The following is a 57,671-nucleotide window of genomic DNA, read 5'->3' as shown; positions in this document are numbered from 1 at the left end:
TCAGGATGGGAGGTAGAGCGCGGCGAGATCACCGAGCCAAATGAGTGGCGCGCGCTTCACATGGCGCTCGGTCAACGACTTGCCGGTGGGGTGGCAGGTCCATTGCGGGCCGGCCCAGCGCTTATGCGAGATCTTCTCAGCGGTGAAGTTGGTCATGATCAGCCTCCTCGTTCTTTCGCGCCCTCGTGGTTCGGAGGGCCAGGGAAGTCTGGCAGCACTTGCAGCTTTCCTTCGGGCCCGTCGAATGGCCCTGGACGTCAAGCCGTGCCACGCAGTGGCGCGGTCCAGGTCACAGCGGTGCCGGTCAGACAGTCCTCACCTGCCGCGTTGCGCACGGTCGTGGTGAGCGTGGTAATCGGCTTGTCATCGCGCACGGACACCACCTCGACGCGCGCGATGATGTCCTCGCCGACCCTCACCGCCTTCACGAAGCGCCATTCCACCCCGAGGAAGACTGTGCCGGGACCTGGCAGATCCTCCGCCAGCACCGCGTTGAGTAGGCCGGAAGTGACGCCACCCTGCACGATCAGCCCGCCGAAGGGCGAGGCGGCCGCGAGCGCCGCGTCGTAGTGCAGCGGATTGCGGTCGCCGGTGATGGCGGTGAAGGCTTCGACGTCGGCCATGGAGGTGCGGCGTCTCCTCTCGGCTGCCTGACCGGGGCGCGGCTTGCCGGAAAGGGTGCAGGCCCAGGGATCGCTCACGACACCACCTCCGCGGTCAGGGCGGCGAACTCACGCTTCATCGCCCCGTTCAGCTTGAGGTGAAGTGCCTTCGCCTCTTCAAGCGTCCACGCGTAGCCGGCGATCTCGTCGGTCACGCGGAACAGCGGTAGGGACAGGTCGTCGCGGCGCGTTGCGAAGCGGACGAAGGCGGCGGGAGTGCCTTCGGTAGCGACGTCGGCGAGCAGCGCTGCGTCGCGAAGCGCATCGGTGATGCCGTGCGCGGTGATCGGGTCCTTGAAGTAGCCGGCATCGCCGATGAGCGCCCAGCCAGGGCCGGCAGCCTGGCGCAGGAAGCCTTTGCGGCCGGCGAAGGCCAACAATTCCCCGTCAGGCCTCGCATCGCCGAGCGTCTCGGCAAGATCGGGGAAGTCCTCCCGCAGCATGCGGCGCAGGGCAGCCAGCCTGTCTCCTCGCAGCTCCGCCTTGAAGCGGGCCTGCGGCACCGAGACGAAGACGACATGCCGCCCCGCATTGGTCGGGATGCGGCCAGCGCCAGCACCGGGCGCGTAGTGCCAGTGCGTGCCTGTGTCCGGCAAGCCGCGAAAGTAGCCGAAGAGGCAGGTGGCCGCATGGCCTGCTTCCTCTTGCACGTTCGCACCGGCCAGACGTGCCACGGCAGAGCCAGCGCCATCGGCTCCGACGACGAGGTCGGCGGCGATGGCGTGCTCCCGCCCTGCCTCGTCCAGCGCGACCACGCCCGCGACGCGGCCGGTCTGGTCGTGCCGCAGGGCCGTGACCGTGTGGTGGTGGCGGATCTCCGCGCCCGCCTCCCAGGCGGCGTCCACCAGTGCGCTGTCCAGCAGCGCGCGGCGAGGCGCATAGAGCGCATCCACCCCGTCGCCGGGGCTGAGATCGACCGGGATCGCCTCCGCCCCGTAGTGGAAGGTGACACGGCGGATCGCCGGCGTGCCGGCCTCGACGAGGCGCTGCAGCACTCCCCAGCGGGCGAGCAGCAGCACCGCCCCGCGCATCAGCGCATGGGTAGACAGCGTGTCGCTGCCATAGGCGCCGCGTTCGAGGGCGAGCACGCGCATTCCTTGCCGCGCCATCAGCATGGCGGCGGCGGCGCCGGCGCAGCGGGCCCCGACGATGATGGCATCGAAGCGTTTGGTCGGCTGCATGACAGTCTTCCCTGACTCAGGCCGCGGCGCGGCCACGGATTTCGAGGTGAGCAAGGACTTCCTGGGCGAGCGCTTCGGCATCGGCGCCGACACCATCGAGGAAGTTCGAGTTGCGTCGGCGCAGAAAGCGCAGGCCAAGCACGTAGAGGCCGGGATAAGGGGTGACGCCGCCGAGGTGGCGGATCTCGCCCGCCGCATCCAGCACGGGCAGGCGCAGCCAGGCGTAGTCGCGCCGGAATCCGGTGGCCCAGACGACGGTGTGGATGCCTTCGGCGGCGAGGTCGATCGCCGGTGGGCCGGGCGCGAAGGAAGCGAGTGGCGCCGGCGTGGCTTCCTCGGGTGCGCCCTCTGCATCAGCGACGGGCCTGAGCCGCGCGAGCAGCCGGTCAAGCCTGTGCTGCGCAGCGGCGATGGTCTGCGGCAGATCGTCACCCAGCGCCACGCGCCCGCCGTCGATCCCGTCCACCCGCCCGACGATGCGCACGCCGGCGGCGCGCAGCGTGCCGAGGTCAAGACTTGCGTGGTCAGGCCGCCCGACCAGCTGCAGCGAGGGCTGGGCCTGTGCGAGGGCGGGATCGCGCAGCCGGTCCGTCGGGTCGGTGAGCACGCCCGCGCGGGCCATCCAGTCGAGGATGTCGCTTCCACGCCAGCGCCGCGGCAGGCGGGTGTGGCGCCCCACCGCGAGGGTCACGGGTCGGCCGGAGCGATGGATCTCCTCCGCGATCTGGATGCCCGAAGCGGAAGCACCGGCCACGAGTGCGCCGCCCTCCGGCAGCAGGGAGGGGTGGCGGTAGGTGGAGGGAGTGACCTGCCGGATCGCCTCCGGCAGGTCACGCGCCATGGCGGGGATATGCGGCACATCGCATTGGCCCGTCGCGACGACGACGGCGCGCGCCGCGAAGCTGCCCGCAGTCGTCTCCAACCTGAAGCCGCCCAGGTCGCCATGCAGCGCGCGCACCGCGGCACCGGGGATCACCGGCGCACCGGCTGCATAGCCGTCTAGATAGGCGACGACCTCGGGCATGGTCATGAAGCCGTGCGGGTCGGGGCCGCGATACGACCAGCCGGGCAGACGGCTCATCCAGTTCGGGGTCAGGAGGCGGAGGCTGTCCCAGCGTTCGGAGCGCCAGCGTTCGGCGACCCGGCCGCGCTCAAGCACCAGGTGCTCGACGCCGCGCGCCGCCAGGCAGTGGCTCATGGCAAGCCCGGCCTGACCGGCGCCGATGATGATGGCGTCGCTGATCCGCATGACATCCTCCGCTGGGAAACGGGCCGACGGCGTGGGGTGCGCCGCCGGCCTCGGCCGCGTCAGGCCTCCACCGCGATGGAAACCGGCACGCCGTTGGTCAGCATGTCGAAGACGGCCGAACGCGCCTGCGACTGCGCAACGAGGGCCTTCAGCGTCTCCGCGGGCGCGTCGCCCGCGACCTTGAAGGTCACGCGGATGTCGTTGAAGCCGTTCCGCACGTCAGGCGAGAGGCCGAGAATTCCCTGCATGTCGATGTCGCCCTCGACGAAGGCCTCGACCGAATGCAGCTTCACCCCGCGCACCGCGGCGATGTTGGCGATGCCCGCAGTCAGGCAGCCGGCGAGGCCGTGCAGAATCCACTCGACCGGAGTCGGCCCCTCATCCTCGCCGCAGACGACAGCAGGATGGTCGCTATGCGCCATCGTCGCAGCCTTGTGCGCGTGCTCCCCGCCCGCGCCGTAGAAGCCGAGCATGGTGCCCTGCATATGCGTGCCGGCCTTCCACTGCCCGTGGGCGCGGAACTGGAACTTGGCGAGCGCCGGCTGGCTGGCGACGACGCCGATGGTGGCGAGCAGCGCAGGCGTGTTCACGCCGTTCAGCGGCGGCTTCTCCTTCTTAGCGGTGGGGGTGGGGGCGGCGGTGATGACGGCGCTCATGGTGCTTCTCCTCACTTTCGACCGGCACGGCCGGCGCATGGTGGATGGCGGCTGGTCCGCACGTCCCGCGGGCGCCGGGCGGATGGCCCGTCAGGTGACGATCCGATGGACGTGCAGGCACCCTAGGCAGGCGTCGCAAGCCGCGCTTGGAGAAGTCCTTGGGGAAGTCTTGAGATGTGATGAGTATGTCGCGGCGGGCCACCAGCGGCTGCCACAGGCTTACGTGACCTGCTTGACGCGATCCTGATCTTCCCCCGCGTCCGACGGGGCGACTTGGCGGTCCTGCTGCCCCTCAGCTCCCAGCCCTCTCAACGCAGAACGGCCGCTCCCTTTGTAGGGACGGCCGTTCTGCAGCGGTCTCGGAAACGCGGGAGGCGGGGACACGGAACCGACGATGCCAGTGCGTCTCGGTCGGGACTGGGTGAGGCGCCCCCTGCCCATCCCGGTCCGCAAGTCTGAGCCGCTGCCACTCCCCGCGCACATGAGTCCCGACCAGGGCTCGGCTGTCTCCCCGAGGGGAAGTCGATCAGCGTCACCCCCGGCCCGTCGGAAAAGACGATCTGCGCGGACGGCGCGGCAGTCTTAGAAGCGATAGGCGACGCGGGCCATTCCTACATGGGACGAAAAGCCGTCACCCACCTCGCCATTGTACTGTATGCGAACATCCCAGCGTGAGGTTCCGAGGATCTCCGCTCCGACCGAGAAGCGGCCAACGACATCCGGGATGGGCGTCGTCGCCCGGAAGCCTCGACCTGCCGTTTGTCCCGCGAACCGTGCCGTGACTGCCCAGTCTCCATTGGCTCCGAAGCCGAGGCCGGCGCTGGCGAACGGCCGCAGCGCCACTCCCCCGCCGAGCGGAATGCGCGCCCCGACCTCGATCTCGGGAGCGGCCACGAAGGCGATGCCGGTGCTTGGCTTCACTGCGAGGTTGAAGGGGGCTGCTCCCGTTTCGGAGTAGGCACTCCCTCGCACGGCGGTGAGATGCAGGTCGAGCCGCGGCTGCACGTACCAGCCGCCCAGCGGCACTCGATAGGCAATGCGGGCATGCGCGCCGACATGCAACACAGCGGGTTCAGCGCGCGCCGTCGCCGCAAAGGGACCCACCACCACGGATCGGCGGCTCCGGAACGAACCGTACCCGAAGTCGAGCAGGCCGGAGACCTGCCAGGGCCCGGACTGCCAACGTACCCCCGTCCCTGCCAGGACCGTGTCGCCGGTGACGCGCGAATTGCCGCCGCCGCGCAGGGTGCTGCTCTCGTAGCCAAGCGAGCCGGTGACGAACAATCCGGGCGCCACCTGGCGCTGGCCGCCGGCCTGGAAGGTCCAGCTTTCGCTGCGATAGCCGAGGGCGCCGCCGGAGGCGTTCTGGGTGGCGCTGCCGCCGACGATGCGCGCCCAGGCGCAGCTTGCAGAGTCTGTCGTGCGCCCGACGGCGGCAAAGGTCGGGCATTCGTTCAGCACGGCGCCGACGAAGCTCCGGCTGGCGGCGTGGCGGAACGCCGCGACGGCTCCCACCGCCTGCCCGGACAGCGTGTCGAGCGCCCGCCCGTAGCCATTCCCGTCCGCGATGGCCGCGAGCGCCGCATAGCCCGCGCCGAGCCGCACGCCCCCGTTCCAGAGCTCCTGCAGGTGGGCCGCGACGGCGCGCCGGTTCGCCCCCAGCCCCGACGCCGCCTCGGCGAAGCGCGCTTCCGGCTGCACCTCGAGCGTAGTGGCCGTGGCGCGCAGGTTGTAGCGGAACAGGAAGGGGCTCGGCGTGGCCAAGTCCGGATCGAGCGCGACCCCGCCCGAGGCGGTCAACACCGTCGCGGCGGCGTTGGCCAGCGTCGCGGCGCGTAGTTCCACGGCCCCGCCCAATCGCGCACGGCCCTGAACGTCGAGCCGCGCCGCGCTGCCCGCCTCGAAATCCGCCGGCACGACGAGGCGCCCAGTGGAGGTCTGGAGGAGGTCGCCCACCAGCAGGGTCGGCGCGCCGGCACTTGAGCCGCCCGAACCGGTCTGGAGGCTGCCGGCATTGCGGAACAGCCCGCCGCCGAGGTCGACCAGCGCCGCGCCGGAAACGAGGCCCCCCACCTGGTTGTCGAAGGAACTGCCAGCGCCCGGGATGGAGACGCTGCCGCTGACGTGGCCGGTGTTGGTGACGGTGACGCGCGAGGAATCGGCCAGGATCGCGAAGCCCTGCACGCCATTGCCGTTCAGCGCGGTGATCGTGCCGGCATTGGTGATGGTGTTGCCCGTCCCACCCAGGATGCGGATGGCCGCGGCGTCGCGCAGCGTGCGGTCCTGGCCGGCGGGATTCGCGTCGGGCAGCCCGCCCGTGACCGTGGAGTTCGCGTCGAGCGAGATCTGGATCGCGCCCGTGGCCTGGCCCGTGCTCTGCGCCAGGATGCCGGCCGAGCCCGCGCCGGTCGCGGCGACCCGGCTGTTGACGAGCGACACCGTCACGGACCCGCCCTCGCCGGCGCCGCCGGTGCTGCCGCGGTACAGCGCCCGCCCCGTGGTGGATCCGCCCTGGCTCAGCATCCCGCCGCCGCCCCCCACGCTTTGCGCGAAGATGGCCGGGGCGTAGGCGCCCGCCGTCTGGACCGAGGCTTGGTCCAGGGTGACGCCCACCGCGCCGCCGCTGCCGGAACCGGACCGCATCAGGCCGGGGAGGATCTCGCGCGCATAGGTCGCGACGAGCGACGGGTCGCCTGCCACACCGCCGCCGCCGCCGATGCTCTGCGCCAGGATGCCGTAGGCTCCGTCGCCGGCCGTGGCGATCGCCGCGCCGGGCTGCAGCGTGATGGTGACGTTGCCGCCACCGCCCGTGCGGTTGGCATCGCCGCCCGCATGGTTCGGTCCGAAGAACTGCCCGCCCGCCACGAAGCCGCCGCCGCCGCCAATGCTTTGCGCAACGACGGCATGGGCACCGAGGCCGGAGGTGGTGACCGGGCCGGCGACGGTCACCTGCACCGCGCCGCCGTTGCCGCCCGCGCCGCTCTGCCCGCCCAGGTCGAGCGCGAAGCCGTGGATGTCGGCCAAGCGCCCATGCGGGTTGTTGATGATCTTGGACGGGTCGAAGGTCTGGTCCGTGGTCATGGTGCGCACCAGCCCGCCGCCGCCGCCGATGCTCTGCGCCAGGATGCCGATGCCGTGCTTGCCGGTTGTGGTGATGCTGCTGCCCGCAGTGCCGTCGCCGGTCGTCACGCTCACCGCGCCGCCATGCCCGCCGGCGCCGCCGCTGCCGCCCAACCCGACCCCCAGGCTGCGCAGCGAGCCGTTCACCGTGCCGGCGATCGTGCCCTCGCCGCCACCACCGCCGATGCTCTGCGCGACGATGCCCATGGCCAGCACGCCCTGGGTGCTGATCCGCCCGCCCGTGCCGTTGGTGACGGTGACCGTGCCGCCGCTGCCGCCTGACCCGCTCCCGCCGCCCACGGCGACGGAGGCCTGGACCGGCGTGTCGTCGCTGGCGGCGCCGACGCTGCTCGCGCCTCCACCCGAGCCGCCGCTGCCGCCCACGCTCTGGGCCAGCACGCCGTCCGACTGCGCGCCAAAGGTCAGGACCTGCCCGGTGTTCGTCACCGTCACCACGCCGCCATCGCCCGCGGCGCCGCCGCTGCCGCCGACGCCCGCTCCGACATTCACCTGGAGTTCAATCTTGCTGCTCTTGCCTTCCTCGCCGCCATTGTTCTGCGCCTGTGGCTGCGGGAGGATGCTCAGCAGCTCTTCCGCGGTGGCGAGGATGTTCTCGCCGATCTGACCGATCTGCAGGATGCCGTCCGCGCGCTGCGTGGCCTGCTTGTTGAGTTTCAACCCCGCCGCCAGCGTGTCGAAGAGGGCCTGCACGTTGGAAAGAGTGCTGACGCCGCCCGCCGTCGCGCCGCCCTTGCCGCCCCGCCCGCCGCCGCCGCCGATGCTCTGCGCGAAGATGCCGACGGAATCCGTGCCGCGCGTGACGATCGCGCCGCCATTGTTGTGGATGGTGACCTGCCCGCCAGCGCCACCCGCGCCGCCACGCCCGCCCACGCCCACCGCAAGGCTCATGTTTCCGCCCGAGGCCGTGGCGGTGCCGCCCCCCGCCGAGCCGCCGCCACCGCCGATACTCTGCGCGAAGACGCCGTCCGAGCCATCGCCGCTCGTCGTGATCGACCCGGTGTTGGTGAGGCCGACAAGGCCGCCATGGCTGCCGGCGCCCGCGGCGCCGCCCACGCCGATGCTCGCCGCGACGCTGAAATTCGCCTCGCTGGAGGAGGAGGTCGCGTCCCCCGCGCCGCTGTTGCCGCCGCCGCCGCCGATGCTTTGCGCGAAGACGCCGGGCGCGTCCTGGCCCAGGGTGATGATGAGGCCCGCATTGCTGAGGTCCACGCGCCCGCCCGCGCCGCCCGCGCCGCCGCGCCCGCCCACCGCAACGCCAATGGAGACGGTGAGCGTCTGTCCGTCGCCCCCGCCCGCATAGGCGGAGGCGGTGGAGTCGCCACCGGTTCCGCCGCCGCCGCCGACGCTTTGCGCCATCACGCCGATGGCGCCGTGGCCGGCGGTGGTGATGAGCCCCGAGTTGTTCAGGGTCGCGGTCCCGGCATCGTTGCCGGTCCCTCCCGCCCCGCCCGTGGCGATGGAGACGGAGATCGCGGGAATGTCCGGGTTGGCGGACAGCCCGACCGCCCGCGCCAGCGCCGCGCCGCCATGGCCGCCACCACCGCCGACGCTCTGGATCAGGACGCCATAGGCATCGGGACCGAAGGTGGTCACCTGCGCCGTGTTGGTCACCGTGACGTCGCCGGCCAGGCCGCCGCTGCCACCGCGCCCGCCGATGGAGACGGCGGCGGTGGGCAGAAGCCCCGCGACAAAGGTCAGCGCCGAGCCGGCCTTGCCGCCGCCGCCGCCGATGCTCTGCCCGTGGATGCCGATGGCGTGGTCGCCATAGGTGGTGACGAGCCCGCCATTGGTGACCGTGACCGGCCCGGCCCTTCCGCCCGAGCCCGCATCGCCGCCGACCGTGACGGAGACGATGGACAGTCCCGTCGCGGTGGCGCTGCCCGCGAGCCCACCCGAGCCGCCGATGCTCTGCGCCAGGATGCCGCCGCCGCCGGTCGGGTTGGTCGAGCCGAACACGCCGGGGCCGAGCGTGACCGTGACCTGGTTGCCGTTCCCGCCAAGCCCGCCATTGCCGCCGATGACGTAGGAGGCGAGGAGTGGGAGATCCGTGGCATCGCCCCCCGAGCCGCCGCCGCCGCCGACGCTTTGTGCGACAAGGACGGTACCGTTCGTGCCTGTGAGCAGCACCGAGGCGTTCGGTGCCGTGATCGTGACAGGCCCGGCATCGCCGCCGGCTGCCCCGGCGCCGCCCGAGCCGCCGCCGAACACGAAATTGGCCTGGCCGCCATTCCCGCCGCCGCCGCCGACGCTCTGCACCACGGCGCCGTGGGCAAAGTTGCCAGAGGTGCTGATCGTCGCGGTGTTCGCGGCGTCGCCAAGGATGAGGGCCGCCGTGCCGCCCGGCCCGGCGAAGCCGCCGCCGCCGGGGCCGCCGACGACCCCTTCGGACCATCCGCCGCGTCCACCGGCCCCGCCGTTCGAGGTGACGAGGACGGCCTGCCCGTCGCTTTGGCCGATGACTCCGGCGCCCGTGACGCTGATGCCGCCGAGGATCGTCGCGAGCGCCGACCCACCGGCTCCGCCAGTGCCGCCGCGCCCTCCGCCCGAGCCGGGCGCCACGCCGGGCAGGCCGCCAGCCCCGCCGGATCCGCCGACCGAGCTCACGCTGACTGCGGGCGACGGGTCCGGGGCGGGTTGCACCACGACGACCCTGCCGCCCGCGGCCAGCGTGACGCTGGCCGCTCCCGCTTGGCCGCCCGCGCCGGCATCGCCCCCGTATTCGCCAAACCCGTACTTCGTCGCGCCGCCATCGCCGCCGAGCCCGCCGCTGGAGCCCGCGCTGAGCCCGGTGCCAAATCTCTGGATGGTGCCGCCGGTCCATTGGACGGAAGCGGAGCCCCCAGCCCCTCCGTTGCCCCCCGGCCCCCCGTTGGTGATGCCGCAGATCCGGCAGTCGCTGGCATCCGCGATGCCGCCGGTCCCGCCCTGCCCGCCCCGGGAGATCGCCTGGACACCGGACACCCCGTTCGGGGCAATGCTTCCGCTCGCCGTCACCGAAACCGGCCCCGCGGCGCCACCCTCCCCGCCACGGCCCCCAAAGCGCTCGGCGGCGTAGAGGGTCGGGTTGGTTCCGCCGGTGCCGCCGGCGCCGCCGTACGAGGTCACCGACAGGGCGATGCCGGCGGGAAGGCCGGTGGCCGGGTCCGGCACGAAGGCCGCGCCGAAGGTGACGGTAACGGCCCCGCCCGCCCCGCCAGCGCCGCCATCCCCACCGGAGACCGGGACGGTGACCGGATTGCCCGACAGGCCACCGGTCCCGCCGACGCCGCCGGCGCTGCCGATCAGGGCGCCGTTGGTCGGGGCGTCGTCGGATGCGCCCGGCTGACCGCCGATGATTGTCAGCCCGACGTTGTTGCTGGTGATGGCAGCGCCCGGCTGCCCCGGGAGTCCCGGATTGCCGTCGCTGTTGTCGCCCACCGGCGCACCGGCGCACCCCGTCGCGCCCGTCTGGCTGATCACGTAGGGCGTGAGCGGCGGCGTGTTGCCGAAGCTCTGGTTGGCGTAGTCGGCCTGCACCGCGGGCTGTGGCGGCGGGCTGGGGCTGCCATTGCAGGGCGCCTGCGCCCAGGCGCGTCCTGGCAGGATCAGCGGCCCCAGCGCCAGCGTGATGACCGCGAGGCCCCGGATCGAAAAGGTCCCGCCGTGGCCCGGCGCGAGGGCGAGCACCATCCATGGGTGCCGTTCCCAATCCGGACCGACGCCCCGTCCTGCATGCGCTGCCCTGGGTCCACCCCGCATCCTGCCAATCTCCGCGCTGGGGCGCGGCCCCGGTTCCGTGCCGAGCGCAGCCAGCGGCGCCCCCGCGGCGCCATCGCCGTGCTCGCCGAGGCGCATGCAGGCATCTTGGGGGGCGCTGCCGCAAGGAGCCCTGTTTGGAGCGATTTGGAGCCGTCTGGACAAGACGGCATACAGACCCCGCTCGTGAGGCGCGGCGGTCAGACCGAGTGCGTCTTTCTACGAGATAGCCCCCCTTGAGGGGTCCAGGCAGAACGTCGGTGGGCCACGATCAAGCCTCCTTGGCTGGAGCCGCTGGATCCCGAGCCAGAGCCTGGGGCGCTGGCGTCGGTCGTCAGCAATTGGCCACAAGGGCTCGACGCCGGCTTCGCCGCAGCGCCTCGGAATGTCGTGGTCCCCGACCTCTCCGCGCGATAATGTCGCTGTTGTTTGCGGCCGGGCGTGATCTGGCGCGCGCCTTTTGCGGGAGTTTGTGATGCGGTGGCTGATGGTGTGTGCCTCGCTTGTGGCGGGCTGCGCTCCGCTGCCCCAGGATCGTTCGAGATCCGCCGCCTTGTGGGTGGGCAGCGATGGGAACGCGCCTTCGCACTTCTTTCCACAGTCCCTGACGTCGCGAGCAGCGTCTCAGCGTGCTGGCCAGGGGGATGGGGTCACGCGCGAAGGCGTGACCGAGGCGCTGCTGTCGGGTTTCGAGTGGTCGGGACGCTGAGAGCCAGCGCCCGAAGCAGGTAGGATGCGGGCTCTCACGGCTACCGCACTCCGTCACCTCTGCTGCCCGTCGGGGGCCAGGCGGTGACAGGAAAAAGCGACGGACCGCGGAGAGGGGCCGGAGAGGTTCTTGTACTGCTGCGCCGGCACTACTTCTGGATTCATATGAGCGTTCAGTCGGTCTGCGCCGCCTGCTTCTTGGCAGGAAGCGTATTGACGCTCTTCGAAACAACGAAAGCGGCCGCCCCATGGATCTACCTTTTCGGAAGCCTGACCTTCGCTGCTCTTCCGGCCATTCGTCTGCTGAACAGAAGGGCGAAAAGCGTCCGTTCCTCTCCGAAGGAGGATTGAGTGCGGTCCAGCGAAGGGCCGGAGTTCGCTGCGACACCGTGGAAGTGGCCCACCATACCGGTCCGCTACACCGAGCGGCAGGTGACTGGGCGCGGTACCGTCGCACAACAACCAGCTAGCCATTGCGGGCCGGGATCTGGAGGGGGTGCAATCCCTCCTCCAGCAGATGCAGGAGTTCTGGCCGAAGCCACCGCCCGCCGCGCAAGCGGATGTTCGGGAGTTGCAGGCCGAGGTCGCCAAGCCGCAGCCAAGTCAAGGGCCGGTGCCGACCATGCCGCGACATCCGGGCTTCAGCAGGTCGCGGCAGCCCGCGGGCACCGGTGCCCGCGCAGCGCCGCGCAGTTCACGAGCAAGCCCTGCGTGCCGAGCGGATGGCGAACCAGTGGCTATTCTCGTCACGCAGACCAGCCGGCACTTCCTCGGCCAGCGTGGTGCAATAGGGCGGGAGGATGTTCTACGCCACCGGACGCGGGCCGAACTTGTCGCCGACATCCGCGACCGGCCGCGCCCGTTTCGCCATCAGCGCCACCATGGCTTGGCCGGAGTTCTTGTTGTCATGCGGCATCTGGATGCCTGGATCGAGTCGAAGCGGTCCGGGCCGGCATAGAAGATGAAGTCGCGCGACACGGCCTCCCCCGGGTTCAAGGCCGACGGCTCGCTCGGCAGTTCCGTGGCGCCCTCAAACAGCACCCCGTCGCGAAGGAGCACCTCGCCTCCCTCGGCCTCGTCGTAGTATCGCGGCCGAAGACGAGGACGCGCATGGTCACTTCCCGTATGCCGCAGTCGTCCGTGGGTTGACGGCGATGGATGTCACCGCTTGAACCGCCGGAGCCACTTGATCCTGCTCGGGAACGGATCGCGAGGAACAGCGATATCGGCGGTCGACGCCTTGCCGGTGAGCCTTGGTGATCAAGTCCGCGCGGAGGTTGTGGGCCGAAGACGGCCCAGGAGATGCACCCTCCACTCCCGCCGCCTCAGCCACGCGCCGAACGATCTTGCGCTCCACCTCGCCCGAGTGTGCCGGCGGCTCGGGAACGCCCTTGGCCGACACGGGCACGAGAAGCGGCTCTTAGCGGATGTCAGCGAAGCGCGTTATCCTCTGCGGCCATTCACGGTCGCCCGGCTCCTGCGCGTGGGGCGGCCCGCCAGAAGATACTCGCCTGCGTCCACGAGGCGGCGCTCATTCAGGCGGATCCGCTTCTGGGCCTCCCCTCCTAGCTTGGCGACCGCCAGAGCCGCGAGGAGGTTTGCGAGCGTCAACGCTCCGAGCGCGGATTCCGGAAACGCGCGGCTCAACGTCGGCGCCACAAAGAAGAGATCGCCAGCCAGTTCGCGCAGGGGGGCCGCGTCAATGTCCGTGACCACGATCAGACGTCCCCCGGCGGTCGCGGCTCGGCGCGCCAGCGTGTCGGTCACGCGGCTGAATGGCGCGAAGGTAAAGGCGACGAAGGCGTCCCCAGCCTGCGCGTCCTCCAGGGGCCCCTCCGGCGCGCCGCCTGCATCGTCGAGGAGAACCACGCCCGGGCGGGCTTTGCGCAGAGCATAGGCCAGGGTGAAGGCGGCCGGGAACGAGGTGCGGCGGGCCGCCACGAAGACACGCGGCGCACCCGCCAGCACCGTGGCCGCCTGATCAAGCGCGGCCTCGGTCAGTCCGGCGAAGGCGCGACGGAGCACATCATGCTCGGCGGCAAGGAAGCTTTCGGCAAAGGCTAACGCGCCTGTTCCCGCTTGGGCCGCCGCCGCGATGGCTCGCGCGCTTTGCTCGTTGCGGGTCACCGCGACCTGGGCGGCAGCGCCATGGCGGAGAACGCGCTCCACGAAGGTCTGGCGCAGATCATTGTAGCCCGGCAGGCCCAGGCGCTGCGCCAGCCGAACGAGCGTGACGGGCGGCACTTCGGCCCGGCGCGCGAGCGTGCGCATCGAATGGACAGCCACGTCCTGGGGGTGCGCCAGCAGGTAGCGCGCCGCCTCGGCCATCGGCCCGGTCAGTTCAGCGAGCAGTCCGCGCAGCGCCTTAGTCATCTCGACTTCGTTCATGGGGCACAGTCTCCGCGGCAAGGACCGCAGGCAAGGGCAGGACCATATGATCCGCTTGACGGGTCAATGGATCATATGGTTCGATCCGTCCCGCGTCACCTCAGGAAAGCGCAGGCATGGATCACCCCGACGCCTCCAACGTCGACCATGGCAGCAACTAGCCGCCGGTTTCGCGATCCGCCGCCGAGTTCGAGCGGGCCAAGCGCGTCATCCCGGGCGGCAGCATGCGCCAGGCAACGTGGTTCGCCCCGCATCCCCCCTATGCTGCGCGAGGCGAGGGTTGCTGGGTCGAGGACCTGGACGGAAGGCGCATCCTGGATTGCGCGAACAACTTCTTTTCGCTCGTGCACGGCCACGCGTTTCCGCCTGTGGTCGAGGCGCTGAGGAGGGTGGTCGCGGATGGCACGGCCTTCGGCATGCCGACGCGGCACGAGACCGCGCTGGCCGAGACGATCCGCAGCCGCTCCCCACGCTGCGAGCAGATCCGGTTCTGCAACTCGGGTACCGAGGCAGTGATGTTCGCCGTCAAGGCCGCCCGGGCGATCACCGGGCGGCCTGGCATCGCCAAGTTCGAAGGGGCCTACCACGGCAGCTACGACACGCTCGAAGTCAGTCTTGGCTTCGACCCGTCGAACTAGGATGGGCCGAAAGGCGATCCTGCCGCGGTTCCCTACGACCGCGGCACGCCGCGCGGTGTCGTCGCCGACACCGTCGTGCTGCCCTACGCGGATGCGGATCGGTGTGCCGCGATCCTGGAGCGGGAGGCCCCGCGCCTGGCCGCGATCGTGCTGGATCCGTTGGCCTCGAAAATCGGCATGGTTCCTCCGTCGCCGGCGACGACCGAGGCGATCCGCTCCGCCTGCCGCAGGCACGGCATCCTTCTGATCTGCGACGAAGTCATCACCTTCCGCCTGTCCAACGCGGGAGCGCATCCCCTCTTTGGCCTGGAGCCGGATCTGATCGCGCTTGGCAAGATCATCGGCGGCGGGCTTCCGGTAGGGGCGGTGGCAGGCCCGGCGGAACGGATGGCGGTCTTCGACCACACGCGCGGGCAGCCCCCGGTGGCGTTCGGCGGCACCTTCAGCGCCAACCCGCTGACCATGGCCGCGGGCCTCGCCGCGCTGGAGGCTTTCGATGCGATGGCCGTGGATCGGCTGAATCGACTCGGCGAGACGCTGCGAAGTCGCGTGAACGAGGCCTTCTCCGAGGCGGGGATCCAGGCGCAGGTTACCGGGCAAGGCCCCTTGTTCCGCCTGCACCTGACGGCCGACCCGATCCAGGACTACCGCAGCAGCTATCCGGATGCAGAAGCCAAGACGAGGCTCGCCGCGATCCATCTGGCGATGCTTGAGGCCGGAATCCTGCTGACTCCCAACTGCTCGGGCGCGCTTTCGACGCCAATGGGGGCAGCGGAGATCGGCCTCATCACGGACGCGCTCGTCGAAGCGACCTTGGCAGCGAGGGCCGAACCGTGAGACGGCTCCTCCTGGCGGCTGCAGCCCTCGTCGTCGGCATTGCTGCGGCAGCCGAGGCAGGGCCGGTGCTGGACCGGGTGCGGGCCAACAACACGGTCCGTTGTGGCGTGGGGGATTCGGTCGCGGGCTTCTCCCTGCCTGACAGCCGAGGTGAATGGCACGGGCTGGATGTGGATTACTGCCGCGCCATCGCCTCCGCAGTTCTCGGCGACCCTCGCCGGGTGACCTTCGTCCCCCTTACGCTCCAGACACGCTTCACGGCACTCTCCTCCGGCGAGGTGGATGTGCTGGCGCGCGACACGGTCTGGACCCTATCGCGCGACGTGAGTCTCGGCGTCGCGTTTGTCGGCACCAGCTTCTACACCGGGACCGGGGTGATGGTCCGCCGCGCCTCGGGCGTGGCCCGCATGGACCAGCTCGATGGGGCGACCATCTGCGCGAGCCAGGGCGGGTCCAACCTCCCGGAGGTCGCCGATTTCCTTCGCACACGAAACCTTGCCTTCACCCCGATCACCTTCGACCGATTCGCCACGGTGCTTGAAGCCTTCCTCGGCGGACGTTGCGACGCGGTGACGGCCGGCGCCGCAGACTTGGGCGCGGCCGTCTCGGTGCAGGTCGCCAATCCACGGGACTACCTCGTGCTGCCGGAGGTGCTGAGCCGCGACCCCTACGGGCCGGCCGTCGCGCGGGGCGACATGGGGTGGTTCTCCATCGCGCGCTGGACTCTCTTCGCGCTGATCGAGGCGGAGGAGCGCGGCGTCACGCAGGCCAATGCCCGGCAGATGGTCGCGAGCGCAACCGACCCGGCCCTGCGGCGCCTGCTCGGGGCCGAAGAGAATCTCGGCGGAATGCTGGGCCGCCACGCGACTGGGTGGTACGCGTGATCGAAGCGGTCGGGAACTACGGCGAGATCTACGACCGGAACTTCGGTCCGAGCACGCCGATCGCTTTGGACCGCGGCCAGAACAACGTCGTCTCCCGTGGGGGGCTCCATTACGGCATGCCCTTCCGGTGACCAAGCCTTGTGCCCCGACGGATCACGCCCGACCACTCATCAGACGCAGAGGTGAAGAAGCCATGAACGTGACACGACGCACGATGCTCGCCTCCACAGCGGTGGCGCCGTTCTTTCCGAAGCCCGGGCGCGCGCAGGAGCAGGTCATCCGGCTGGGCGTGCTGACCGACCTGGCCGGGATGTACAAGGACACATCGGGCCAGACGACGGTGGCCTGCGTGCAGCAGGCCGTGGAGGATTTTCGCGCCATCGCTCCGAACATCCGCGTGGAGGTGATCTCGGCGGATCACCAGAACCGGCCGGATGTCGGCGTGACCACGGCCCGGCGCTGGTTCGATCAGCAGGGCGTGACGTCATCCTGGACGTGAACAACAGCGCCATCGCCCTCGCCATCACCGAACTGGTCCGAGAGAAGGACAAGATCCAGCTCAACAGCGGCGCCGTGTCCTCCGACCTGACCGGTGCGCGCTGCAGTTCCAACACTCTGCATTGGACGACCGATACCTGGTCAAACTCGCGCTCGACCGCCCGGGCTTTGCTCGAGCAGGGCCACCGGGACTGGTTCTTCATCACCGCCGACTACTCCTTCGGTCACCTCCTTCAGAACGACGCGAGCCGGGTGGTCGAGGGGGGCGGCGGCCGGGTCGTCGGCAGCGTTGCCTATCCATCGCCCGGGACCACCGACTTCTCGTCCTACCTCATCCAGGCGCAGGCGAGGGGTGCCAAGGTGATTGGCCTGTGCAACGCGGGGGCCGATCTCAACAACTGCGTGCAGCAGGCCCGTGAGTTCGGACTGACCCGCCGCGGGATCAAGCTCGCCGCCCCGATCGCCCTGCTTACCAATGTGCACGGCCTCGGCCTGGCAGCGGCCGAAGGGCTGGTCCTGTCGGAGCCCTTCTACTGGGACATGAGCGAGCGCAGCCGTGCCTTCACCGCCCGCGTCCGTCCCAAGGCACCGGCGAACTGGCCGAGCAGCATCCACGCCGGCGCCTACTCGGCGGCGCTGCACTACCTCAAGGCGGTCGCGCAGATGGGCGCCCCAGCGGCCAAGGGCACGGGCCGTGCCACCATCGAAGTCATGCGCCGCATGCCGGTGGAGGACGATGTCTACGAACGCGCAGAGATCCGCGCCGATGGGCGGGTGGTCTTCCCGGCGCGCGTCTGGGACGTCAAGGCGCCCTCCGAGAGCCACGGCCCCTGGGACTACCTCAAGCCCCGTGCCACGATCCCAGCTGCCGAGGCCTTCCGACCGCTCGGGGATGGCAACTGCGCGCTTGTCCGGGGATAGGATGAGGTCTGGCCACGCGGTGGTGCCGTGACCAGGAGCTGACGGACCGAGAGATCAGACAAGGGCTTGGTGAATGAGCGTGGATGAGATGCAGCCCCCTTTTCGCATCGGGATCGACATTGGCGGGACGTTCACCGACATCGTCGTAGTCGGCGCGGCAGGCCGGCTGCTGGCGCACAAGGCTCCGTCCACGCCAGAGGACCGCACGATCGGCGTGCTGGACGCCATCGCAGGCGCGGCGCGCGCCTTGGGGCGCGACACGGAAACCCTGCTGCGGGATACAGACCTGCTGGTGCACGGCTCGACCGTCGCGACCAACACGCTGCTAGAAGGAAAGGGCGCACGGGTCGGGCTACTGACGACCGAAGGCTTCCGCGACACCCTGGAGATCCGCCGCGGCCTCCGCCGCGAGGTCTGGGACCACCGCACGCCCTTCCCGCCGCCCCTGGTTCCACGCCGCCTGCGGCTCGGGATTGGGGAGCGCATCGGCGCAGCGGGCGAGGTGCTGAAGCCGCTTGACCGGGAAAGCGTGGTGCGGGCCGTCGAGATGCTGCGTGCCGGAGGGGTCGAGGCGATCGCCATCTGCTTCCTCAACAGCTTCCGAAATCCCGCCCATGAGCAAGCCTGCCGCGCGGTCATCCAGGAAATCTGGCCCGAGATCTGGATCTCCTGCTCGAGCGACATCGCACCGATCATGGGCGAGTACGAGCGCAGCGCCAGCGTCGTCGCCAACGCCTATGTCGGACCGCGCGTCGCTCCCTATCTCCGCGCGCTGGAGGCGCGGCTGTCCGGCCTTGGCCTGCGGCGCCCGCTGCTGATCGTGCAAAGCAACGGCGGTGCGCTGAACGTCGCGGAGGTGGCGCATCAGCCGGTGCAGATGGTGCTCTCCGGCCCGGCAGCGGGAGTGGGCGCCATTCGCTATTTCGGGCGCGACACGGGTTCCTCCGACCTCGTCTCCATTGAGGTGGGCGGGACGAGCTGCGACGTCACGCTCATGCGCGACGGGGTCGTGCAGATGACGGACCAGCTTGACGTGGAGGGGCACTGCATTGCCATCCCGTCCGTCGAAATCCACACGATTGGTGCGGGTGGCGGCACGGTCGGTCATGTCGATGCCGGCGGAATGCTGCAGGCCGGCCCGCACGGCGCCGGGGCCCGGCCGGGTCCGGCAGCCTATGGCCTTGGCGGCACGCAGCCGACCGTGACGGATGCGCAGCTTGTCCTGGGACGCCTGGCGCCGGGCCCCTATGCCGGGGGTGCCCTGTCTCTGGATCGCGACAAGGCGGTCCGTGCCATCGAGCAACACCTCGCGGGGCCGCTGGGGTTGACGGTGGAACAGGCGGCTGCCGGGCTGATCCGCCTGGTCGAGCAGAACATCCAGCATGCGGTAGAGCGGGTGAGCATCGAGCGCGGCTACGACATCCGCGACTTCACCCTGATCGCTGCCGGGGGCGCCGGGCCGCTGCATGGGGCGGCGGTCGGAAGGGCGCTGGGCTGCGCCGCGGTCTACGTCCCGCGTCTGGCGGGCGTGTTCTGCGCCTTTGGCATGTGCAACACGGATGTCCGCCTCGACCGCGTCCGCAGTTGGTACCACAGGCTGGATGACGAACAGCCCGACCTGCTCGAGGCGGCGTTCCGGGAGATGGAGGAGCAGGCCAGTGCCGCCCTGGCGCGTCAGGGCTTCGCCCGCGAGGCCATCCGGCTGGAACGTGGGCTGGCGCTACGATACCCGGGTCAGCAATGGCCGGTCTCCATCCCCAGCGAGGAGGGGCTGGCCGTGGACGTGCTCCGCCGGGGCTTCGAGGCCGCGCATCAGCGTCTGTACGGGCATTTCCAGCCAAATGGGGAAATCGAGGCGCTCGGCCTCAAGGTGGCCGCCCGCGGGCATCTGCCCATGGCCGCGCCGACCCTGGTTGATGCTGAGATCCAGTCTTGGCCGGAGCCGTTGGGACGGCGCCCGGTCTGGATCAACGACGCGCTGGGCACGGTCTCGACCCCGATCCACGACGGAAGGCGCCTCGCACCGGGCGATGCCGTGCTGGGGCCCGCCATCATCGACGAGGCCACGACCACCTTGCTGGTCGAGGGAGGCCAGCGCCTGCGGGTCACCGCTGCCGGCAATTACCTGATCGAGCCTGCGCAGAAGGACGGCGCCGCATGAACGCATTCGCCATCGACCCGATCCGGCTGGCCGTCATCCAGAAGCAGGTGGACCACATCTCCCAGCAGATGGGCTGGATCATGACGCGCACGGCGCGCAGCCCGATCTTCAGCCAGAGTCACGACTTCACCTGCTTCGTCGCCGGCGCCGGCGGCGACATCATCGCCCAGGCGGACGGCATCCCGATCCACAGCGGCGGGGGCGGCTTCGCGGTGCGCGCCGCGCTCCGGGACTTCGCCGAGGAGATGGCGGAGGGCGATGTCTACCTGCTGAGCGACCCCTACACGGCCGGCGGCAACCACCTGCCCGACTGGACCATGATCCGCCCGGTCTTCGTCGAGGGGCGCCTTTGCGCGTTCACCTGCAACCGAGCACACCAATCGGACATCGGGGGCGGAGCGGCCGGGACCTACAATCCCGAGGCGACCGAGATCTTCCACGAGGGCATCCGGCTGCCTGTGCTGCGCCTGGTTGAGGCTGGCAAGCTGCGCCGCGACCTGTTCAACCTCCTCCTGCTCAACTCGCGCTGTCCCGACCTGATGGAGGGCGACCTCAGCGCCATGTTCGGCTCGACCCGGATCGGGGCCGAGCGCGTCGCGGCAATGCTGTCCGAGATGGAGGTCGAGCGTGGCCTGGCCTATTTCGACGCGCTGCTGCGCTATGGCGAGGCGCGCATGCGCGCGGAAATCGCGAAGCTCCCGAACGGCACCTATCTCGGCGAGGATGGCAGCGACACCGACTGCTTCCAGGCGGTCGAGGTGCCGGTGCGCGTTTCGTTGGAGATCCGCGACGACGCGCTGGTCTTCGACTTCACGGGCAGCGCGCCGCAGATCCGCGGCTTCAAGAACAGCTCGCTGGCGAACACCTATTCTGCCGTCTATGTCGCGGTCGCCACTTTCTTCGACCACTCCCTGCCGCGGAACGAAGGGCTGTTCCGGCCTGTCTCCATCATCGCGCCGGAGGGAACGGTGGTGAATGCGCGTCCGCCCGCACCGATGACCATGAACACGGTCTATCCAGCGACCGACATCATCTATGCCTGCTGGAAGGCCTTGGCCCAGGCAGCGCCCGAACGCGGCTGCGCCGGCTGGGGCAAGGCCTGCTACGGGCTGAGTTCCGGGCTCGACGCGGAGGGGCGTTTCTTTGTCATGTATCACTGGCACGGTGCCTCCGGTGGCGGTGCCGTGAAGGGGCGCGACGGCTTCGCGTCGGTGGGGCACATGATCTCGCTTGGCGGGCTCACCCTGCCCAATGTCGAAGGCTACGAGCAGGCCTATCCAGTGCGGATCCATCGTCAGGAACTACGATGCGACACGGCGGGGGCTGGCGAGTTCCGTGGCGGCGCAGGCGTGGATTACGTGTGCGACGTGCTGGCGACGACCGAGCACGCAATCCGCGCGGAGGGCGTTCGACGACCCTCGGGATACGGCATCAATGGCGGGATGGATGGGGCCGCCGGGCAGTTGGAGGTCGAGGAACTGGGCAAGGGACCGTGCCCGCCGCCGCAGTACGGAATCCAGCGGCTCGGCCCCTCGCGAATCCGGGTGCTGTCGAGCGCGGGTGGTGGGTGGGGCGACCCATTGCGACGCGACCCGGAAACGGTCCTGGCCGACGTGATGGACGGCATCATCAGCGAGGAGGCGGCGCGGGATCTCTATGGCGTCGTCCTGGAACGCGACGGACGTGCGGTCGATCACGAGCAGACCGCTCTGCGTAGGGGCTCCGCCACAAGGGCGTAAGCCTCCTTTGGACTCTCAGCTCTACGGAGGGCCAGCCCCTATGGGCGCTGGCAACCCTACCCTTTCCCTAAGTTGTACTCCGTCCGAAGGGCACGAGCGCTTGGCCAGTGCCACTGGCGAACTTCCCTTATGTCCTGGGGATAGTTCATCTCGCCTTCCCCGGAAACTGATTGACCGCTCGTCCAGCGCCATCCGGCCTACCCGACAGAACACAAGAACCTTCCTGCTATTTCTCGCTGAGAACGCGAACGGCCTGCCCCCGTGCTGCAGGTTGAGGGAATTGCGGTCATTCCCGCGGAATCGGGTCATGATCCGGCTTGGCAAGTGCGCGCTGACTGCCCTGCTCGCCCCTCGAACCCGGCGACGGGGCAAGCAAGCGAGGCCTGCCAGTCAGTTTGCTAGTTCAACGAGGAAGGCCGCATGTGGTCTTTCCCAGCCGAGCCCGCATCCGTCAGACCAGAGAGCAAGAGTTCATGATCATTCCCGCACTGCCGTTCACCGTCACGGACTGGTCAAAAGTCCCTGAAACGAAGCACCCTGGAGAAACGGGCTTTGCCCTATGGCGTACATTCACGGTCGGCGATCTACGGGTCAGACTCGTCGAGTACTCCCCAGGCTACCTCGCGGATCACTGGTGCGACCGGGGCCACGTCCTTTACGTGCTGGACGGCGAACTCACCAGCGAATTGCAGGATGGACGCACATTCAAGCTCACAGCCGGGATGAGTTACCAGGTTTCCAACCACGGTGACGCCGCACACCGCTCCTCGACCGAAGTTGGGGCCAAGCTTTTCATCGTGGACTGACCGGACCCTACCCCCCTCCGAAGGCATGGTCGTGGTGCGGATTGGGAGCGAAATCGGCGTGCCCATGGGCCTGCTGTATCCGAACACAGCCGGATACAGACAAGGCCTTCCCGTCTGGTCCATCTTCACAGGATTGGGTGCTACTTTGAGCGCGTGGCACCGAGGGCATCATCCCCCGCACCGGCCGGTTCAAGGTCGGCACTGCCTCTTCGACGAGGGGCGTAGCGTCTCGGCCGTGCACGATGGATCCGAAACCATCCTGCGACCTAAGACACTCGAGCCCATGAATTCGCTGCCCTGTGCGAGAGGGCGAGTCAGGGCGTGCGTCCCTTTCGCTCAAGTGTTGTCAAAACTACGACAGCCGCACGCTGGCGCCGACCCTCGACGCAGTGCCGCCCGCCCCGCCGTCCGAGCAAGCGCCACGCCGACAAGGGATACGACCACCGCCGCTGCCGCCGTGAGTGCCGGGCTGCGGCATCGTTCCACGCACCGCGATACGCGGCTTAGCCCGGCACTGAGACATGAGTACCTCACTTGCTTGAGCATTTGCGGCGGGTCGGCCAGCTGCCATCGGCGTTCTTGGCCTTCGGAGTCTCATCCGTGATCCCGGCCTCGCGGTACGACCGGCTGCTTTAGAGAAGGTCTTCCTGGAATTCATCGGAGCATACCGCCGGTCGGGCCGCGTAACCGACGCCCGTCCCGGCTGGCCGATGTCTTGAATTCACCGAACACGACAGCCCGCATGGCAACGGCGGTGACCGTCGTGCTGCCGGACCTCGCACGCATGCACTTCCGCCCGCTCCAGCGGTAGGCATCCTCCGCATCGCCCGGAGGACTCTTTGAATCGCACCGGGGCCGGGATCAACATGCCTCAGGCCATCGAGGTCCGGGGTGGCGGCTCTGGCTGGGCGGACGCCGGGCGGAACCGTGCGCTTCAGGACACCTGCGCGGGACAGGGCCGATACCTGAGTGCTCCAGAGCATCTGGAGCCCGTGCTGGAGGCGTCCATCGACCCTCGTAGGAGCCGCGTCCCTGATTCTTTCCAGAAGGGCATTGTCATTTCCACCTTTCGGATGGATTGTTATATCATAACATTATCCTGCGGCCTCTCCCCCATGTCACGCGTCCCTCAGCCCGTCATGCTGGTCCTTCTCCTCGCCACCGATGCCACGGCGCAGGAAGCCATGACGACCCTGCCCTCCATCGAACTCCCGGCGCTTGAAGTACGGGCCGAGGCGCTGCGCGAGCGTGGCGACGGCCCGGTGCAAGGCTACCGCGCCACGAACACCCTCTCGGCCACCCGCACCGACACGCCGATCCGCGAGATCCCGCAATCCGTCAGCGTCGTGCCCCGCGCCGTGGTCGAGGATCTGCAGGCCACCCGCGTCGAGGCCGCGCTTGACTACGCAGGCGGCGTCGCACGTCAGAACGATTTCGGCGGCCAGACCCTGTTCGAGTATGCGGTGCGCGGCTTCACCACAGGCGAGTTCTTCCGCAACGGCTTTCCCGTCAACCGCGGCTACCAGAGCAACCCCGACAGCGCCACGATCGAACGCATCGAGGTGCTGCGCGGCCCGGCGGCGCTGCTCTACGGGCGTGGGGATCCGGGCGGGACGATCAACCTCGTCACCCGCCAGCCCACGCCCGTCCCGACCTTCGGCGGCACCTTCCTCCTGGGCGAGCGCGGCACGCGCCGCGCCGTCCTCGAATCCTCCGGCCCGCTCGACCCGCAGGGCCGGTTCGCGCACCGCCTGATCTTTGGGACGGAGCGTCGGGAGTCCTTCCGGGACGTCGCGCCCGCCGACCGGCAATTCGTCGCGCCGCTCTTCGCGTGGCGGACCGAGCCAGACACGACCTTCACGCTCGAGGGTGAGTTCCTCCAGAACGACCAGCCCTTCGACCGGGGCATCGTGGCAGTGGGTAACCGGCTGGGCGCGGTGCCGCGCTCGCGCTTCCTCGGCGAACCCTCGGATGGCCGGTTCCGCAACCGCAACGCGATGGTGCAGGGGCGCGTCGAGCACCGGCTGAACAGCGACTGGACGCTCCGCGCCGGCATGCAATATCTCGGCGGCACGCTCACGGGCTTCTCGACCGAGAACAACCGCCTCCTCGCCGATGGCCGCACCTTGCTGCGCGAGCGGCGCTTCCGCGACTATGCGTGGGACGACTACACGCTGCAGGCGACGCTGGAGGGGCGCTTCACCACAGGCCCGCTGCGTCACACGCTGCTGCTGGGCGTGGAGCACGACAATTTCCGCGGCAAGGAGATCCTGCTGCGCTCCAACCCCGCCACCGCGCCTTTCAGCATCGACATCCTTTCGCCGCGCTACGGCGGGCCGCTCCCTCCCCTCACCCGCCGCACCGACGCGCTGGAACGCACGATTTCCACGTCCTTTTTCATGCAGGACCAGGTGGCGGTGACCGACCGGATGCGCCTGCTGGCCGGGCTGCGCGTCGAGCATTCCGACCAGGACCTTCGCCAGCGCGCGACCGGCATCACAACGCCGCAGGAACGAACGGCCGTGCTGCCGCGCGTCGGCGTGATGTACGACCTGCTGCCGCAGCTTTCCCTTTACGGCTCCTGGGCACGGTCCTTCCGCCCCAACCGCGGCGCGGGCGCGACGGGCAGCCCCTTCGCGCCGGAGCAGGGCGAAAGCTTCGAACTGGGTACCAAGCTCGACCTGCTGGAAGAACGGCTTTCCGTCACAGCCGCCCTGTTTCACATCGAGAAGCAGAACGTCCTGACCGCCGACCCGGCGGGTGGCGGCTTCAGCATCGCTGCAGGCGCTGCGCGCTCGCGCGGGTTCGACGTTTCCGTCGCCGGCGAAGTGGCCCCGGGATGGCGCGTCATCGGCGGCTATGCCTATGTGGATGCCGAGGTGATTCGCGACAACGCCATCCGCCCCGGCACGCCGCTGCTGAACATCCCGCGCCACAGCCTGTCCCTGCTGGGCGTGCGCGAGTTCCGCGAAGGCCCGCTCGAGGGGCTCAGCCTGGGCGCGGGACTGGTGCATGTCTCCTCCCGACTTGGCGATACCGGCAACACGGCCTTTCGCCTGCCCGGCCACACCACGGTGGACCTCCTTGCGTCCTACCAGATCACGCCGCGTGCGCGGGTGAACGTCACGGTCACCAACCTGTTCGACACCACCTACTACGAGCGTTCCTTCAGCAGCGTCTGGGTGTCACCGGGCGCGCCGCGCACTGTCGCGGCCAGCCTGGCCATTCGCTTCTGATGATCCTTCCACGCCGCGCCTTGTTGGCGGCTCCTGGCTTGCTCGCCGCCTGCGGAGACGGCACGGCGCCGTCCTGGCCCCGCATCGTCGCGCCAGGCGAGTTCGCCGGGCTGGACCTGTCCCGCGCCGGGCACGTGCTGGGCCGGATGGGCGTAGTCGAAACGCTGGTGGGCGCCGACGAGGCAGGGCGTCCCACCCCCGAGTTGGCCGTGTCCTGGGCGGTTTCGGCGGACCACGCCGAGTGGCGCTTCCGGCTCCGCCCGGGCGCGCGCTTCCATGACGGCACGCCCGTGGACGCCACTTCCGTGGCCAGCGCCCTGTCGCACGCCGCGGCGGGCGTCTCGGTGCTGGCCCGCGCGCCCCTCGCCGGCATCGCGCCCGACGGGGAGGACGTCGTGGTGTTCCGCCTGCACAGGCCCTTCGCGCCGCTGCCCGCCTTCCTGAGCCATGCCGGCTCCGGCGTGCTGGCGCCCGGCAGCTTCGGCGGGAGCGGGCGCGTTGATCGGGTGATCGGCTCGGGCCCGTTCCGCGTCGCGCAGATCCACCCGCCGCACCGCCTGCTGGTCGCGCGCTGGGAGGGCTGGTGGGGCGCCGCCCCTCGCCTCCCCGGCGCGCTCTACTTGGCCACCGGCCAGGGCGAGACCCGCGCCGTGATGGTGGAAAGCGGGGAGGCGCAGATCGCCATTGGGCTGCTGCCCGCCTCCCTGGCGCGGCTGCGGCGGCGCGTGCGGGTGGCGGTGGCATCGGTACCCACGCCTCGCGTCCGGATGCTGAAGCTCGATGCCGCCTCGCCCTTCTTCCGCGACCAGCGAGTGCGCGAGGCCCTCAGCTTGGCGCTGGACCGCGAAGGCATTGCCGGCGCCCTCCTGCGCGATGCCACCCTTGCGACGGACCAGCTTTTCCCGCCCGCCCTTGCCGATTGGCACGACCCCTCGCTGGGGCCATCGCGCCAGGACCTCGCCGGCGCGCGGGCACTGCTGGAGGCGGCCGGCTGGCGGCCGGGGCCAGGCGGCATCCGCCAGGATGCTTTGGGGCAGCGTTTCGCGGTGGAGCTTCGCACCTTCACCACCTGGCCGGAGCTTCCGGCCATGGCCACCGCCATCCAGGCGCAGCTGCGCGAGGCTGGGATCGCCGTCTCGGTGAGCATCGGCAGTTCCTCGGACATCCCGCGCGGCCATCGTGACGGAAGGCTGCAGATGGGTCTCTTCACCCGACAGTTCGGGCTGGTTCCCGACCCGCTCGGGACGGTGCTCAGCGATTACGGGCAAGCCGGCGGCGATTGGGGCGCGATGAACTGGCACAGCGAGGAACTGCTCGCCCTCGCCGCCTCCCTGGGCACCACGCCCGATCGGTCGGCGCGGCGGCGCATCGGCACCATCCTGCGCGAGGAGCGGCCCGTGATCCCCATCGCCTCCTCCACCCTTGCCGTGGCAGCCACCCCACGCCTGCGGGGCCTGCGCCTCGATCCCTTCGAGCTGCGCTTCCATCTGCAGGAACTGGACTGGCCGGCATGATGGGCGTGGTGCGCATCCTCCTCGCACGGCTCGCGCAGGCAGGCTTCGTCGCGGTGCTCGTCGGCACGGTCGGCTTCGCGCTGATGCATTCGCTTCCCGGCGACCCGGCCTTCCGCATCGCCGCGGAGCGCTATGGCCCCGACATGGTGGATGCCGCCGCCGCCGAGGCGGTGCGGGCGGAACTGGGGCTGGATGGGCCGGTGCTCCCACGGCTGCTGCGATGGCTCGGCCGCGTGATAACGCTGAACCTCGGACATTCGCTGGTCAGCGGCGCGCCGGTCCTGCCGGAACTGCTGGACCACCTAGCCCACACCGCGATGCTGGCCGCCATGGCCCTGGCGCTGGCCCTCCCCCTGGGCCTGCCGCTCGGCGTGCTGGCCGGGCTCCGCCCTGGCGGGGCCGTGGACCGGGTCGTGCTGCTGGGCGCCGTGCTGCTGCGCGCCGTGCCGCCCTATGCGCTGGGCCTCGCGCTGATGGTGGTCTTCGCGCTGCACCTCGGCTGGCTGCCCCCGGCGGGCTTCGAATCCCCGGCCGCCATCCTGCTGCCGGCCCTGACCCTTGCCCTTGGGGTCGCGGCGCTGGGCGGGCGCGTCGCGCGCGATGCGGTGATGGCGGTGGAGGCTTCCCCCTTCCTGCGCTTCGCCCGCTGGAAGGGGCTTTCCGAAGCCGCGGTGGTGCGCCGCCATGGCCTGCGCAACGCCTCGATCCCGGTGGTGGCGGTGCTGGGCCTGCAATTCGCGGCCCTGCTCGAAGGCGCGGTGGTGGTGGAAAGCCTGTTCTCTTGGCCCGGGCTGGGCCACGCGCTGGTGCATGCGATCTTCGCGCGCGACGTGCCGATGGTGCAGGGCGCGGCCCTGGCGCTGGGACTGGGCTTCGTCCTGCTGAACGCCCTGGCCGACGCCCTCGCGGCGCTGCTCGACCCGCGCCGCGCGCGGGGAACGCTTTGAGCGGCGCCCGGGGCCTGGGGGCGGCGCTGCTGCTCCTCCTCGGAGGCTTGGCGCTGCTCGGCCCGTCCCTGCTGCCCGACCCGGCCCTGCAGGATCTGCGCTCCGCCCTCCAGCCCCCCGGTACGACGTGGTGGCTGGGCACGGACCATCTTGGTCGTTCCGTGCTCGCGCGGGCCGCCCACGCGTTGCGCTTCTCGCTGACGCTCGCCGCAACGGCTGTCGGGATCGCGGTCCTTCTCGGCACGGGGTTGGGGCTGCTGGCGGCGTCGCTCGGCGGCTTGGCCGACCGGGCGCTGGCCGCATTGGGCGACGCCACCCTGGCCCTGCCCGGCCTTCTGCTCGTGATGGTGGTGGTGGCCTTCGCGCCAGGGGAGATCCTGCCGCTCTCGGGCGGCGTGGCCCTGGCGCAGTGGGTGCATTTCTTTCGCGTGGCGCGTGCCGAGGCACGTCGCGTCCTTGCCCTGCCCCATGCAGAGGCGGCGCGGGTGCTCGGCTTCGGGCCGGATTACGTGCTGCGCCGTCTCGTCCTGCCCGAGCTACGCCCGATCCTGCTGACGCTGGTGGGCTTCGGGCTGGGCACGGCGGTGCTGCAGGTGGCGGCCTTGTCGTTTGTCGGCGTCGGCGTGCGCCCGCCCACCCCCGAACTGGGCAGCATGACCACGGAACTTCTGCCCTACCTCCCCGAGGCGCCGGTCCAGGCCCTGGTTCCGGCGGTGCTGGTGGCGATGCTGGTCCTGGGCTTCCAGCTCCTTTCCGCGGACGAAGGCCAGAAGCCATGACCGCCGCCCTGCTGGTGGAGGATCTGCATGTCGCGGACGCGAAGGGAACGCCGCTGCTGCGCGGCGCCTCGCTTCAGGCCCGGCCGGGCGTCCCGCTGACGGTGCTGGGCGAAACGGGCTCGGGCAAGTCGCTGGTGCTGCTGGCGGTGCTGGGTGCGCTGCCGCCGGGCCTCCAGGCCCAAGGACGCGTGGCGCTGGCGGGCACCGAGATGCTCGTCGCGCCACCCCAGGCAAGGCGCCGGCTCTGGGGCCGCACCGTCTCGGTCCTGCCGCAGGAGCCGTTCCTGGCGCTCGACCCCACCATGCGCGCCCTGTCCCAGGTGGCGGAAACCTATCGGCTGGTGCGCGGCTTCCCACGCCCGCGTGCCCAGGCCGAGGCGGAGGCGCGGCTGCGCGAACTGGGTCTGGAAGGCACCGGGACGCGCTTCCCGTTCCAGCTTTCCGGCGGCATGGCGCAACGCCTGGCCCTGGCGATCCTCCGCGCCGCCGACACCCCTGTCCTGCTGGCCGACGAGCCTACCAAGGGCCTTGACGCTCCCCGCCGCGACGAAGCCGCCCGCCGCTTGCGCGACGAGGCGGAACGCGGCCGCGCCGTGGTCACGGTGACGCACGACGTCGCCGTGGCCCGCGCCCTGGGCGGTGATGTCCTGATCCTGCGCGAGGGCGCGGTGGTCGAGCACGGGCCGGCGGCGCAGGTGCTCGCATCGCCAAGCCACGCCTATAGCCGCGCCCTGCTGGCGGCGGAACCGTCCCGCTGGACGCGTCCCGCTCGGCCCCCTTCCCCATCCGGCCCGCCGGTCATGGAAGCCGTGGCGCTCCGCAAGTCACTGGGCGGGCGACCCCTGCTGCGCGAGGTTTCGTTGACGCTGCGGCCGGGCGAGCTGGTCGCCGTGCTGGGTTCCAGCGGCAGCGGCAAGACCACGCTGGGCGACCTGCTGCTGGGCCTGATGCGCACCGACGGAGGCGAGGTGCGGCGCCTTCCCGGCGTGGCGCCCTGGCGCTTCACCAAGCTGTGGCAGGACCCGCCCGCCGCCTTCGTGCCCCACCAGCGCCTGCGCCAGGGGCTGGACGTCCTCAGCCGGCGCCACGGGATCCCTTTCGCGCGCTTCGGCTCAGGGATGGAGCGCCTCGGCCTCGCGCCCGCGCTGCTCGATCGCCTCCCAGCCGAAATTTCCGGCGGCGAGCTGCAGCGCTTCGCCCTGCTGCGCGCCCTGTCGCTGGACCCCGTCTTCCTGTTTGCCGACGAGCCGACCTCGCGCCTCGACCCCCTGACCCAGGCTACCGTGGCGCCGATGCTGCGCGAGGCCGCCCGCTCGAAGGGCGCAGCCGTGTTGCTGGTGACGCACGACCCGGACCTCGCCGATGCCTTGGCGGATCGGGTGCTTCGCCTGCATGAGGGGCGGCTCGCCAGTGCGGGGTGCCATCCTGGGGGACCGCTCGGCTTGTGATCGCCTTCGGGCAGCCGAGGTCCAGCGACCTGTTCCTGGACCCACCGTCGACGGAGCGACGATCCGGCAAGTGAGCGAGGAGGGCGCGAAATCTGCCACGTCGCAGTCGACGCCCTTTTTTGAGGCGCCCTCGCCTCCGCTTTGGTGCGCGCCCGGATATCGCGGACAATGCCCCTTGGCCGCGCGGTCGGCCGAGCAAAGTGCACAGTGGAGGAGCAGGACGGATGGACGAAGGGCTGAAGCTGCTCGCACAGCAGCTGTGGGATGCACGGCGGAACGGCGGCACGGTGGACCCCTCGGCGCACCGGCTGCCAGCCTCGAAGGAGGAGGCCTATGCAGTCCAGCATGAGATCATCGCGCAAAGCGGCTCACAGCCATGCGGCTACAAGATCGGCTCCACCAGCAAGGAAGCGCAGGCGATCCTGGGCACCCATGAGCCAGGCGCAGGAGTCTTGCTGCGTTTCTTCGTGCATGAGAGCCCCGCGCGGCTCTGCGTTCGAGCGGATCATCGTCCAGCGGTCGAGGCCGAGTTCGCCTTCCGAATCGCCCGAGACCTTCCGCCGCGTCCGACCCCTTATGCGCAGGCGGAGGTTTCTGCCGCAGTCGATTGCGTAGCAGGATCGATCGAAGTCGTAGGCTCGCGTTTTGCGGGGGGTCTAGGGCAGCAGGGCCGGTTGCTCACGACCGCCGACAGCAGCGCGAACATCGCGTTGGTGGTGGGTCCTTGGCATCGGTGGCGTGACCAGGATCTTCGGCGGCATGCGGTCGCGATGAGCATCGATGGCGTTCCGCGAGGCGCCGGAACCGGCGAAGATGTGCTGGGAAATCCCCTCCATGCGCTCTCCTGGCTCGCGCAACTGCTGTCGGACAACGGACGGGGGCTGAAGGCCGGGGACATCGTCGCAACGGGGACCTGCACCGGCCTGGATGCGGTCGGCCCCGGATCCGCTGCGTGCGCCGATTTCGGAAGCCTCGGATGCGTCGAGATCGAGTTCGCGCCGCGCGCAATCTGAAGCGGCCGGTCGGCCTGCCTGGATGGCACAGACGCGATGCACCGCTGCTACGCTGGCAGTAGGCTCCTACCGGCGGCGACGATCGTGTGATGGGGACGAAGCCCTGCGTCCTCGCCAGACCGCACTCGCACAGCAAAGGTCACTCCGGCGCGGGGGATCTGCCGCGGTCCTCCGTCAATTCGGTGACACTCGCGGCAGGTGGGAAGGGACACGGGGAGCCGGTTCTTTCCAGTCACGCGGTTCCGCTCGAAGGGCGGAGCGCTACGCACCCATCACCCGCGCTCCGCCACGCCTTCCGCTGCCCGGGATGCGTATGCCTCGACCTGGGCCAGAGCCTCGCCAAGCGATGTGACGATCACATCCGCCGGCCCATCCGTCCGCAACGCAGTCAGCATCGCGCTTCCCGGTGCTGCGTTCCAGACGCCCACCACCACACGCGCTTCGGGTAGGTGCCTCGCGATGCGCCGCAGCGAAGTCCGCACGCCGGAAATGGAGTTTCCCTCTTCCAGCACGGAGAGACAAACGAGGCGCACGCGCGCGGCGTCCAGCTGGCCGATATTCGCCGTGTCCAAGGCACTTGGTCCGAGTGCCACCGCGCCGAAGCCGTCGCGGCTCAGGACCAGCGCGGCGAAGCGCGCCGCCACGTCATCCAGCACGCCCCGTGCCGGGAGGCAGAGAACGGCGCCTGCCATCGCCCAATCGGCGGGACGGCCAGGCGCGGCTTCCTCGGCGGGCGTATCCGCCAGCTCGTCGAGCAGCGTGCCCGTCGCGATGCGGAGCTTCTCGACCCGGTCGCCTTCCAGGGCTTCGCGGCTCCAGTCGGTGGCCGCCAGTGCCAAACCGCGCAGCGCCACGCTGTCCGCGAAGCCCAGCAGATGACCGTCCTCCGCCTCGAGGGACCCGCGCGCCTGGGCAACCAGCCGGTCGACGTCGCCTTCCAGGGCGCGCTGGTAGAAGGATTCCTCCGCGGCCAGCGCAGGGCGGTCGCCAAGCAGGACATCCAGGAACTCAAGCTGCCGCACGTGCCGGCCCAGCACCACGAGCCCCACCGTGAGGGGCGTGGCGATCAGCAACCCGATCGGGCCCCAAAGGAGCGTCCAGAAGGAGGCCGAAAGAATCACGGAGATCGGTGACAGGCCGGTGCGTCGTCCCAGCACCACCGGGTCCGCCACCTGGCCCATAAACACCTCACCCAGCAGGATGAGCGCCAGCACGGAGACCGCCATGCCCCAGCCGGGGTCGACGGCAAGGGCCAGCACCACCGGGGGCACCACGGCAATGGGCGTTCCGATGAACGGGACGAACCGCATCAGCCCGACCAGGAGTCCCCAGAGCAGCGGCGCCGGCAGGCCCAACAGCCAGAGTCCCAGCGCCACGGCGGCGCCGAAGCCGACCGCCAGCACCACCTGCGCCAGGAACAACCTTGAAAGCCGGTCCGCGGCGTCATTCATCGCCGCCATGGTGCGCGGCAGGTCCCGGGCGCCGGCCAAGCGGATCGCGCGGTCGCGCAGGTCGTCGGAGAAGAGCAGGATGAAGACGGTGAACAGCGCGACCAGCCCTGCCGTCGCAAGCGGGGACAGCACCGGGCCGAGCACCGCCCCCGCGAGCTGCAAGGGGGTGCTCGCCGCGCGGGCCGGCTCGGGACCCGCCACCACCGGGGCCGGCTCGGAGGACGTGCCGCGCAGGACCGCCTCGGCATCACGCAGGGACTCCCCCAGGCCAGCCAGGACGCCCAGTTTCCGCCGAAGCGGCTCCACGTAGCGCGGCGCCTCGTCGGCAAGGATCGCGACCTCGTGGCCGAGCAGCGCACCGATCCCGACCAGCAGAAGGAAGCCGAGCAGCGCGGCCAGAACCGCCGACGCGCCCCGCGGCAGTCCCGCCCGCCGCCCCAGCCGCGCAATCGGTGCGAGCACGAAGGCGAGCAGCCCCGCCAGCACCAGCGGCACGAGCACGTCCTGCGCCAGGTAGAGCGCGGCGACCACCATGGCCCCGATCGCCATGGTGGCCGCGGCACGAAGCGGGTCGGTCGGTCCTGCAGGAAGCCGAGTAGCGTGGAGCATCAGGCGGAGAGCCTTTGAAGGAGCATGGCGCTCGCCTTCAACCTTCGGAAGCCTCGCGGGTTTGCCTCTTGCCAGCACGCACGCCGGCGCCGCGAGAACACGCATGCCCACCGCCGTAGCTGCCCGACGCCCCTCCCCCCTCCAGCCTGTGCTCGCAGCCCTGCTGATCCTGATCGCAGCCGCCTGCGGCGCCGCTTCCTACCTCACCGCGGCACGTGACCGGGCAGAGGTCGCGGCCGGGAACGCCCTGGTGTTCGGGCTGGAAACCACCCTCTCGGCGCTGAAGGATGTCGAAACCGGGCAGCGCGGCTACCTCCTCGTGGGGGAGGACGAGTATCTCGTGCCGTTCCGCGAGGGGCTGCGGGACATCGAGACGCGGCTGGGTGGGCTGCGTGCCCTGCGCGATGCCGCCCGAGAACCCGATGAAGGACAACTCGAGACCTTGATCCGCCAGCGCGTGGCCATCGCGACACGCCTCGTGGAGCTCAAGCGTTCCGGCATCGAGGATCCCCTGCGCACCCTCGGCGGGATTGGCGAGGGAAAGGTCCTCATGGACGAGATCCGGACCGAGGTCGCCGACCAGCAGGAACGCTCTCGCCGTCGGGTGACGGCGATCGAGGCGCGAGGCGCCCGTCGCGCGACGTGGCTCATGGCCGCGACCCTGGCCGCGACGCTCGGCGGCGCGCTGCTGCTCGGCCTTTATGCGATGGGGCGCCGCCGGGCCGAGCGCGCGGCCAACGCGCTGCTGGACAGCGTCATCACCAATGCCCCGATGGGGCTGGCCTTCCTTGACACACAGATGCGCGCCTCGGGCGCGAACCAGGCAATGGAGGCGCTGGGCCAATCCGCACTCGGCGCGAAGGTGGGCGGCGGCCATCCCCTGCCCGTCCCGCTGCGAGAGGCGCTGGAGCCGAAGCTGCGCGAGATCATGCGCGGCCGCGCACGGACCGCCGAGGTCGATCTGGACCTTCCGCCCCTGGCGCCGGGACAGGCGGCGAGCCACCTGCGCGCGACGCTGTTCCGTCTGCGCAGCGACCGATCCTCTGGCGCCGGGCTGGTGCTGGAGGATGTCTCCCTGCGGAAGCGCGCGGAAGCCCGGCTCCGCCGCTCCGAGGCGCGGTTCCGGACCCTTGCGGAGGCCATGGCCCAGCTCGCCTGGACGGCGGATGCGGATGGAGCGATCACCTGGAGCAACGGGCGGTGGCGCGAGTTCACCGGGTTGACAGACACCAAGGCGCTGGGCTGGGACTGGCTGGACCTGCTCGACCCCGAGGAGCGGGATCCGGTCGAGGGCCGCCTCCGCGAGGGCTTCGCCAGCGGCGAGGCGTGGGAAGAAAGCTTCGCGCTCCGCCGTCATGACGGCCAGCTGCGCTACTTCCTCACCCGCGCCGTGCCGCTGCCCGACGAGGATGGCACGCCCGCCGCCTGGTTCGGCACCTGCACCGACGTGACGGAGCTGCAGGAGGCACAGGAGGCAGCCACCGCTGCCCAGGAGGCGGCCGAGGAAGCCAACCGCGCCAAGAGCACCTTCATCGCCAATATGAGCCACGAGCTCCGCACCCCGCTCTCCGCAGTGATCGGCTACAGCGAGATGCTGGAGGAGGAGGCTGAGGAGCTGGAGGGCGGCGAGGCCCTGGTGAGCGACCTGCGCAAGATCGGCACGAATGCGCGGCACCTCCTGTCCCTCATCAACGACGTGCTCGACCTTTCCAAGATCGAGGCCGGCAAGATGGAGGTCGCGCCGGAGGACATCGACGTGACGCGTCTGGTGGAGGAGGTGACCGCCACCGTCAGCGCCTTGCTTCGCAAAAACGGCAACGAGCTGGAGGTCCGCATGGACCCGGACCTTGGCCCGATGCATTCCGATCCGGTCAAGATCCGCCAGTCGCTCATTAACCTGCTCAGCAATGCCGGCAAGTTCACCCAGGATGGACGCGTAACGCTGACGGTCGAGGAGACGGGGGCCGAAAGCGGCGCACGCGAGGTGGTGTTCCGCGTCGCCGATACCGGCATCGGCATGACGGAGGAGCAGCTGGCCCGGCTGTTCCGCCGCTTCACGCAGGCCGACAGTTCGACGACGCGCCGGTTCGGCGGCACGGGGCTTGGGCTTTCGATCACCAAGGCATTCTGCGAGGCGCTGGGCGGGAGCATCGACGTCGCCTCGCGCGTCGGCGAAGGAACCACCTTCACCATTCGCCTGCCGGCCGACCTGAGCCGCCCCGCCGAGCGCGAGGCGGAGCCGCAGGCGGTGGAGCACGTGGGCGCAGGGCTGGTGCTCGTGGTGGATGACGATCCCGCCTCCCGCGACCTTCTGGCGCGCTTCGTGGCCCGCGAGGGGTTCGCCGCCCGCTGCGCCCGCGACGGCGAGGAAGGCCTCGCCATGGCGCGCAGCCTGCGACCGACCGCGATCATCGCCGACGTGATGATGCCGCGCATGGATGGCTGGGCCATGCTCTCGGCCTTGAAGAACGACCCCGAGACCGCGGAGATCCCGGTCGTGATGGCCAGCATCCTGCCGGAGCGGGCGCTGGCCGTCTCCCTGGGCGCGGCGGATTTCCTGCCCAAGCCCGTTTCCTGGCTGCGGCTCAAGTCCGTGCTGGATGGCTGGCGCACCCCGGGCCTCGCCTTGGTCGTCGAGAACGATCCCGACGCCCGTGCCGAGCTGCGGGCCCGGCTTGGTGAGGCGGGCTGGGCCTCGGAGGAAGCCTCGGGCAAGGAGGACGCGCTGCGCCGCCTCGCGGACGTGCCGGAGATTGGCCTCGTGCTCGTCGCCTTGCCAGGGCCTGGCGGCGACGGCCTCGCCTTGGTCGAGGAACTGCGCCGGCGTGGGCAGTCGCCCCAGGTCATCGCCCTCACGGGCGGCGAGGTCGCCACGGAGGAACTCGAGGCCCTCAAGGGACAGGTCCGCCGCATCCTTCCGGCCGACGAGGAGCCGCCGGAAAGCCTTCTGGCCGAATTGCGTCGCCTTCATCCGCGCCCCTCGAACGCGGCGCCCGGGCCGGCGTTGGTCACCGCATCCAAGGAGGTGAACCAGTGACCAAGATCCTGCTGGTCGAGGATCATGAGGAGTTGTGGGACCTGATGTCCCGCCGGTTGAAGCGGCGTGGCTTCGATGTCGTGCTCGCGCATGATGGCCAGGCCGGGCTCGATCAAGCGAAGGCAGAACGGCCGGACGTCATCCTACTCGACATGAACCTTCCGGTCATGGATGGCTGGACCGTGGCGCGGAACCTGCGCGCCGACCCCCAGACCGCGCGCATTCCGATCATCGCGCTGACCGCGCACGCCATGGCCGGCGACAAGGAGAAGATGCTCGCCGCCGGGTGCAACGAGTATCACCCCAAGCCGGTGAACTTTCCGGTGCTGCTGGAGCAGATCGACGCGGTGCTGCTGGCAGCCGAGGAGTAGGGGCCGGACCCACGGTGAACGACTGGCGGCCTTGGCTTCAGGCCTCCACCTGCGTGTCGTCTCCATAGCCGAGCCCAGCCATGAAACGATTCCATGCCATGGGCAGCAACGCACCACCCGAGGCCTGAGCATGCCCGTTTCCGTAGTTCACCGGGTCGGCGCCTTCCGGCCGGTGACGACGAAGAAACTCGATCAGGTCGGTCCCTTTCCCGGAGCGCGCGGCGAAATGAACCCGGCCGGCGCGGTAGCCGGTGTTGGCGGCGATCACGACCTTGTCCTTCAGTCGGCCCTTCCATTGCTGCGCGATCAACGGGTGGATCTGGCAGGCGGAGTGCAGAAGGATGAGGGCGACCTCGCCGCGGATACGGGGCGCGACGCGGCGGCCCTCGGCCAAGGCCTCCTGCACCTCGGCCTTGGCGGCTTGCAGCGATGCGGTCTCCGGAAACTCGCCGGACAGCACAGCCTTGGGACCGTTCGCCTTCAGCAGCACCGCCAGCGCCGGGCTGGCATCGCCAGTGCTGGACCTCCGAGGCGCGTTCAGAAGGGAGACGGCATTGCGCAGCGCCGTGATGCCCCACCGTTCCCGCGCCGCAGCCAGTTCGGGAAAGCCCGACGCCTCCTCCATGTCGCCGATGATGCCGAGCGCGGCAAGCCAGAGTAGATCGTCCACCTCGTCCACCGCGCCGGCGCACCACCAGGCGAGAAGCGAGGTGGTGGGCGTCGGGTGCAGGCCATGGCCGCTGATGGAGAGCGCCGACTCCGGGACGCCCGTCGGCACGTGGTGGTCCAGGAGCACGGTGGGCATGCCCGGCAGTGGCGGCTCGGCGCGAGTGCCAAGGTCGGCGACAAGGAGGCCGCCCATGCCCCGCGCGCGAAGTTCGGCGGCCATCTCGGGGGACCACGCGTTCTCGCCGCGCCCAAGCACCCGGACTTCCGTGCGCCGCCCGCTGCGCTCAAGCGCGCGGGACAGGATGGCCGCGGAGGAAAGCCCGTCCGCGTCATGGTGTCCGAGGATCAGGATGGGCCTCGCGGGATCGAAGGACATCAGGACGTCGCGAAACTCGCTCCGCCGGGCGGCCACCCAGGCTTCACTCGGGTAGGGGGATCCACCGCTGTCATCGGGCATGGCATCGTTCCTTGTCTCGGCGCGCAGGCGTCGTCAGGTGAAGTAGAGCACCCGCGCCTGTGGCAGGTGCCGCGCGACGCTCTCTTCCAGCCTCGCGCGCAACTCGGCCATCAGCGCCTTGGGGAAGACGTACTTGGCCGAGCCGAACTTGGTGAGCTTTCGGCTGCGCTGCGCCGGGTCCATCTCCAGGCCGCTTCCGGGGTGCCAGCCCTGGAGCACCTCGCGTGAGCCCTCGGTGAAGCGATGGGTGATCAGTTCCACCGTGAGGTCGATCTCCGGCGTATCCCTCAGCGCAGCGGCACAATCGGCCAGCAGCGCATCGTAGGCGCTCGGCCAGTCCGGCAGGTTCAGGATCGGCGCGATGGTGAGGCCGATGCGGTAGCCGGCCATGGCAGCCTCGCGCATGGCGCGGAGCCGGTTCGGCACGCGGGGCGCGCCACCCTCGAAGCGCTCCGTCCCACGCGCGTTGACGGAGAAGCGAATGCGCGTGCGGCCGTTGCTCGGCAGGTCCAGCAACGGTTCGATGGCGTCGTATTTCGTGGTGAAGCGGAGCTGTGCTTCCGCGTCCCAGGCGCCAAAGAACTGGATCGTCTCCGCCAGGCTGCCGGTGATGTGTTCGATGCCCAGGGGGTCGGTGTAGCAGGAGGCCTCGAAGGTCGTGCCCTCCGCCGCGCGGGCCGCGTTGCGCGAGGTGACCTGGCCCTGTCCCAGCAGCGGCGGAAGGGCGTCCAGGATCTCCGGCAGGTTGGCATAGGCGCGGATGATCGGCGGCCCGGCGAGGGAGCCTGCGAGATAGCAATACGCGCAATGGGCCGGGCAGCCCTCGGCCAGGTCGAAGCTCCAGTCGGCGCTGGGCGGAATCGGCTGCGGCTTGCGCCGGCTGGGCGAGGCGACGACGACGGCCATGGTCGACTTGGCGTCGCGGTAGGTGTCGGGAAGCCCGGCCAGGCGGTCGGCCTTCAATCGCACGACCTCGGCCCCGAGCGCCGCGGCCCGCCCTGCCATGGCCGCCCCATGCGGCCAGGAAAGGGCGGAGGGGGTGATGAGCAGGCGCTTCGGCTTCCAGGGCGGGTGGAGACGGGCGGGGGCCGTCAGCGCTTCAGAAAGCATAGCGCACACGGCAATACGGCATGCGGGAAGCCAGCAGGTCCTTGAAGCGCTGCAGCCAGCGGCCCTTCCAGCCCGCACGATAGCGCAGATTCGCGCCGCCGGACTCAGAGACCTTCTCCTCCTGGATGTCCGGGCGCCACAGCAGATCCTCCGCCTTCGGATGCCAGGCGAGGTTGATCTCGTGCAGATCGCTGTTGTGGGTGAGCATGATGATCTCGGCCGCCAACTGGTCCTTCACCGCAGCGGGCAGGACGTCGTCAAGTTCCTCGAACAGCAGGCTCCACTCCGCCTCCCAGCCCTCTCGCAACACGACGGGCGAGAAGTTCAGGTGAAGCTCGTACCCGGCCCGGTGGAGTTCCGGGATGGCGGCAATGCGCTCGGCCACGGGGGAGGTGCGGACATCCAGCAGCTTAGCCAGCGCGGGCGGCATGAGGGACATGCGGATGCGCGTGCGGCCCGCAGGATCGTAGCCCAGAAGATCCGGGTTCACCCATTTCGTCGCGAAGCTGCCCTTCGCACCCGGCAGGGTGCGAAACAGCGCGACCAAGTCCCGCACGTTCCCGGAGATGGCGGCGTCGACGGAAAGGTCGCCGTTCTCCCCGAGATCATAAACCCAGGACGAGGGGTCCACCTGGTTCGGTACCGTCTTCGAACCCTGCCGCGTGGCATGGCGCGCGGTGGCGGCCAGGATCGCCTCGATGTTGACGAAGACGCTGATGGGGTTTGCGTGCCCCTTGCGCCGGGCGACATAGCAATAGGCACAGGCCATGGCGCACCCGTTGGAGGAGGAGGGCGCGATGAAATCGGCGCTGCGGCCATTGGGGCGGAAGGTCAGCCCCTTCTTCACGCCAAGCACGAGGGCCTGCCGCTTGGTGGCCAGGTAGTCGCCCGGGTCGCCTTCCCGCAGCTCGGGAATGCGCCAGTGGGAGGCGACGGGGATGCGCTCAGCCTGCGGAAAGCGGGCGAGGATCTCCCGCCCGCGGACGTACTCCTCGACGACGGGCTCCATGTAGATGCGGTCGATGTCGAGGGGGAGGACAGCCATCGACTCGAATGTGGGGGCGCCCCCGCGGCTGCCCAGAGGATGGTGCATCCAACAGGCACCCCAAGAACCCCGAAGCGGTCGCGGGGGGCGCGCAGCCAGTCCTTGCGAGGGCCGTCCTCTCAGCGCATCCGGAAGGCGGGCCAGGGCGCTTTTGCGCCGGCCCAGGTCGTGTGCCGCAAAGGGAGCCAGCCCGAGCCGGCGCCGGCTCCTGCAACCCGATGTGTCACATCCAGTCAGGCACCAGTAGCAGTGCCGAAGCCGCAGGTTTCGCCATCACCTTGCTCCGCCCGCAAATCCAGCTTGGTCACCAACGTACTCCAGCACCGGGTTTCCTCGTGCGAATAATTCTCTAGGCGCTCCTCCGAGGCGGTGGAGGGCTGCGCGCCCTTCGGTCACGTTCCGGCTCTGGGGAAACGGAACGAACCGCCGGGACACGGTCAGCGTGAGCGGGTTCAGCCGCTGCCCCTGGATCTGCGGCGCCGAGGTGCCCATTCCGGGGAACATCATCGGGCACACGCCCGCAAACAGGTCGTTCATCGCCGGTGCGGTCCCCCTGTGCGGGATGTGCAACATCCGCAATCCGGTCTCGCAGAGGAACATCTCGGCGATGATGTGCTGCGACGTGCCGCTGCCCGAGGAGCAATAGCTCATGGGGCCAGGTGCGGCCCGGGCGCGGTCCATCAACATGCGGACATCCGTGAGACCCGAGGCTGGATTCACCACAAGGACATTGGGCACCACCGCCGTGATGGCGACCGGAACGAAGTCGGCATCGATGCGGTAGCTGCACTGAGGATACAGCGCCTCGGCCATGGGCTGATGCACACCCCCCGCCAGCTGGCCAAGGTGGTGCCTGGGCGCAAGCAGGCGACGGCTCGTCCACCACTGCGAAGTGGTGGACGAGCTATCAGCCACGGGTCGAGGCGGCACAACCCCGTCTGGGCGTGTCAGATCCGACCAGCAGTACGCGCTACGTCACTTTTTTGTAGATCGTGAGGCCGAGCACGAAGAGCGCGATGGCGATGATCACCGCAAGCCAGAACAGAACCTTGGCGATATCCATGAACGCGCCAGCGAGGCCGCCAAAGCCAAGCGCGCCGAGCACAAGAGCGACGACCGCGAAGATGATGGCCCATTTGATCATTGCGACTTCTCCTTCTGGAAGAGTGCAAGACGAACGGGCCAGCCCCATCCACGTTGCAGAGGGCCGCTGGAAGTGGCGCCCCGCTTCGAACTCGACTGAGCGACGCTCCGCGACGAGCCGCTGCGAACGGTCCAGGTCTGTACGGTCGTGATGCCAAGCCGTTCAGCGCGGGATGGGCGCCATCCGTGTCGCTTCCCGCGCGACGCTCGCGCCTGCTTGGTCACGCCAGCGGGCGCAGCCGGACGCTCGAAACGCCACGATGCTGCCGCCCGCGAGGATGGACCTGCCGTTTCAAGAACCGCCCGGCGCAGCCATCGGCTCCAGGTGAATGTGTCGTCGCCAATGTCGAGGCTGGCCTCGGCAGTCGGCCGGCTCGACAAGCACCGCAAGATGACGCGCTCACTGCCCCACGGCGCGTGTCCCCTGCGGCCCGTAGATCGTGCCGCGGACCAGCGCGTTGTTGCGAAATTCGCCCTCGTGGACTTCGCGCACATTGTTCCGATGCACGATCATCCGGCCGCTGACGAACCGGTCCTCCCGCCACTCGCCGGTCTGCTGCATCTCGTTGTTACTGGAGTAGAGGGTCGCGCTTCCGTGGACGCGTCCGTTGCGGAACTCGCCTTCGATCCGCTGGCCGGTGCGAAGGCGATAGGTGCCGCGGCCATGCCGCCCGCCCTGGAACTCGCCTTCGTAAACATCTCCATTTGGGAGGTGCAGGCGCCCTCGGCCCCAAGGTTCACCGGTCCCGGTCAGCATCCCCTCGTAGCGCCCCCCGTCTGCGCGGAGGATCCGACCAAGCGCCCGTGACTCCTGCGGGCCGAAGTGCCCGATGATCTGGTTCCCTTCCCGGTCGCGAAAATGCCCCTGCCCGAAGAAGGCCGACCCGACGGCGAAGCCGCGGTACCAGGCGCCGTTGGGCCAGTGCAGCTCGACCTCGTCGGCATCTCCGACCCGTGGCCCGATCTGCCGCCGCCTGGCGGCCGTGCCCCCGCCCTCCGCGGTGATGAGGTAGCGGTCGAAGACGAGGTCCACCGTGCCCCCGCTGGGGGTTCGCGCAGAGGCTGGCTCAAGGAGCCAGAACAGCAGCTCGTCGGGAAGTCCGTCCTGGGCCAGGAGACGGCCGAGTTCGGAGTCTTCCCGGTATCCCCCCCGCGCACGGATCCGCGCCTTCCAGGCCGCGAGCGCTGTCCGGGTCGCCTCGTCCATCTCGCCATTCAGTTGCAGCCGCTCCGCCAGGGCCCGGTCGCCTGAGGCGAGGGAGTCCTCCATGAGGGCCGCCTGCGCGGCTAAACGTTCGTAGTGCGTGAGGCGATTCCAGTCGCGCGCCGGCGGCGCGCCCTGCCCAGAACCCGGGCGTTGCAGCGCTTCGGCGGAGATGACCAGCCGCATCCGCTCGGCGGGGCCGGCGTAGTAGAGGAAGTTCCCTTCCCAAGCCTGCGCGGCGATGACCTCCATCGCGACCTGGTTGTTCGCGCGCATTCTTTCCACCGGGCTGGCCCTTTCAAGCCGCGCACGGGCCGCGATCAGGCGCCGGGCCGCCAGGATGCTGATGGCCGTCTTTTGCAGTGGCCGCCTCAAGACGCCGGCTTCGGGCGAGCGATTGAAGACCAGCAGGTGGAAGTTGTCGGGCGCCGATTGGACGAGGGTGACCACGTCGGGACGGGCGCCCATCAGATCCTGCGCCGAGAACCCAGCGTCATTTGGGTGAGTGTGGAACGTGAAAGCCATGGACGCGCTTTGGCGCGTGCGGGGGCCAAGAACGACGCTGTGGTAATTCCCGCGCGACACATCCCGCGCCTCGAAGCCGAAGGGCGTGGGCTGCAGATAGGCGCCGAACTCCACGCCGTCCCGCCTCATCCGCTGAAACAGGCCAGACATCTCACGGACCATGGATGGGGGGAGCGAAATGTGATCGGGCGGCTGGATCCCACCGACCTGGATCAGGGCGGCGAGGTCGAGAAACGCCGCGGACGCCGCGTCGAGATCCCGCCGCTCCACGCCCGCGATAGGGCGGAGAGGCATGGCGGCCCGATTCGGCCGAAGGCTGCTGTAGGACAGCGCGGCTGCCCATTCCGGCTCGGTGGCGGAGGCTTCCGCAGGGGGCACGCCGAAGACCAAAGGCCGCAGGTCGTGGACCGCAAGGCCGTCCCCTGAGCGAGCACCCGTGGTCACGCCTACCACCGCGACGGTGCCGTTCCCCATCGCGAGGACTGGCGCGCCGGGCAGCACCGGACTCTGGCCAAGGGCGGTGGGGCAGCGGATGGCGGCCAAGCCGCTGCCCTGCCGTTCGGCGGGACGCGGGGGCTGGGGTGCGCATCCGGCGGCGAAGCGCCAGGATTCCTCGCGATCCCGATGGGCGACCGCCAAGGCTCGCGCGCCGGCATGGCCTGCAAGGGCGAGCCAGCCTCTCTCCTCGCTGGAGCAGCGCTCCCCGCTGCGCTGGAGCATGAGCAGCACGAAGGGGGAGTCGCCGCCGATGAGGGCGAGCGGCGAATCCTTGTCGAGTTCCCCCTCGCGGAGCACGCTGACGCTGGTCAGCGCGGCAAGCCCGTCTGCGGGACCGAACTGCACGGAAAGAGTGAGTCGCTGGTCGGAAGGCCGCATGGCGGCGATGATCCGCCCCAGGCCGGCCCGGTCGGTGAGAACGTGGCATTCGCTGACCAGGGTGGCCGCGACCGGCGTGACATCCGCTGGAGCACCCGGAGGCGGCCTGATGGTGCCGATGGCGGCAGCGGCACGGTTCAGCAGCGCAAGCGTCGCGGCGTTGCCCGCCACAGCCCGCGGGGAGGGTGTCGCTGCCCTCGGGGATGGCTGGGCGATGGCCGCCGAACCGATGGAGGCAAGGCCCAGGGCCAGGAGGAGGGCAGCCAAACAGCATGAAAGGCTGACCCATCCTTTTCCGCCACCCTGGATCATCTTGGCCGCTGCCTCCTTGCGAAACCGGATCGCATCTCGGCACGCTTTCTTTCCCTTCTTCCACCAATTCGCGGTTGCACCAAACCGCCGCTGGCCGGGACGAGCGTCGCACCCAGGCATAGGATCTCCTGAACGCGTCATCGGAGAGGTCCCGCAGCCTTGTCCTGCCCGACGTCCGCGTCGCGGGCGATGCCTTGACCCTTGATATGTCAAACACCGAGGCATAAGCTTTGGCCATGCGCGCTAAGCCACGCCCTACCTCGACCCCGTCTCGCGTGGACTATGCCTCCCGCGATTACTGGGCCGGCACCATCAAGATGGGCCTGTCGAAATTCTTCATCCTGCGCGTCCTGCATGACGGGCCGATGCACGGCTATGACTTGGCTCGTGCGGTGGAGCGCGTCACGGGCGGATGCTGCTCGCCGACCGAGGGAACTATCTACCCGGTGCTGCGCGAGTTCGAGGCGGGTGGCTTCGTCACCGCGGCGGAGGAGGTCGTCGGGGGCCGCCTGCGCCGCGTCTACACCCTCACCGACGCCGGGCGCGCCGCCTTTCGAGTGGCGCTTGATGCCTGGATGGAGGCGACGACGGCGCTGCAGGACACGGGCCGCGCCTTCGCCTCGAAGGACCGCGCCCGGAAAGGCTGCTGCTGATGCGCCGCAACAAGCGTTTCCACACCCTCATACATCAACCATCTATGCATGAAGGAGCAAGATCATGATCGCTGGACCGCTGCCCGTCGCCATCATCGGCGCCGGCCCGATCGGCCTAGCCGCCGCCGCGCAGCTTCTCGAGCGTGGCCTGGAACCGCTCGTGCTGGAGGCCGGTGCCGAGATCGCCGCCTCCGTGCGCGCCTGGGCCCACGTGCGAATGTTCTCGCCCTGGCGGTTCAACATGGACGCGGCAGCCCGCCGCCTCCTCGAAGCGACGGGACGGGCGGCCCCGGACCTCGACCACTTCCCCACGGGCGGGGAGTTGGTCGGACACTACCTCGCTCCGCTGGCTGCGACGCCCGCGCTGCATGACCGCATCCGCACCGGCGTCCGCGTCATCGGCGTTGCCCGCTCCGATCATGGGCGTCTTTACGACGGCACCCACCGCAACGAGGCGCCCTTCGTGCTGCATGCCGAAACAGGAAACGGCATCGAAGCCATCGGCGCGCGCGCGGTGATCGATTGCTCGGGCACCTGGACCGCGCCGAACCCGGCCGGCGCGCATGGCATCCCGGCCCCCGGCGAGGCCGAGAACGGCGATCGCATCGCCCATGGCATTCCCGACATCCTGGGCAGCGAGCGCGCCCGCTATTCCGGACGGACGACGCTCGTTCTGGGCGCTGGTCACTCGGCGATGAATGCGGTGCTCGACCTCGCCTCACTGGCCAGGGAGGCGCCGGGCACGCGCATTCTATGGGCCTTCCGCCGCCCGCTCGCAGCGGTGAATTTCGGCGGAGGGGCACGCGACGGCCTTGCCGAGCGCGGCGCCCTCGGCGCCCGCGCCCAGTCCCTCGTCGAGAGCGGTGCGGTCACCGCGCTCGCGCCGTTTCTCATCGACCGCATCGCGGCCGAGGGCGACGCGCTCCTTGTCACCGGCCGGCAGGGCGAGCGAGCGGCCGCCGTGCGGGCGGACCGGATAGTTGTCGCAGCGGGATTCCGACCGGACCTTTCGTTTCTGCGGGAGGTGCGGCTGGCGCTCGATCCGGCCGTCGAGGCGCCTCCCGCCCTCGCGCCACTGATCGATCCCAACCTCCACTCCTGCGGCACCGTCCGCCCGCATGGCGAGGCCGAGCTGCGCCATCCCGAGGCAGGCTTCTACATCGCCGGCATGAAGAGCTACGGCCGCGCGCCCACCTTCCTCCTCGCCACGGGGCACGAACAGGTGCGCTCGATCGCGGCCTTCCTGGCCGGTGACGTGGAAGCGGCGCGGCGCGTCGAACTCGTGCTGCCGGAGACGGGCGTGTGCTCGACCGACCGGGTGGTGGGCCCGCTGGCTGCAAGCCGGGAATGCTGCGGTCCTGCGGTTCAGACGCCGATGCCTGGGGCCGTGTCCGCCTGCTGCTCGAATCCGCCGGCGCCGGAGTTGCGCTCACCCTGACCGCGTCGCTCTCGCTGACGGCTTGCGACGCATTGCCGCTGCTCCAGACAGCGCGAATAGGCGCGCCTGCCCGTTGCACGTAGCAGCCGGAAGCAGGCGAACGGGCGGCGCGACCAGGCAGCCCATCCCTTATGGGTTCGCAAGGCCAGCGCGGAGCACCAGCGCCTTCAATACGTTCCGCGAACTCATCTGCGCTGTCGTCCAAAGCGAGGCAAAGCGCTGCCCGCAGCACAGGTTGGGTCGGGCCCCGATCAAGACACTGCCCAACCCTTCATGGAATCTTCACATGACGCACGCAGACATTTCAATCATTCTCGAATAATGGAATCAAAAAGCGCCGCCTTGGCTTTCGCAGCTCTGGGCCAGGAGACGCGCCTCGACCTCCTGCGTGCCCTCCTGACCGCCGGCCCATCGGGACTCGCTGCAGGCGAGATCGCATCCCGGCTCGGCGTGCCGGCCTCGACGCTGTCCTTCCACCTGCGGGCGCTGGAACAAGCGGGACTGATCGCGGCCACGCGCCAGGGACGTTCGCTGCTTTACGCCGCACAGATCGGGCGCCTGCGCGCGCTGATGTCCTTCCTGGCCGACTCCTGCTGCGACGGCGCTCCGGAGCGCTGCGGCGACCTCGCCACCCTCTTCGACCATCCCGGCGAACGCCATTCCATGGCGATCTTCAACGTCCTGTTCCTCTGCACGCGCAACTCCGCCCGCTCGATCATGGCGGAAGCCATTCTTCGCAAGCTGGGCGATGGCCGCTTCCGCACCTTTTCCGCCGGCTCCGATCCCTCCTCGGACGGGCCGCTGCCCGCGGTGCTGTCGCAGCTCAAGGCACTGGGCCACGATGTCTCGCCCCTCCGGTCCAAGTCCTGGCAGGAGTTCGCCCGGCCGGCCGCGCCACGGATGGATTTCGTCATCGCCGTCTGCGACACGGTGAACGGCCAGGCTTGCCCCGATTTCGGCGAGACGGCGCTGACCGCCGCCTGGCCCCTGCCCGACCCAGCGAAGTTCACTGGCAACGCCGTGGAGCGGGCGACGCTCATCAACGAAGTCTGCGCCGCTCTGCACCGCCGCTTGGCGATCTTCACCAGCCTCCCCTTCGCCTCGCTGGACCGCATCGCGCTGAAGGCGCGTCTGGACGAGCTGGCGGACCCGCACGCGCTGGCGGCGCGCTGACGATGCGCGTCGGCATCAACGGCATGGGCCGCATCGGACGCCTGGCGCTTCGTGCGGCCCTCGGCGCCGCCGAGCGCCCCGAGGACGACCCGCGCCGCGGCAACCGGCTGGAGGTGGTTCATCTCAACGAGATCAAGGGCGGCACTGGCGCCTGCGCCCACCTGCTGGAGTTCGACAGCGTGCAGGGCCGATGGCGCGCGCCCATCGCGGCGCAGGACAGCGCGATACGGATCGGCGGCCATCGCCTGTCCTTCAGCGAGCACCCGAAACCGGGCGACATCCCCTGGGGCGAGCTGGGCGTGGATGTGGTGCTGGAATGCACCGGCAAGTTCCTGTCGCCCGAGACGCTGGACGGTCACCTCCGGCGCGGCGCGAAGCGCGTGGTGGTCGCGGCACCGGTGAAGTTCGACGCGGTGCTGAACGTGGTGGTGGGCGTGAACCATCACCTCTATGACCCGGTGCGGCACCCGATCGTCACGGCCGCCTCCTGCACGACAAATTGCCTGGCACCCCTGGTGAAGGTGGTGCACGAGGCCATCGGCATCCGCCACGGCCAGATCACCACCATCCACGACCCGACCAACACCAACGTGGTGGTGGACGCACCGCACAAGGATCTGCGCCGCGCCCGTTCCGCCATGCTGTCCCTGCAGCCGACCACGACCGGCAGCGCCAGCGCCATTGCGCTGATCTATCCGGAGCTAAAGGGTAAGCTGAACGGCCACGCGGTTCGCGCCCCGATACTCAACGCCTCCCTCATCGATTGCGTCTTCGAGATGCGGCGCGACACGACCGCGGAGGAGGTGAACACCCTGCTCCGCGAGGCCGCGGCCGGTCCGCTCGCCGGCATCCTCGGCTTCGAGGCGCGGCCCCTGGTGTCGGCCGACTACGCGCGCGACACGCGCAGCGCCATCGTGGACGGTCCCTCCACCCTGGTCACGGACGGCACGCTGCTGAAGATTTACGCCTGGTACGACAACGAGATGGGCTATGCCTGCCGCATGGTGGACCTTGCCTGCCACATGGAGCGCGCCGGGCTATGAGCGCCGCGGTCGGCACCCGCGGCGCCACCCGCAACTACGCCATCGTCACTGCGGCCTATTGGGGCTTCACCCTGACTGACGGTGCGCTGCGGATGATGGTGCTGCTGCACTTCTTTCGCCTCGGCTATTCGCCCTTCACTCTCGCTTTTCTGTTCCTGCTCTATGAGGCGTCGGGCATCGCCGCGAATCTCCTCGGCGGCTGGCTGGCCACGCGGTTCGGCATCACGCGCATGCTCGCTGTCGGGCTCGCAACGCAGGTGGCGGGATTTCTCCTCCTCTCCGCCGTGTCGCCTGGCTGGAGCGCGGCGCTGTCCGTCGCCTGGGTGGTCGGCGCGCAGGGCGTGTGCGGCGTCGCCAAGGACCTGACCAAGACCGCGAGCAAGTCCGCCATCAAGATCACCGCCGGTGAGGCCTCCGGCCGGCTCTTCCGCTGGGTCGCTTTCTTCACCGGCTCCAAGAACGCGATGAAGGGGTTGGGCTTCTTCCTGGGCGGCGTGCTGCTGGAGGCGCTGGGCTTCCGCGCCGCGCTCTGGGTCATGGCCGCCGCGCTGTCCCTCGTGCTGGCCGCCGTCCTGCTATCGCTGCCGCCGCTGATGGGAAGGGGCAAGGCATCGCGCTCGGCGCGGGAACTGTTCGGCAAGAGCCGAGGCGTGAACCTGATCGCCGCGGCGCGAGTCTTCCTGTTCGGCGCGCGCGACGTGTGGTTCGTGGTGGGGCTGCCGGTCTTCCTTTATGCCAACGGCTGGAGCTTCACGATGGTGGGCGGGTTCCTGGCCGTCTGGACCATCGGCTATGGCCTCGTCCAGGCCAGTTCTCCCGCCATGGTGCGGCGCAGCGGCGACGGGCTGTCGGCGGAGATCCCGGCGGCGCGGCATTGGTCCCTGATGCTGGCGGCCATCCCGGTGGGGCTGGCGCTGCTGGTGCTCAGCGGCGCTCCGCGACCGGATCTCGTCATCCCACTCGGGCTTTGTGTCTTCGGCCTCGTCTTCGCCGTGAACTCCTCGCTCCATTCCTACTTGGTCCTGGCCTATGCCGGCTCAGAGAAGGCGGCGGAGGATGTCGGCTTCTACTACGCCGCCAATGCCGCCGGCCGCTTCAGCGGGACCTTGCTGTCGGGCCTGCTCTACGCGGGCGGCGGCATCGCCGCCTGCCTCATCGGCTCAGCGCTCATGCTCGCGGCCTGCTGGGTGGTGACGCTGGCCCTTCCTGCAACATGCCAGCGCTAGCTCCCAGCGCCATTGTCTGCCCTCGGTGGACCCCGCAACACCCGTCGCGCCCAGGAGGCCAAGGCCGCCCTGCCCGACCTCGCCGCCGCTCAGGGTCCCGCCGGACCGCGGTTGGCCGGGACATTGAGGGGGTCGAGGTCGCCAACGAAGCGCAGCAGGTCGGCCATGTCGAAATGGCCGGGCCGAGGACCGAGCGTTGGCCGCCAGCTGGGTTCAGCGACGAGAAAGCTCTCGTCATCGCCCTGCAGCAGGCCCACGAAGACCTCGGCCAGGATGCGGCTGCCCACTGGGCCCAGGCGCGCGCCCTTGTTCCCCTTCAACTGCGCTTCCTTCAAGATGTAGTACCAGAGCGGCGTCTGGTGCTGCAGGCGGAGCGTTTCCACCACGGGCCCGTCCGGTCCGTTGCGCGGATCGGTGATCTCCTCCGGCGTCAGCGTCGTGTAAGTCATGCCCTCGGCCGGTCGGTGCATGTGCCGCGCCACGTCCTGGCCGCTCGGCAGCCCCATCAGCACGCCGCGCTTCAGGTTGAGGAAGGCAAGGCTGGGTCCTGTCCGGCCGGGCCCAGCGGGAAGCTGGTGCAGCGCCTCGGCCAGATACGGATCGATGGTGCGGGAGAAATTGAAGCCGAACTTGTTGTCGGCCTTCTTAATGTCCAGACCCATCTGCGTCGGCTTGCCGAGGTCGAAGAAGCGGTGCCAGTCGATGGGCCAGTCGGCGGGCAGCGTCTCGAAAGAAGGTTGCGGTCCTGACGGCGAATCCTTGCCACGGATGGCGCCCGACTTGCCGCTGAAGAGGAAGAGCAGATCGAACCCGATGTCGCTGAAGGCGCGGTTATGATTGTAAGTCTGCCGCACCATGCTGTGCCCGAGCCGATAGACCGCGACCGAAAACTCAATCGGGATGTAGGGCTGGCCGTAGCTCTGCTGCTCCTCGAAGAGGTAGAACTTGCGCCCGTTGCGCAGCACGTCCTCCACCTCGTTCGGATCGACGATCTTCTTCAGGAAATCGTGCAGGACGATCCACTGGTAGTGCCACGCGACCTCGCGCCGCGCCATCGAGAAGAGGCGGTCTCGTGCCATCTGTGGATGCCGCTTCGGGAGCGTGTCCATCATCAGCTTGTTGTGGAACTTCAGGAAGGCTAGATGGATCTGCGCGACAAGCAGGTTCTCGTCGTTGCGCGGGTCGCCGATTAGCGCCGTCCCCTGGCTGTTCCGCGGCAGGTCGTTCGGGATGCCGGCCTTCATCCGCGGGTCGCCGAGACCCAGGGTGTCGCAGCGGCCGATGATGAACGTGTCGAACTCATCACGCGCATAGAGATGCGGGCTGCCGGCCGGTCCGATACCGTAGACGCTGTCGAGCTCCAGCTTCGGCGTGCGGAAGTTCTCCACCGCCGAGCGGTCCACCACGCGCTCGCTGATGGGCGTGGTGTCGAAGGTGATGTCGTGATCGACGAACTGGCCGAGATAGGTATAGCCGGCCGCAATATCCTTGTTGTCCGTCGAGCTGGTGCCCGGCCCGTCCTTCATCGCCTTTGCCAGATCCGCAAGTCGCGTATCGTCGACTTCGAGTGCGGTGGTCAGGCGGGGGAACATGCGGCCGAACTTGCCGGCCTTCACGCTTGTGCCGGGCGGCGGCACCAAACTTCCTCGTGGGGTGCGGCCATGCGCGGCCGGGGCCGCTGCAGGGGTCGGCTCGCGCCCCTGAATGAGGACTGCCGGCAATACCTGGCTTTTGGTGACCTTGGTGCCAACCATCACAAGCCTCTCCCTTCTTCTCCCGCGACGGGCGTTATTCTTTGACGGGACGGTATACCTCCCAAATCAATGCTGCCAGCATTATGACGAAGGGCGTCCTGGGACTTACGCAGATCTTACCGATACATGACAGCTGCGCCAGCCATGCGCTCCTGTCGCAGCGTCAGGTCCGCTTTGGGTCGGATGCGGAGGTTTCTCGACGCACATCGCATAAGGCGGCTGAGGCAGATGTCGAAAGGCCGCACGCGAGGATCGGGCAGTTGGTGGTCGAACGGAGTTCTTGCCGGACGCCTCCGGTCAATGAGCCTGGAGCGGCGAGGTTGGATGATCGAGCCGGCGCAGCTTCGGCAGATTGCGAGGCTCGGGAACGTGGTGACGAGACAGTTGATTGGGGCGGCGCAAGCTTTGAACAAAAGAGCGAGCCTTGTGCCCGAAGCCGCTTTTCGGGAACCGTGAGCGCAGGCTCACGATGGCCTGGCTGCAACAGCAGCCCACCCGCGAGAGGGCGGATCGTATGTTTTGCCGGCACCTCCTGCGGCATGATCTTGTCCAGCTGCCGTAGATGGCCAGATCAGGATTCCTGTTCAGAGCCAGATCTCCATTTCTGCTTCATTCTTCCACCAGACTTCTATTACGTTACGCACCATGCGTTCGGCCAATGGAATACCGAACGCCCATTTCGTGCAGCAGAGGCACCCCATGGCGAAAGCCCCGCGTGATGAGGACAAGCCGAAGAAGGCCAACCGCGCAGCGGCCCGACCGCGTCGAGCGGAAGCCTCGAAAGGGAAAACCCCGGCACGCCCGGGGGTATCAAACGCCCGGAACGAGGCGAAGGTGAAATCGAAGCGGAGCGCGGGGGCCGGTGCGAAAAAGCGCAGCACCGCCTCGTCCTCTGCTGCGGCAGGACGCACGGGTCAGGCACCCGCACGAAAGAAGGCCTCGGCGGCCGAGGCGACAGGGACCAGCAGGACCCGGAGCGCTCCGGCAAGAAGCCGGACGAATACGGCTGTCACCGGCCGGCGAGCAGCAGCGAAGCCTGGAGCGTCCGAGGCGCGCCCCACCGCGGCTCCGACACGACGCGCCTCCCCGAAGGCCGCGCCGAAGGGTCGAACCGGGTCGGCCACTCCCCGGCCCGGCGGCACTGCCGTACCGAAGGGTCGAATGGGCGCCACGGCAGCGCAGGGCCGAGCCGCCGCGAAGACGGCCAAGGGCGGCGGCACTCGGCAGCCACCCGCCAAGGCAGGAAGCGCAGCGTCAAAGCGCGGCGCCTCTCGATCCGCGCAATCCAAGGTCGGCGGCGCCAGGGTCGAGGCGTCTGTGAAGGCGGCACCCCGCACCAGCGCAAGGGGGGCGAAGTCGCCCGCCTCCGTTTCGCAGCGCGCAAAGCCATCCGCTTCATCTGCCGAGCGCCCTGAGGAGCCGAAACCCCGTTCGCGTCGGCGGAGCCCGGCAGGAGCAAGGCAGGTGTCCGCAGAAACTGCCGCAAGCACAACGCCAATCGCCGACACCGCTTCAGCCATGGTGGCTTTCGTGACTGCACCCCTCGTGGCGGCCGTCGAGGTCACGACGGAGGCCGCTTCCATCATGGCCGAGAATGTCGCCTCCGCCATGGACCAGAGCGCGGGGATGCTGGGGATCGGCACGTCATCGGAGCAGGAGGGGAACTCAAGCGATAAGGACGGATACGAGAAGGATTCGGGCTGAATTTCACCCAGCCCCAGTCTGCGGATTCCCAATAGCAGCGAGGCCTCATGGCGGGCTTGCAGTGACTGCGGTGGCCCGGCGAGGCAGCGGTGCGGATATCGGCACAGCCTACGCGGGACAGAAGGAAGCCTTCCCGTGAAGCGAAGGCATCCCGGGCCGCGAAACCCGCCGGGCGTCCAGGCTTTGCAGCGGGAGCACGCAGCGCAAGGTCCCCTCCCATGCCGCAAGACAAGCCTGACAACGCGGAAGACACGCGCGCCACGCGGCGCCTCCTGGTCGGAACTGGCCTCGCAGCCCCCGCCCTTCTTGCGGGGGCAGGCCCTGCCGCGGCACAGCAGCAGCCAGCACAACCCGCGCCGGTTCCGCTGAACAACCCCCGCGAGGCCTATCCTCGCCCGCCCTTTCCACAGCAGCGGCAGGAATGGCCCGGCCTCGCCGCACGCATGGAGCCGCGGCCCGACCACGGGGAAACCAGCTATCGCGGCTCGGGCCGTCTCGCCGGACGGAAAGCGCTGCTGACCGGTGGGGATTCCGGCATCGGCCGTGCCGCTGCCATCGCCTACGCGCGCGAGGGTGCAGACGTCGCCATCAACTACCTCCCAGCCGAGGAGGAGGATGCGCGCGAGGTGGTGCGCCTGATCCGCGAAGCCGGACGCAAGGCCGTCGCCCTGCCCGGCGACATTCGCGACGAGGCGTTCTGCTAGCGGCTCGTAGAGGGTGCAGTGCGCGAACTGGGCGGGCTCGACATCCTGGTGAACAATGCCGCGCGGCAGACCGCGCAGCCCTCGATCACGGACATCAGCACCGAGCAGTTCGACGCCACGATGCGCACGAACCTCTATGCGATGTTCTGAATCACGAAAGCCGCGCTGCGCCATCTGCAAGCAGGTGCGGCCATCATCAACACCGCCTCCGTGGTCGCCTATGACCCGCCGGTGATGCTGCTCGACTACTCGGCCAGCAAGGCGGGAATCATCGCCTTCACGCAAGCCCTGGCGAAGCAACTTGCGGAGAAGGGCATCCGCGTGAACGCGGTGGCGCCGGGACCATTCTGGACTCCGCTGCAGCCGAGCGGCGGGCAGCTTCCAGGCGCGCTGGAAAACTTCGGCGGCGAGGCGCCGCTGGGCCGCCCAGGCCAGCCGGTCGAGCTGGCACCGGTCTTCGTGATGCTCGCGACCTCCGAGCTGAGCTACGCGACCGGCGGCGTCTTCGGCAGCACCGGCGGCCGCCCTGGACCCTGACGGCAAGGGGGCGGACCCTCACGGCCCCACGGACAACGGCGTGTGACCCTGCTCCAGGCAAGTAGGATGTCCGGGGCAGCCAGCACGTGTTCCACAGGACATGCGCCGAGCGCGAGGCGTCAGGCACGATTCCTTGCCACGAGCAGAGCGGCCACTGCGCTGACGGCGGCCAGGCCACCCAGCGCGGCCCAGTCGAGCGTTCGCGCCGAGGGCACGCCCTTGCGCGCTCGCCAACCGCCGCTCGCAGCGGTTCCTGCGGGGACCGGACGCAGGACAGCCCCTTCACTTCGCGGCGCAGGCCGCGCGCGCCCCAGGGCAAAACGGATGGCGGAGCCCATCACGCGCTCAGTCATGCCGCGTCCAAGCGTGTAGCTGAGCTGGGCCGCACGGGCGGGCCAACCCACGGCGGTCTCGTCACGCGGCGTGCGGGCAAGCCGCAGAAAGACCTCCGCCACGTCCTCGGGTGCGTAAAGATGGGGTCCGGGATCGGTCCGCCGCCCGGAGAAGTTTGCGCCGTGCTCCAGTCCCGGCGTATCGATCATCGCCGGAAACACAGCGCAGACGTGGATCCGCGGGAAGGGATGCATCTCCTGGCGCAGGCTGGCGGAAAGCCCGCGCAGCCCGAACTTCGCCGCCGTGTAGGCCGCGGCGTAGGGAGTGGGCGCCCAGCCGCCCAACGACACGTTGTTGATCAGCGTGCCCTCGCCCTGCCGGCGAAACTGCGTGAGCGCGGCGTGCGCACCATAGAGAGCGCCCAGCAAGTCGACCTCGATCGTCTTGCGATGGATCTCAAGCGGCGTTTCCGTGAAGGGGCCGAAAGCGCCCGTGCCGGCATTGTTGATCCAGACGTCGATGCGTCCGAAGGCACCCAGTGCGCCGTCTGCGAGCGAACGCACCGCCTCCGGATCGGTCACGTCCGTCGGGATTGCGACCGCCTCCGCACCGAGGCCACGGCACTCGGCCGCCACCTGCTCCAGCACGCCGCCGCGTCGCGCGGCAAGGACGACACGGCAGCCCTCGCCTCCGAAGATTTGCGCGGCGGCGCGTCCGATGCCGCTGGAGGCGCCGGTGACCACCACCACGCGCCCATGCAGATCCGTCCGGTCTGGCATTGCCGTCTCCTTCACCCTCAGGATGATTTGTGCCGCGCCATCATTTCCCGCGCCGGAGCGCGGGACAGGGCGGCGCGCAACTCGTCAGCGCCGGGCGTTCCCGCCTCCAGCGCCTTCTCCAAATTCTTGCGATAGGTGTCGGGCATGACGGCGGGGAGCAGCGGCTCATTCGGGTCCACCAACGCCTCGATCACCACGGGGCCGGGCGTGGCGAGGGCGACGTCCATGACCTCATCGAGCCGCGCAGGGTCGTCCAGGTAGAAGCCGCGCCCGCCCATTGCCTCGGCCGCGCGGGCGAAGGAGATATCGGGCAGGTCGCAGCCGAACTCCGGATTGCCCAGGAACAGGATCTGTTCCCACTTGATCTGCCCAAGCGTGCCGTTCTTGATCACGAGCACCTTGAGGTCGAGGCGATGCCGCACAGCGGTGGCGAACTCGCCCAATTGCATCGCGAAGCCGCCATCCCCCACCACCGCGAAGACGGGCCGCTTCGGAAAGGCCAGCCCCGCAGCGATGGCGTAGGGCAGCCCGCAGGCCATGGAGGCAAGAAGTCCGGAGACGCCGAAGGCATGGCCATCCCGCAGGGAAAGGTATCGCGCCGCCAGCCCCGTGTTATGCCCGCTATCCGTTGCGATCACGGCGTCGTCGGGCAGGCGCGCGGAGAGGGCGGCGACCGGTGCGCCTGGATGCATGGGCCGCCGCGCGGCTGTTGCGCCCTCATGCAGAGCATCGCGCCAGCGCGTCGTCTCCTCCTGCGCCGCCGCCAGGAAGGAGCGGTCCTCCTTGCGATGGAGGCGGGCGTTCAACGCCTCCAGCACCGCCTGCGCGTCGCCCACCAATCCCACTTCGGCCGGATGGCGCAGCGAGATGTGGAGCGGGTCGAGGTCCACCTGCACGCAGCGCGCCTGGCCCGGCTTCGGGTAGTACTCGATATAGGGGAAGGTGCTGCCCACGATCAGCAGGGCATCACAGCCCTGCATCGCCTGCTCGGTGCCAAAGGTTCCGTACAGTCCGATGCCGCCAGTGCTGTGCGGATGGTCGTCCGGCAGCACGGCCTTGCCCAGCAGCGCCTTGGCCACTGGTGCAGCGAGAAGTTCCGCGGACCGCTCCAGCTCCGCCCGGGCGGAGAGCGCCCCGCGCCCGGCGAGGATGGCGACCCGCGAGGCACCGTTCAGGATCTCCGCCGCGCGGTCCAGCTCTTCCGGGCGCGGCAGGGTCAGCGCGCCGCCCAAGGCGGTGGAGACCGGATGCGGCTTGTTGCGGGGCGAGGGATGCTCGTCCGAGAGCGGTTCCTCCTGCACGTCCACAGGCAGCGAAAGATGCGCCACTCCGCGGCGGGTCAGTGCCGCGCGGCACGCAAGCGAGGCGACGTTTTCCACATGCGCCGCGCCCATCACGCGGGCGTTGAACACGGTGACGTCCTGGAAAAGCTTGTCCAGGTCCACGTCCTGCTGCGTCATTGTGCCCAGCAGGTCGTGGTACTGCATTCCCGTGATGGCGAGGACCGGCGCCTTGTCCAGCTTAGCATCGTAGAGCCCGTTGAGCAGGTGGATGCCGCCAGGGCCGGAGGTCGCAAGGCAGCAGCCGATCCGCCCGGTCCACTTGGCCCAGGCGGTGGCCATTAAGGCGGCGCTCTCCTCGTGCATCACGTGGATGAACCGGATCCGGTCCTGGCGCGTGCGCAGGGCCTCCATGATGCCGTTGATGCCGTCGCCGGCCAAGCCGAAGATCGTGTCCACCCCCCAGGCTTCCAGCGTGTCGAGGAGGATCTCAGCGGTCTTTGTCATCGTGCGGCGCCGATCCTGAAGGGGATGGAAATGCCGGGCACAGGCCTGCACCCGGTTCGCTCGGCGCAAGGGTGCCAATCACGGGGCACAGCTGGCACGACAGCTTTGGAGCCGACATGGGAAGCTGATCTTGCGTCAGGGCCTCCTGCGAACGCTCACCTCCGCAGCGAGTTGAGCCAGCCGAGCATTTCACGACGCATTTCGCCACCCCACGGGGGCGCGATCGCTCCCGGGTCTGAGGCGCGTGGCAGCGCGGGGCTTGGCTCCTCCTAGAACCTGATGATGCCACATTGTGAGAATGGCACCGGACTGCGTTTCATTCCTGTCGCGGTGGGCTGTTGTAGATGGCGTCCCGGGCCTTCATTCGTTGGTGGCGGGCTGGCATGTAGTCCTGGCTCGGGACTGCAAACCCCCGGGCGAGCGGGAAGCGCCCCTTGCCCAGTTCGTTCGATAGCGGAAGTTCCATAGTCTCTTGCCGCGGCTGTTCAGTGGAGCAAGGCGAAGCCGACTGACAACACGACGATGGCCGCGCCGGTGACCAGGGAAAGAAGCAAGGCGTTCTGCCGGCGCATCGCGCCTCCTAGACCAGA

General features: G+C 69.6%; 39 protein-coding genes and 4 pseudogenes (1 of these 43 running past the window's edge). 25 read left to right on the top strand and 18 right to left on the bottom strand.

Annotation, left to right across the window (positions count from 1 at the left end; genetic code table 11):
• Positions 1-16 carry the 3' end of a winged helix-turn-helix domain-containing tetratricopeptide repeat protein gene (locus OF850_RS00215; RefSeq protein WP_301587654.1) on the top strand. It extends 1,592 nt beyond the left edge of the window, so 16 of the gene's 1,608 nt are visible here — the last part of the coding sequence; the start codon falls outside the window, past its left edge; its stop codon occupies positions 14-16.
• Here OF850_RS00215 and OF850_RS00210 read toward each other — a convergent pair.
• The 6 genes from OF850_RS00210 to OF850_RS00185 all read right to left on the bottom strand — a co-directional run bounded on the left by OF850_RS00210 (position 1) and on the right by OF850_RS00185 (position 10,558).
• Positions 1-156, bottom strand: coding sequence for a hypothetical protein (locus OF850_RS00210; protein ID WP_301587653.1), 156 nt, complete (start codon positions 154-156; stop codon positions 1-3). The genes OF850_RS00215 and OF850_RS00210 overlap by 16 nt on opposite strands.
• 101 nt (positions 157-257) lie before the next feature.
• Entirely contained in the window at positions 258-701 is a 444-nt protein-coding gene (locus tag OF850_RS00205; RefSeq protein WP_301587652.1) for a MaoC family dehydratase, read from the bottom strand.
• On the bottom strand, positions 698-1,843 hold the full coding sequence (locus OF850_RS00200) for an NAD(P)/FAD-dependent oxidoreductase (protein WP_301587651.1): 1,146 nt from the start codon (positions 1,841-1,843) through the stop codon (positions 698-700). Before OF850_RS00200 ends, OF850_RS00205 begins: the two co-directional genes overlap by 4 nt.
• Before the next feature lie 16 nt (positions 1,844-1,859).
• Positions 1,860-3,092, bottom strand: a complete 1,233-nt coding sequence (locus tag OF850_RS00195; protein WP_301587650.1) for an NAD(P)-binding domain-containing protein — start codon at positions 3,090-3,092, stop codon at positions 1,860-1,862.
• Positions 3,093-3,151: 59 nt separating this feature from the next.
• Complete coding sequence (locus tag OF850_RS00190; protein WP_301587649.1) at positions 3,152-3,748, bottom strand: OsmC family protein; 597 nt, start codon at positions 3,746-3,748, stop codon at positions 3,152-3,154.
• 582 nt (positions 3,749-4,330) lie between these two features.
• The gene (locus tag OF850_RS00185) at positions 4,331-10,558 is read right to left on the bottom strand and encodes an autotransporter outer membrane beta-barrel domain-containing protein (RefSeq protein WP_301587648.1); all 6,228 of its coding nucleotides are present in this window, start codon (positions 10,556-10,558) and stop codon (positions 4,331-4,333) included.
• Positions 10,559-11,416: 858 nt separating this feature from the next.
• Between OF850_RS00185 and OF850_RS23570 the strand changes: the two genes are divergently transcribed.
• The gene (locus tag OF850_RS23570; RefSeq protein ID WP_368044665.1) at positions 11,417-11,683 is read left to right on the top strand and encodes a YrhK family protein; all 267 of its coding nucleotides are present in this window, start codon (positions 11,417-11,419) and stop codon (positions 11,681-11,683) included.
• Between the two features lie 1,092 nt (positions 11,684-12,775).
• On the opposite strand, the gene OF850_RS00180 is transcribed toward OF850_RS23570, so the two are convergent.
• Positions 12,776-13,660 carry a MurR/RpiR family transcriptional regulator gene (locus tag OF850_RS00180; protein WP_301587647.1) on the bottom strand — a complete coding sequence of 295 codons (885 nt, stop codon included), beginning with the start codon at positions 13,658-13,660 and terminating at the stop codon, positions 12,776-12,778.
• A gap of 284 nt (positions 13,661-13,944) precedes the next feature.
• On the opposite strand from OF850_RS00180, the pseudogene OF850_RS00175 reads away from it, so the two are divergent.
• The 14 genes and pseudogenes from OF850_RS00175 (at position 13,945) to OF850_RS00105 (ending at position 31,141) form a co-directional block, all read left to right on the top strand.
• Positions 13,945-15,195, top strand: a pseudogene (locus tag OF850_RS00175) (aspartate aminotransferase family protein).
• Positions 15,192-16,079: an amino acid ABC transporter substrate-binding protein gene (locus OF850_RS00170; protein ID WP_301587646.1), complete on the top strand. Its 888-nt coding sequence runs from the start codon at positions 15,192-15,194 to the stop codon at positions 16,077-16,079. The pseudogene OF850_RS00175 and the gene OF850_RS00170 overlap by 4 nt, the downstream one beginning before the upstream one ends.
• Positions 16,076-16,210, top strand: coding sequence for a hypothetical protein (locus tag OF850_RS00165; protein ID WP_301587645.1), 135 nt, complete (start codon positions 16,076-16,078; stop codon positions 16,208-16,210). The genes OF850_RS00170 and OF850_RS00165 overlap by 4 nt, the downstream gene beginning before the upstream one ends.
• Positions 16,211-16,272: 62 nt before the next feature.
• Positions 16,273-17,498: pseudogene (locus OF850_RS00155) on the top strand (ABC transporter substrate-binding protein).
• A gap of 88 nt (positions 17,499-17,586) precedes the next feature.
• Positions 17,587-19,659 (top strand): hydantoinase/oxoprolinase family protein, encoded by a 2,073-nt coding sequence (locus OF850_RS00150; RefSeq protein ID WP_301587642.1) that lies wholly within the window; start codon positions 17,587-17,589, stop codon positions 19,657-19,659.
• On the top strand, positions 19,656-21,398 hold the full coding sequence (locus OF850_RS00145; RefSeq protein ID WP_301587641.1) for a hydantoinase B/oxoprolinase family protein: 1,743 nt from the start codon (positions 19,656-19,658) through the stop codon (positions 21,396-21,398). Before OF850_RS00150 ends, OF850_RS00145 begins: the two co-directional genes overlap by 4 nt.
• Positions 21,399-21,871: 473 nt before the next feature.
• Entirely contained in the window at positions 21,872-22,204 is a 333-nt protein-coding gene (locus tag OF850_RS00140) for a DHCW motif cupin fold protein (RefSeq protein ID WP_301587639.1), read from the top strand.
• Between the two features lie 329 nt (positions 22,205-22,533).
• Positions 22,534-22,710: pseudogene (locus tag OF850_RS00135) on the top strand (IS5/IS1182 family transposase); the annotation flags it as partial.
• 609 nt (positions 22,711-23,319) lie between these two features.
• Complete coding sequence (locus OF850_RS00130; protein ID WP_301587637.1) at positions 23,320-25,440, top strand: TonB-dependent siderophore receptor; 2,121 nt, start codon at positions 23,320-23,322, stop codon at positions 25,438-25,440.
• Positions 25,440-26,954 (top strand): ABC transporter substrate-binding protein, encoded by a 1,515-nt coding sequence (locus OF850_RS00125; RefSeq protein WP_301587635.1) that lies wholly within the window; start codon positions 25,440-25,442, stop codon positions 26,952-26,954. The genes OF850_RS00130 and OF850_RS00125 overlap by 1 nt, the downstream gene beginning before the upstream one ends.
• A complete protein-coding gene (locus OF850_RS00120) occupies positions 26,951-27,901 on the top strand; it encodes an ABC transporter permease (protein WP_301587633.1) in 951 nt (316 codons plus the stop codon). Before OF850_RS00125 ends, OF850_RS00120 begins: the two co-directional genes overlap by 4 nt.
• Positions 27,898-28,680: an ABC transporter permease gene (locus tag OF850_RS00115; RefSeq protein ID WP_301587631.1), complete on the top strand. Its 783-nt coding sequence runs from the start codon at positions 27,898-27,900 to the stop codon at positions 28,678-28,680. Before OF850_RS00120 ends, OF850_RS00115 begins: the two co-directional genes overlap by 4 nt.
• A complete protein-coding gene (locus OF850_RS00110) occupies positions 28,677-30,128 on the top strand; it encodes an ABC transporter ATP-binding protein (protein ID WP_301587629.1) in 1,452 nt (483 codons plus the stop codon). The genes OF850_RS00115 and OF850_RS00110 overlap by 4 nt, the downstream gene beginning before the upstream one ends.
• 224 nt (positions 30,129-30,352) lie before the next feature.
• A complete protein-coding gene (locus OF850_RS00105) occupies positions 30,353-31,141 on the top strand; it encodes a 2-keto-4-pentenoate hydratase (RefSeq protein ID WP_301587627.1) in 789 nt (262 codons plus the stop codon).
• A gap of 272 nt (positions 31,142-31,413) precedes the next feature.
• On the opposite strand, the gene OF850_RS00100 is transcribed toward OF850_RS00105, so the two are convergent.
• Positions 31,414-33,201, bottom strand: coding sequence for an AI-2E family transporter (locus OF850_RS00100; RefSeq protein ID WP_301587626.1), 1,788 nt, complete (start codon positions 33,199-33,201; stop codon positions 31,414-31,416).
• A 103-nt stretch (positions 33,202-33,304) separates the two neighbouring features.
• Between OF850_RS00100 and OF850_RS00095 the strand changes: the two genes are divergently transcribed.
• Both OF850_RS00095 and OF850_RS00090 read left to right on the top strand, forming a co-directional pair.
• On the top strand, positions 33,305-36,238 hold the full coding sequence (locus tag OF850_RS00095; RefSeq protein ID WP_301587625.1) for a response regulator: 2,934 nt from the start codon (positions 33,305-33,307) through the stop codon (positions 36,236-36,238).
• Entirely contained in the window at positions 36,235-36,609 is a 375-nt protein-coding gene (locus OF850_RS00090; protein WP_301587624.1) for a response regulator, read from the top strand. The genes OF850_RS00095 and OF850_RS00090 overlap by 4 nt, the downstream gene beginning before the upstream one ends.
• A gap of 37 nt (positions 36,610-36,646) precedes the next feature.
• Here the strand turns inward: OF850_RS00090 and OF850_RS00085 are convergent, their stop codons facing one another.
• From OF850_RS00085 to OF850_RS00060, 6 genes are all read right to left on the bottom strand, one after another.
• Positions 36,647-37,735: a single-stranded-DNA-specific exonuclease RecJ family protein gene (locus OF850_RS00085; RefSeq protein ID WP_301587623.1), complete on the bottom strand. Its 1,089-nt coding sequence runs from the start codon at positions 37,733-37,735 to the stop codon at positions 36,647-36,649.
• A gap of 33 nt (positions 37,736-37,768) precedes the next feature.
• On the bottom strand, positions 37,769-38,845 hold the full coding sequence (locus tag OF850_RS00080; RefSeq protein WP_301587619.1) for an SPL family radical SAM protein: 1,077 nt from the start codon (positions 38,843-38,845) through the stop codon (positions 37,769-37,771).
• Complete coding sequence (locus tag OF850_RS00075) at positions 38,835-39,890, bottom strand: spore photoproduct lyase family protein (RefSeq protein WP_301587618.1); 1,056 nt, start codon at positions 39,888-39,890, stop codon at positions 38,835-38,837. Before OF850_RS00075 ends, OF850_RS00080 begins: the two co-directional genes overlap by 11 nt.
• Before the next feature lie 273 nt (positions 39,891-40,163).
• The gene (locus OF850_RS00070) at positions 40,164-40,703 is read right to left on the bottom strand and encodes a tripartite tricarboxylate transporter substrate-binding protein (RefSeq protein ID WP_301587617.1); all 540 of its coding nucleotides are present in this window, start codon (positions 40,701-40,703) and stop codon (positions 40,164-40,166) included.
• Positions 40,704-40,860: 157 nt separating this feature from the next.
• On the bottom strand, positions 40,861-41,034 hold the full coding sequence (locus tag OF850_RS00065; RefSeq protein ID WP_301587616.1) for a DUF1328 family protein: 174 nt from the start codon (positions 41,032-41,034) through the stop codon (positions 40,861-40,863).
• Between the two features lie 399 nt (positions 41,035-41,433).
• Positions 41,434-43,905 (bottom strand): MORN repeat-containing protein, encoded by a 2,472-nt coding sequence (locus OF850_RS00060; protein WP_301587615.1) that lies wholly within the window; start codon positions 43,903-43,905, stop codon positions 41,434-41,436.
• 320 nt (positions 43,906-44,225) lie between these two features.
• Here OF850_RS00060 and OF850_RS00055 point away from each other — a divergent pair, with 320 nt between their 5' ends.
• From OF850_RS00055 to arsJ, 5 genes are all read left to right on the top strand, one after another.
• Entirely contained in the window at positions 44,226-44,603 is a 378-nt protein-coding gene (locus OF850_RS00055) for a PadR family transcriptional regulator (RefSeq protein ID WP_301587613.1), read from the top strand.
• A 64-nt stretch (positions 44,604-44,667) separates the two neighbouring features.
• Positions 44,668-46,041: an FAD-dependent oxidoreductase gene (locus OF850_RS00050; RefSeq protein WP_301587612.1), complete on the top strand. Its 1,374-nt coding sequence runs from the start codon at positions 44,668-44,670 to the stop codon at positions 46,039-46,041.
• 342 nt (positions 46,042-46,383) lie between these two features.
• On the top strand, positions 46,384-47,214 hold the full coding sequence (locus OF850_RS00045; protein WP_301587610.1) for a metalloregulator ArsR/SmtB family transcription factor: 831 nt from the start codon (positions 46,384-46,386) through the stop codon (positions 47,212-47,214).
• 2 nt (positions 47,215-47,216) lie between these two features.
• Positions 47,217-48,257, top strand: coding sequence for an ArsJ-associated glyceraldehyde-3-phosphate dehydrogenase (locus OF850_RS00040; RefSeq protein ID WP_301587606.1), 1,041 nt, complete (start codon positions 47,217-47,219; stop codon positions 48,255-48,257).
• Complete coding sequence (arsJ, locus tag OF850_RS00035; protein WP_301587604.1) at positions 48,254-49,483, top strand: organoarsenical effux MFS transporter ArsJ; 1,230 nt, start codon at positions 48,254-48,256, stop codon at positions 49,481-49,483. The genes OF850_RS00040 and arsJ overlap by 4 nt, the downstream gene beginning before the upstream one ends.
• Before the next feature lie 89 nt (positions 49,484-49,572).
• Here arsJ and OF850_RS00030 read toward each other — a convergent pair whose 3' ends face one another.
• Positions 49,573-51,237 carry a peroxidase family protein gene (locus tag OF850_RS00030; RefSeq protein ID WP_301587602.1) on the bottom strand — a complete coding sequence of 555 codons (1,665 nt, stop codon included), beginning with the start codon at positions 51,235-51,237 and terminating at the stop codon, positions 49,573-49,575.
• Positions 51,238-51,821: 584 nt separating this feature from the next.
• Entirely contained in the window at positions 51,822-52,118 is a 297-nt protein-coding gene (locus OF850_RS00025; RefSeq protein ID WP_301587600.1) for a hypothetical protein, read from the bottom strand.
• A 649-nt stretch (positions 52,119-52,767) separates the two neighbouring features.
• Here OF850_RS00025 and OF850_RS00020 point away from each other — a divergent pair.
• Together OF850_RS00020 and OF850_RS00015 are read left to right on the top strand one after the other, a co-directional pair.
• Positions 52,768-52,941, top strand: a complete 174-nt coding sequence (locus OF850_RS00020; protein WP_301587598.1) for a hypothetical protein — start codon at positions 52,768-52,770, stop codon at positions 52,939-52,941.
• Positions 52,942-53,159: 218 nt separating this feature from the next.
• Positions 53,160-54,182: pseudogene (locus OF850_RS00015) on the top strand (SDR family oxidoreductase).
• Between the two features lie 119 nt (positions 54,183-54,301).
• On the opposite strand, the gene OF850_RS00010 reads toward OF850_RS00015, so the two are convergent.
• Both OF850_RS00010 and OF850_RS00005 read right to left on the bottom strand, forming a co-directional pair.
• Entirely contained in the window at positions 54,302-55,294 is a 993-nt protein-coding gene (locus OF850_RS00010) for an SDR family oxidoreductase (RefSeq protein ID WP_301587596.1), read from the bottom strand.
• 17 nt (positions 55,295-55,311) lie between these two features.
• On the bottom strand, positions 55,312-57,081 hold the full coding sequence (locus OF850_RS00005) for a thiamine pyrophosphate-dependent enzyme (protein ID WP_301587595.1): 1,770 nt from the start codon (positions 57,079-57,081) through the stop codon (positions 55,312-55,314).
• Positions 57,082-57,671 lie beyond the last annotated feature (590 nt).

The organism is Sabulicella glaciei, from assembly GCF_026183895.1.
GTDB classification, from domain to species: domain Bacteria; phylum Pseudomonadota; class Alphaproteobacteria; order Acetobacterales; family Acetobacteraceae; genus Roseococcus; species Roseococcus glaciei.
Note: the sequence above shows the minus strand (reverse complement) of the source record. Positions and strands in the feature narration are given on the sequence as shown.

Coding starts and splice junctions, on each gene's coding strand:
- OF850_RS00145 (WP_301587641.1), top strand. CDS start 19,656: ATGAACGCATTCGCCATCGACCCGATCCGGCTGGCCGTCATCCAGAAG.
- OF850_RS00190 (WP_301587649.1), bottom strand. CDS start 3,748: ATGAGCGCCGTCATCACCGCCGCCCCCACCCCCACCGCTAAGAAGGAG.
- OF850_RS00040 (WP_301587606.1), top strand. CDS start 47,217: ATGCGCGTCGGCATCAACGGCATGGGCCGCATCGGACGCCTGGCGCTT.
- OF850_RS00075 (WP_301587618.1), bottom strand. CDS start 39,890: ATGGCTGTCCTCCCCCTCGACATCGACCGCATCTACATGGAGCCCGTC.
- OF850_RS00010 (WP_301587596.1), bottom strand. CDS start 55,294: ATGCCAGACCGGACGGATCTGCATGGGCGCGTGGTGGTGGTCACCGGC.
- OF850_RS00180 (WP_301587647.1), bottom strand. CDS start 13,660: ATGGCCGAGGCGGCGCGCTACCTGCTGGCGCACCCCCAGGACGTGGCT.
- OF850_RS00005 (WP_301587595.1), bottom strand. CDS start 57,081: ATGACAAAGACCGCTGAGATCCTCCTCGACACGCTGGAAGCCTGGGGG.
- OF850_RS00105 (WP_301587627.1), top strand. CDS start 30,353: ATGGACGAAGGGCTGAAGCTGCTCGCACAGCAGCTGTGGGATGCACGG.
- OF850_RS00120 (WP_301587633.1), top strand. CDS start 26,951: ATGATGGGCGTGGTGCGCATCCTCCTCGCACGGCTCGCGCAGGCAGGC.
- OF850_RS00100 (WP_301587626.1), bottom strand. CDS start 33,201: ATGCTCCACGCTACTCGGCTTCCTGCAGGACCGACCGACCCGCTTCGT.
- OF850_RS00110 (WP_301587629.1), top strand. CDS start 28,677: ATGACCGCCGCCCTGCTGGTGGAGGATCTGCATGTCGCGGACGCGAAG.
- OF850_RS00030 (WP_301587602.1), bottom strand. CDS start 51,237: ATGGTTGGCACCAAGGTCACCAAAAGCCAGGTATTGCCGGCAGTCCTC.
- arsJ (WP_301587604.1), top strand. CDS start 48,254: ATGAGCGCCGCGGTCGGCACCCGCGGCGCCACCCGCAACTACGCCATC.
- OF850_RS00085 (WP_301587623.1), bottom strand. CDS start 37,735: ATGCCCGATGACAGCGGTGGATCCCCCTACCCGAGTGAAGCCTGGGTG.
- OF850_RS00065 (WP_301587616.1), bottom strand. CDS start 41,034: ATGATCAAATGGGCCATCATCTTCGCGGTCGTCGCTCTTGTGCTCGGC.
- OF850_RS00195 (WP_301587650.1), bottom strand. CDS start 3,092: ATGCGGATCAGCGACGCCATCATCATCGGCGCCGGTCAGGCCGGGCTT.
- OF850_RS00185 (WP_301587648.1), bottom strand. CDS start 10,558: ATGGTGCTCGCCCTCGCGCCGGGCCACGGCGGGACCTTTTCGATCCGG.
- OF850_RS00150 (WP_301587642.1), top strand. CDS start 17,587: ATGCAGCCCCCTTTTCGCATCGGGATCGACATTGGCGGGACGTTCACC.
- OF850_RS00080 (WP_301587619.1), bottom strand. CDS start 38,845: ATGCTTTCTGAAGCGCTGACGGCCCCCGCCCGTCTCCACCCGCCCTGG.
- OF850_RS00070 (WP_301587617.1), bottom strand. CDS start 40,703: ATGGCCGAGGCGCTGTATCCTCAGTGCAGCTACCGCATCGATGCCGAC.
- OF850_RS00140 (WP_301587639.1), top strand. CDS start 21,872: ATGATCATTCCCGCACTGCCGTTCACCGTCACGGACTGGTCAAAAGTC.
- OF850_RS00210 (WP_301587653.1), bottom strand. CDS start 156: ATGACCAACTTCACCGCTGAGAAGATCTCGCATAAGCGCTGGGCCGGC.
- OF850_RS00050 (WP_301587612.1), top strand. CDS start 44,668: ATGATCGCTGGACCGCTGCCCGTCGCCATCATCGGCGCCGGCCCGATC.
- OF850_RS00095 (WP_301587625.1), top strand. CDS start 33,305: ATGCCCACCGCCGTAGCTGCCCGACGCCCCTCCCCCCTCCAGCCTGTG.
- OF850_RS00130 (WP_301587637.1), top strand. CDS start 23,320: ATGTCACGCGTCCCTCAGCCCGTCATGCTGGTCCTTCTCCTCGCCACC.
- OF850_RS00200 (WP_301587651.1), bottom strand. CDS start 1,843: ATGCAGCCGACCAAACGCTTCGATGCCATCATCGTCGGGGCCCGCTGC.
- OF850_RS00125 (WP_301587635.1), top strand. CDS start 25,440: ATGATCCTTCCACGCCGCGCCTTGTTGGCGGCTCCTGGCTTGCTCGCC.